The 57,671-nt window shown below is 37.4% G+C and carries 52 protein-coding genes, 13 tRNA genes, 3 riboswitches and 1 other annotated feature (1 of these 69 running past the window's edge); of the genes, 14 read left to right on the top strand and 51 right to left on the bottom strand.

The window, feature by feature from the left end; genetic code table 11:
- On the bottom strand, positions 1-141 hold the start of the coding sequence (locus tag AC07YC_RS18015) for a quinone oxidoreductase family protein (RefSeq protein ID WP_494920052.1). Its footprint begins 828 nt before the window's first position; the window shows 141 of its 969 coding nt (coding positions 1-141); the start codon lies at positions 139-141; the stop codon falls past the left edge of the window.
- Between the two features lie 271 nt (positions 142-412).
- Positions 413-675, top strand: a binding site (T-box leader).
- A gap of 64 nt (positions 676-739) precedes the next feature.
- Between AC07YC_RS18015 and AC07YC_RS18010 the strand changes: the two genes are divergently transcribed.
- Positions 740-1,981 (top strand): MFS transporter, encoded by a 1,242-nt coding sequence (locus tag AC07YC_RS18010; protein ID WP_494920051.1) that lies wholly within the window; start codon positions 740-742, stop codon positions 1,979-1,981.
- Between the two features lie 39 nt (positions 1,982-2,020).
- Here AC07YC_RS18010 and AC07YC_RS18005 read toward each other — a convergent pair whose 3' ends face one another.
- A complete protein-coding gene (locus tag AC07YC_RS18005) occupies positions 2,021-2,749 on the bottom strand; it encodes an IclR family transcriptional regulator (RefSeq protein ID WP_494920050.1) in 729 nt (242 codons plus the stop codon).
- 238 nt (positions 2,750-2,987) lie between these two features.
- On the opposite strand from AC07YC_RS18005, the gene AC07YC_RS18000 reads away from it, so the two are divergent.
- The gene (locus AC07YC_RS18000; protein ID WP_494920049.1) at positions 2,988-4,646 is read left to right on the top strand and encodes a M20/M25/M40 family metallo-hydrolase; all 1,659 of its coding nucleotides are present in this window, start codon (positions 2,988-2,990) and stop codon (positions 4,644-4,646) included.
- 67 nt (positions 4,647-4,713) lie between these two features.
- Here AC07YC_RS18000 and AC07YC_RS17995 read toward each other — a convergent pair whose 3' ends face one another.
- The 5 genes from AC07YC_RS17995 to AC07YC_RS17975 form a co-directional block, all read right to left on the bottom strand.
- A complete protein-coding gene (locus AC07YC_RS17995; RefSeq protein ID WP_494920048.1) occupies positions 4,714-5,667 on the bottom strand; it encodes a methyl-accepting chemotaxis protein in 954 nt (317 codons plus the stop codon).
- A gap of 128 nt (positions 5,668-5,795) precedes the next feature.
- The gene (locus AC07YC_RS17990; protein ID WP_336636073.1) at positions 5,796-6,980 is read right to left on the bottom strand and encodes an NAD(P)/FAD-dependent oxidoreductase; all 1,185 of its coding nucleotides are present in this window, start codon (positions 6,978-6,980) and stop codon (positions 5,796-5,798) included.
- 45 nt (positions 6,981-7,025) lie between these two features.
- Positions 7,026-7,454, bottom strand: coding sequence for a DUF1641 domain-containing protein (locus tag AC07YC_RS17985; RefSeq protein ID WP_336636072.1), 429 nt, complete (start codon positions 7,452-7,454; stop codon positions 7,026-7,028).
- An 84-nt stretch (positions 7,455-7,538) separates the two neighbouring features.
- On the bottom strand, positions 7,539-7,670 hold the full coding sequence (locus tag AC07YC_RS17980; RefSeq protein ID WP_255319038.1) for a hypothetical protein: 132 nt from the start codon (positions 7,668-7,670) through the stop codon (positions 7,539-7,541).
- A 238-nt stretch (positions 7,671-7,908) separates the two neighbouring features.
- The gene (locus AC07YC_RS17975) at positions 7,909-8,538 is read right to left on the bottom strand and encodes a TetR/AcrR family transcriptional regulator (protein WP_494920047.1); all 630 of its coding nucleotides are present in this window, start codon (positions 8,536-8,538) and stop codon (positions 7,909-7,911) included.
- A gap of 118 nt (positions 8,539-8,656) precedes the next feature.
- On the opposite strand from AC07YC_RS17975, the gene AC07YC_RS17970 reads away from it, so the two are divergent.
- Entirely contained in the window at positions 8,657-10,843 is a 2,187-nt protein-coding gene (locus AC07YC_RS17970) for an MMPL family transporter (RefSeq protein ID WP_494920046.1), read from the top strand.
- Positions 10,844-11,080: 237 nt separating this feature from the next.
- Here the strand turns inward: AC07YC_RS17970 and AC07YC_RS17965 are convergent, their stop codons facing one another.
- From AC07YC_RS17965 to AC07YC_RS17930, 8 genes are all read right to left on the bottom strand, one after another.
- Positions 11,081-11,956 (bottom strand): MurR/RpiR family transcriptional regulator, encoded by an 876-nt coding sequence (locus AC07YC_RS17965; protein WP_249661268.1) that lies wholly within the window; start codon positions 11,954-11,956, stop codon positions 11,081-11,083.
- Positions 11,957-12,027: 71 nt separating this feature from the next.
- Positions 12,028-12,933: an N-acetylmuramic acid 6-phosphate etherase gene (gene murQ / locus AC07YC_RS17960; protein WP_494920045.1), complete on the bottom strand. Its 906-nt coding sequence runs from the start codon at positions 12,931-12,933 to the stop codon at positions 12,028-12,030.
- Positions 12,934-12,938: 5 nt separating this feature from the next.
- Positions 12,939-13,946, bottom strand: coding sequence for an N-acetylglucosamine kinase (locus tag AC07YC_RS17955; protein WP_494920044.1), 1,008 nt, complete (start codon positions 13,944-13,946; stop codon positions 12,939-12,941).
- Positions 13,933-14,760: a carbohydrate ABC transporter permease gene (locus AC07YC_RS17950; RefSeq protein WP_249661265.1), complete on the bottom strand. Its 828-nt coding sequence runs from the start codon at positions 14,758-14,760 to the stop codon at positions 13,933-13,935. Before AC07YC_RS17950 ends, AC07YC_RS17955 begins: the two co-directional genes overlap by 14 nt.
- An 11-nt stretch (positions 14,761-14,771) precedes the next feature.
- Positions 14,772-15,716: a carbohydrate ABC transporter permease gene (locus AC07YC_RS17945; protein ID WP_494920043.1), complete on the bottom strand. Its 945-nt coding sequence runs from the start codon at positions 15,714-15,716 to the stop codon at positions 14,772-14,774.
- 56 nt (positions 15,717-15,772) lie between these two features.
- Entirely contained in the window at positions 15,773-17,086 is a 1,314-nt protein-coding gene (locus AC07YC_RS17940; RefSeq protein ID WP_494920042.1) for an ABC transporter substrate-binding protein, read from the bottom strand.
- Positions 17,083-18,102, bottom strand: coding sequence for a serine hydrolase domain-containing protein (locus AC07YC_RS17935; RefSeq protein ID WP_494920041.1), 1,020 nt, complete (start codon positions 18,100-18,102; stop codon positions 17,083-17,085). The genes AC07YC_RS17940 and AC07YC_RS17935 overlap by 4 nt, the downstream gene beginning before the upstream one ends.
- A gap of 154 nt (positions 18,103-18,256) precedes the next feature.
- A complete protein-coding gene (locus AC07YC_RS17930) occupies positions 18,257-19,771 on the bottom strand; it encodes an MDR family MFS transporter (RefSeq protein ID WP_324729744.1) in 1,515 nt (504 codons plus the stop codon).
- Positions 19,772-19,928: 157 nt separating this feature from the next.
- Between AC07YC_RS17930 and AC07YC_RS17925 the strand changes: the two genes are divergently transcribed.
- Complete coding sequence (locus tag AC07YC_RS17925; RefSeq protein WP_336636063.1) at positions 19,929-20,846, top strand: TetR/AcrR family transcriptional regulator; 918 nt, start codon at positions 19,929-19,931, stop codon at positions 20,844-20,846.
- Between the two features lie 36 nt (positions 20,847-20,882).
- Here AC07YC_RS17925 and AC07YC_RS17920 read toward each other — a convergent pair whose 3' ends face one another.
- Together AC07YC_RS17920 and AC07YC_RS17915 are read right to left on the bottom strand one after the other, a co-directional pair.
- Complete coding sequence (locus tag AC07YC_RS17920) at positions 20,883-22,526, bottom strand: sensor histidine kinase (RefSeq protein ID WP_402797091.1); 1,644 nt, start codon at positions 22,524-22,526, stop codon at positions 20,883-20,885.
- Positions 22,523-23,224 carry a response regulator transcription factor gene (locus AC07YC_RS17915; RefSeq protein WP_494920040.1) on the bottom strand — a complete coding sequence of 234 codons (702 nt, stop codon included), beginning with the start codon at positions 23,222-23,224 and terminating at the stop codon, positions 22,523-22,525. The genes AC07YC_RS17920 and AC07YC_RS17915 overlap by 4 nt, the downstream gene beginning before the upstream one ends.
- 103 nt (positions 23,225-23,327) lie before the next feature.
- Here AC07YC_RS17915 and AC07YC_RS17910 point away from each other — a divergent pair, with 103 nt between their 5' ends.
- The 3 genes from AC07YC_RS17910 to AC07YC_RS17900 all read left to right on the top strand — a co-directional run bounded on the left by AC07YC_RS17910 (position 23,328) and on the right by AC07YC_RS17900 (position 25,651).
- A complete protein-coding gene (locus AC07YC_RS17910) occupies positions 23,328-24,467 on the top strand; it encodes a DUF418 domain-containing protein (protein WP_494920039.1) in 1,140 nt (379 codons plus the stop codon).
- A gap of 229 nt (positions 24,468-24,696) precedes the next feature.
- Complete coding sequence (locus tag AC07YC_RS17905) at positions 24,697-25,236, top strand: SLOG family protein (RefSeq protein ID WP_494920112.1); 540 nt, start codon at positions 24,697-24,699, stop codon at positions 25,234-25,236.
- Positions 25,237-25,336: 100 nt separating this feature from the next.
- Positions 25,337-25,651 carry a hypothetical protein gene (locus AC07YC_RS17900; RefSeq protein WP_036222931.1) on the top strand — a complete coding sequence of 105 codons (315 nt, stop codon included), beginning with the start codon at positions 25,337-25,339 and terminating at the stop codon, positions 25,649-25,651.
- A 45-nt stretch (positions 25,652-25,696) separates the two neighbouring features.
- On the opposite strand, the gene AC07YC_RS17895 is transcribed toward AC07YC_RS17900, so the two are convergent.
- From AC07YC_RS17895 to AC07YC_RS17885, 3 genes are all read right to left on the bottom strand, one after another.
- Positions 25,697-27,091: an L-cystine transporter gene (locus AC07YC_RS17895; protein ID WP_494920038.1), complete on the bottom strand. Its 1,395-nt coding sequence runs from the start codon at positions 27,089-27,091 to the stop codon at positions 25,697-25,699.
- Positions 27,092-27,382: 291 nt separating this feature from the next.
- Positions 27,383-28,333, bottom strand: coding sequence for a GGDEF domain-containing protein (locus AC07YC_RS17890; protein ID WP_494920037.1), 951 nt, complete (start codon positions 28,331-28,333; stop codon positions 27,383-27,385).
- Entirely contained in the window at positions 28,311-29,192 is an 882-nt protein-coding gene (locus AC07YC_RS17885) for an EAL domain-containing protein (protein ID WP_494920036.1), read from the bottom strand. The genes AC07YC_RS17890 and AC07YC_RS17885 overlap by 23 nt, the downstream gene beginning before the upstream one ends.
- A 326-nt stretch (positions 29,193-29,518) precedes the next feature.
- On the opposite strand from AC07YC_RS17885, the gene AC07YC_RS17880 reads away from it, so the two are divergent.
- The 4 genes from AC07YC_RS17880 to AC07YC_RS17865 all read left to right on the top strand — a co-directional run bounded on the left by AC07YC_RS17880 (position 29,519) and on the right by AC07YC_RS17865 (position 33,414).
- On the top strand, positions 29,519-29,704 hold the full coding sequence (locus AC07YC_RS17880; RefSeq protein WP_403084388.1) for a hypothetical protein: 186 nt from the start codon (positions 29,519-29,521) through the stop codon (positions 29,702-29,704).
- Entirely contained in the window at positions 29,694-31,112 is a 1,419-nt protein-coding gene (locus tag AC07YC_RS17875; RefSeq protein ID WP_494920035.1) for an amidase, read from the top strand. Before AC07YC_RS17880 ends, AC07YC_RS17875 begins: the two co-directional genes overlap by 11 nt.
- A 145-nt stretch (positions 31,113-31,257) precedes the next feature.
- Positions 31,258-32,412, top strand: a complete 1,155-nt coding sequence (locus AC07YC_RS17870) for a PucR family transcriptional regulator (RefSeq protein WP_336636056.1) — start codon at positions 31,258-31,260, stop codon at positions 32,410-32,412.
- A gap of 105 nt (positions 32,413-32,517) precedes the next feature.
- Complete coding sequence (locus AC07YC_RS17865) at positions 32,518-33,414, top strand: DMT family transporter (RefSeq protein WP_008179586.1); 897 nt, start codon at positions 32,518-32,520, stop codon at positions 33,412-33,414.
- A 56-nt stretch (positions 33,415-33,470) separates the two neighbouring features.
- Here the strand turns inward: AC07YC_RS17865 and AC07YC_RS17860 are convergent, their stop codons facing one another.
- A complete protein-coding gene (locus AC07YC_RS17860; protein ID WP_336636055.1) occupies positions 33,471-34,043 on the bottom strand; it encodes a YitT family protein in 573 nt (190 codons plus the stop codon).
- A gap of 171 nt (positions 34,044-34,214) precedes the next feature.
- Between AC07YC_RS17860 and AC07YC_RS17855 the strand changes: the two genes are divergently transcribed.
- Positions 34,215-35,504 carry a DUF2252 family protein gene (locus AC07YC_RS17855; protein ID WP_494920034.1) on the top strand — a complete coding sequence of 430 codons (1,290 nt, stop codon included), beginning with the start codon at positions 34,215-34,217 and terminating at the stop codon, positions 35,502-35,504.
- A gap of 36 nt (positions 35,505-35,540) precedes the next feature.
- Here the strand turns inward: AC07YC_RS17855 and AC07YC_RS17850 are convergent, their stop codons facing one another.
- The 10 genes from AC07YC_RS17850 to AC07YC_RS17805 all read right to left on the bottom strand — a co-directional run bounded on the left by AC07YC_RS17850 (position 35,541) and on the right by AC07YC_RS17805 (position 45,803).
- The gene (locus tag AC07YC_RS17850) at positions 35,541-36,062 is read right to left on the bottom strand and encodes a DUF2179 domain-containing protein (protein ID WP_336636053.1); all 522 of its coding nucleotides are present in this window, start codon (positions 36,060-36,062) and stop codon (positions 35,541-35,543) included.
- A 250-nt stretch (positions 36,063-36,312) separates the two neighbouring features.
- Positions 36,313-36,663, bottom strand: coding sequence for a VOC family protein (locus AC07YC_RS17845; protein WP_494920033.1), 351 nt, complete (start codon positions 36,661-36,663; stop codon positions 36,313-36,315).
- A 305-nt stretch (positions 36,664-36,968) separates the two neighbouring features.
- Positions 36,969-37,685, bottom strand: a complete 717-nt coding sequence (locus tag AC07YC_RS17840) for a GNAT family N-acetyltransferase (protein ID WP_494920032.1) — start codon at positions 37,683-37,685, stop codon at positions 36,969-36,971.
- A gap of 267 nt (positions 37,686-37,952) precedes the next feature.
- A complete protein-coding gene (locus AC07YC_RS17835) occupies positions 37,953-39,251 on the bottom strand; it encodes a nucleobase:cation symporter-2 family protein (protein WP_336636048.1) in 1,299 nt (432 codons plus the stop codon).
- A complete protein-coding gene (locus tag AC07YC_RS17830; protein ID WP_494920031.1) occupies positions 39,251-39,835 on the bottom strand; it encodes a xanthine phosphoribosyltransferase in 585 nt (194 codons plus the stop codon). The genes AC07YC_RS17835 and AC07YC_RS17830 overlap by 1 nt, the downstream gene beginning before the upstream one ends.
- Before the next feature lie 131 nt (positions 39,836-39,966).
- Positions 39,967-40,068: riboswitch (purine riboswitch) on the bottom strand.
- A gap of 164 nt (positions 40,069-40,232) precedes the next feature.
- Complete coding sequence (locus tag AC07YC_RS17825; protein ID WP_025115618.1) at positions 40,233-42,056, bottom strand: APC family permease; 1,824 nt, start codon at positions 42,054-42,056, stop codon at positions 40,233-40,235.
- A gap of 119 nt (positions 42,057-42,175) precedes the next feature.
- Positions 42,176-42,325, bottom strand: a riboswitch (cyclic di-AMP (ydaO/yuaA leader).
- Between the two features lie 213 nt (positions 42,326-42,538).
- Positions 42,539-43,066 carry a PepSY domain-containing protein gene (locus AC07YC_RS17820; protein WP_494920030.1) on the bottom strand — a complete coding sequence of 176 codons (528 nt, stop codon included), beginning with the start codon at positions 43,064-43,066 and terminating at the stop codon, positions 42,539-42,541.
- A 93-nt stretch (positions 43,067-43,159) separates the two neighbouring features.
- Positions 43,160-43,825, bottom strand: a complete 666-nt coding sequence (locus AC07YC_RS17815; RefSeq protein ID WP_494920029.1) for a PepSY domain-containing protein — start codon at positions 43,823-43,825, stop codon at positions 43,160-43,162.
- Entirely contained in the window at positions 43,822-45,117 is a 1,296-nt protein-coding gene (locus AC07YC_RS17810; protein WP_336636044.1) for a sensor histidine kinase, read from the bottom strand. Before AC07YC_RS17810 ends, AC07YC_RS17815 begins: the two co-directional genes overlap by 4 nt.
- Positions 45,114-45,803, bottom strand: a complete 690-nt coding sequence (locus AC07YC_RS17805) for a response regulator transcription factor (protein ID WP_036122358.1) — start codon at positions 45,801-45,803, stop codon at positions 45,114-45,116. The genes AC07YC_RS17810 and AC07YC_RS17805 overlap by 4 nt, the downstream gene beginning before the upstream one ends.
- A gap of 213 nt (positions 45,804-46,016) precedes the next feature.
- On the opposite strand from AC07YC_RS17805, the gene AC07YC_RS17800 reads away from it, so the two are divergent.
- Complete coding sequence (locus tag AC07YC_RS17800) at positions 46,017-47,282, top strand: Nramp family divalent metal transporter (RefSeq protein WP_008179614.1); 1,266 nt, start codon at positions 46,017-46,019, stop codon at positions 47,280-47,282.
- Positions 47,283-47,799: 517 nt separating this feature from the next.
- On the opposite strand, the gene AC07YC_RS17795 is transcribed toward AC07YC_RS17800, so the two are convergent.
- The 5 genes from AC07YC_RS17795 to AC07YC_RS17775 form a co-directional block, all read right to left on the bottom strand.
- On the bottom strand, positions 47,800-48,489 hold the full coding sequence (locus AC07YC_RS17795; RefSeq protein WP_494920028.1) for an ABC transporter permease: 690 nt from the start codon (positions 48,487-48,489) through the stop codon (positions 47,800-47,802).
- On the bottom strand, positions 48,482-49,405 hold the full coding sequence (locus AC07YC_RS17790; protein WP_494920027.1) for an ABC transporter ATP-binding protein: 924 nt from the start codon (positions 49,403-49,405) through the stop codon (positions 48,482-48,484). Before AC07YC_RS17790 ends, AC07YC_RS17795 begins: the two co-directional genes overlap by 8 nt.
- A gap of 136 nt (positions 49,406-49,541) precedes the next feature.
- Complete coding sequence (locus tag AC07YC_RS17785) at positions 49,542-50,477, bottom strand: sensor histidine kinase (protein ID WP_494920026.1); 936 nt, start codon at positions 50,475-50,477, stop codon at positions 49,542-49,544.
- 5 nt (positions 50,478-50,482) lie between these two features.
- Positions 50,483-51,175: a response regulator transcription factor gene (locus tag AC07YC_RS17780; protein ID WP_336636039.1), complete on the bottom strand. Its 693-nt coding sequence runs from the start codon at positions 51,173-51,175 to the stop codon at positions 50,483-50,485.
- 163 nt (positions 51,176-51,338) lie between these two features.
- On the bottom strand, positions 51,339-52,802 hold the full coding sequence (locus AC07YC_RS17775; RefSeq protein ID WP_494920025.1) for an amino acid permease: 1,464 nt from the start codon (positions 52,800-52,802) through the stop codon (positions 51,339-51,341).
- An 81-nt stretch (positions 52,803-52,883) separates the two neighbouring features.
- Positions 52,884-53,060, bottom strand: a riboswitch (Lysine riboswitch).
- 151 nt (positions 53,061-53,211) lie between these two features.
- Here AC07YC_RS17775 and AC07YC_RS17770 point away from each other — a divergent pair.
- The gene (locus AC07YC_RS17770; RefSeq protein ID WP_336636037.1) at positions 53,212-54,444 is read left to right on the top strand and encodes a CynX/NimT family MFS transporter; all 1,233 of its coding nucleotides are present in this window, start codon (positions 53,212-53,214) and stop codon (positions 54,442-54,444) included.
- 66 nt (positions 54,445-54,510) lie between these two features.
- On the opposite strand, the gene AC07YC_RS17765 is transcribed toward AC07YC_RS17770, so the two are convergent.
- The 15 genes from AC07YC_RS17765 to AC07YC_RS17695 all read right to left on the bottom strand — a co-directional run bounded on the left by AC07YC_RS17765 (position 54,511) and on the right by AC07YC_RS17695 (position 57,590).
- Positions 54,511-55,032: a hypothetical protein gene (locus tag AC07YC_RS17765; RefSeq protein WP_494920024.1), complete on the bottom strand. Its 522-nt coding sequence runs from the start codon at positions 55,030-55,032 to the stop codon at positions 54,511-54,513.
- Positions 55,033-55,097: 65 nt separating this feature from the next.
- Complete coding sequence (locus tag AC07YC_RS17760; RefSeq protein ID WP_336636035.1) at positions 55,098-56,144, bottom strand: nitric oxide synthase oxygenase; 1,047 nt, start codon at positions 56,142-56,144, stop codon at positions 55,098-55,100.
- Between the two features lie 309 nt (positions 56,145-56,453).
- A tRNA-Glu gene (locus AC07YC_RS17755) sits at positions 56,454-56,525 on the bottom strand.
- Between the two features lies 1 nt (position 56,526).
- Positions 56,527-56,603 (bottom strand) — tRNA-Asn (locus AC07YC_RS17750).
- 7 nt (positions 56,604-56,610) lie between these two features.
- Positions 56,611-56,684 (bottom strand) — tRNA-Ile (locus AC07YC_RS17745).
- Positions 56,685-56,688: 4 nt separating this feature from the next.
- Positions 56,689-56,762: transfer RNA gene (locus tag AC07YC_RS17740), tRNA-Gly, on the bottom strand.
- Positions 56,763-56,767: 5 nt separating this feature from the next.
- Positions 56,768-56,843: transfer RNA gene (locus AC07YC_RS17735), tRNA-Phe, on the bottom strand.
- Between the two features lie 4 nt (positions 56,844-56,847).
- Positions 56,848-56,940: transfer RNA gene (locus tag AC07YC_RS17730), tRNA-Ser, on the bottom strand.
- 13 nt (positions 56,941-56,953) lie between these two features.
- Positions 56,954-57,029: transfer RNA gene (locus AC07YC_RS17725), tRNA-Ala, on the bottom strand.
- Positions 57,030-57,048: 19 nt separating this feature from the next.
- Positions 57,049-57,122 (bottom strand) — tRNA-Pro (locus AC07YC_RS17720).
- Positions 57,123-57,131: 9 nt separating this feature from the next.
- A tRNA-Arg gene (locus AC07YC_RS17715) sits at positions 57,132-57,208 on the bottom strand.
- A gap of 17 nt (positions 57,209-57,225) precedes the next feature.
- Positions 57,226-57,298 (bottom strand) — tRNA-Lys (locus AC07YC_RS17710).
- Positions 57,299-57,312: 14 nt separating this feature from the next.
- A tRNA-Gln gene (locus AC07YC_RS17705) sits at positions 57,313-57,387 on the bottom strand.
- Between the two features lie 9 nt (positions 57,388-57,396).
- Positions 57,397-57,472 (bottom strand) — tRNA-His (locus tag AC07YC_RS17700).
- 44 nt (positions 57,473-57,516) lie between these two features.
- Positions 57,517-57,590 (bottom strand) — tRNA-Trp (locus AC07YC_RS17695).
- Positions 57,591-57,671: the final 81 nt, after the last annotated feature.

Below are 57,671 nucleotides of genomic sequence, written 5' to 3'. Positions count from 1 at the left end.
ACGGTTTTTAATATCTGCATAGTTCACACTCGTATAGATTGTACGTATTAGGATTTCTCCTGTAGAGATTATAGGCTTTGGATATTCCGTATATGTTAATACATCAGACGTACCAAATTCATTTATTACTATCGCCTTCATTTTTTTCCCTCCTTGTTATAGTCGAATTATAAACTGCATTTCCAAAGAATGGATATATCTTTATAAAAATTAAACCTAAGCAAGAGAATTGTAATGGAATACCTTATGAATTTTTTTAATCAAGACAGCAATAGTATATGCTTTATTTTATTTGGATTTTTCAAACTGGCGGGCTTTTGTCATGTTAGCAGACTAAAAGCTTACACTCAAAAAATGGATCATCTTTTCATTGTAGTGCTTTACCAAAATTAACTATATATGCTACACTATCCAAAATACAGTGAAGAGAAGAGTAAATAAGGTTGTTCTTCCCAGAGAGCTCCGGTTGCTGAAAACGAGCAAGAACGAATTATTGAAACAAGCCTCAGAGTAGCGCATTGGATTTCTATTAGAATGATGGTGCGACGGGAACTCCCGTTATAGAGTTACAGTATAAGCATGTATTCATGCCGTACTGAAAAGGCTATTATGGCAACATAATAGTGAACTAGGGTGGCACCACGTGAGCATAAATTCTTCCGTCTCGTCCCTAAGACTACTGTCTTGGGGGTGGGATTTTTTATTTTGCAAGATTACGTTTGCTGAAGGAGGAATTTTTATGAGAAAATCTTTAAAATCGTGGCGCTATCCAATTATCCTTTTAAGTAGTATTGGCATTTCTAGTATCGGTGAATGGATTTATTTTATTGCTTTGAACCTTACTGTACTCAACCTGACAGGATCAGCACTTGCTGTATCTGGCTTGTATATTGTCAGGGCCCTCTCCACATTGTTTACTAATTTTTGGTCTGGTAGTTTAATAGACCGCTTTAATAAAAAACACCTGATGATCCTATTGAATCTTTGCCGGTCCATATTGATTGTCGCACTTCCCATCTTTTCGAGCTTAGGATGGATTTATATTTTAGTCTTTATCATTACAGCTACTAGTTCTATGTATCATCCTACCTCTATGACTTATATCACTAAATTGATACCGATAGAGCAAAGAAAACGCTTTAACTCATTACGTAGTTTGCTTGATTCTGGTGCCTTCCTAACAGGTCCAGCTATAGCAGGCTTTCTATTTACACTAGGCACACCGAATATGGCTATATACTTAAATGCTATTGCTTTATTTTTCTCTGCCTGCATAACTATAAAAATGCCAGACGTTGAAGGACATGAACAATTAGGCTTTGCTCATCATACAAAAAATGCAACACTTTATAAAATATGGCTCCATGATTGGAAAATGGTCATCCATTTTAGCTTAAAAAATGCCTATGTGATGGCAGTCTATTTATTATTTAGTGCTACCATTGTATTGATGACAGCGACTGATTCTTTAGAGGCTGCTTTTGCCACTCAAGTACTTGCTTTATCGGAGGGAGAATATGGGGTTTTAGTCAGTATTGCAGGTGTCGGTGTATTAATTGGCTCCCTAACCAATTCAGCCTTTGTTGAAAAAACCTCTACTGCTTGGTTAATCGGCATGGGGTCTATAATGACGGCCTTCGGTTATTTACTGTTTACTTCTTCCTATACTTTTTTTATGGCAGCTTTAGGTTGCTTCCTCTTATCATTCGCAACCGCTTTTGCCAATACAGGTTTCTATACTTTTTATCAAAATAATATCCCTGCTGAAAGCATGGGACGTATAGGGAGTATTTATGGTTTTTTTGAAGCCCTTTTCATCATAATTCTGACTGCTGCATTTGGAATGACTGCTGAATTTATTTCTATACGATTTGTTATAGTAAGTGCCTCATTTGTCATGGTGATGGTAGCTATCATTTTATTTATTTTAACGATACGCCCTTCTAAAGCGACTTTGTATCAAAGTACTTCTCCTAGGTAAACAAAAAACAGGTCTTTTCCTTACGTGGAAAAGACCTATTTACATATGACCTAACTCTTGTGAAAGTAGGTGAGCAGCTCTTGTGACTTCCTTTGCAATACTTTCTAATTTTTCAGTATCTGTATCATACTCAAAGCACTCTGCGCTAATTGCTGCAATTGGATCTTTATTTAAATCAAAAACAGGTGCCGCCACCGATACTGTTCCCTTTGTTTTTTCTCCATAGCTAATGGAGTATCCCTTATCTTTGATGACATTTAATTGTTCCATTAACTCAATTTTTTCAAGATCATTTATATTTTTTAGAAAGCCTGCATGCATTTCCTTCTCTGAGAATGCCAGTAATACTTTATTCGCTGCTCCAATCGGATAGGGGATTTTTTCACCTATCATATCAATAATACGTACATTTTTGGGGCTATCTACACGATCAATAATAATAGAATTATTTAGTTTTGGAATATTTAAATAGGCTGTTTCCCGCACATTAATGGCAAGCTCTTCTAATAAAGGATGGGCTTTCTCTCGGATGTTTGTATGGTGGTACATTTTCATACCGAGCTGCAACCATGTATACCCTAAACGAAATTCCTTTTTTTCCTCATTTCTTTCTACTAAATCAAAGTTTTCTAATGTATACAATAAACGATAAATTGTACTGCTAGGTAAGTCTGTTTCATTATATATATCTTGAACAGAAAAGAATCGTTTAGGATTCTTGGCTAGTACTTGAATAATCATCATTGCTCTTTCAATGGATTGAATCATTGCTATTCCTCCTTTTATTCATTTTAACGAATTTTTACTCATTTATATAGACTTGCAACCGAATAAATTAATTAAAAGAAACAGAATTTTATAAAAATGAAAATTGACGTTTACGATTTTTTCTTATATGATGAATTATATTCCACAATGCGGATTTATTTTCACATAACGAAACAATTAAGTAAATATAGTTGCTATTTTGAATGATATCTAATCGAACAAAAAAGGAGCAATATACATGTATTCACAACTACAGTTACCCATCGCAAAGCAAATTGAAGAGCTTACAAATGAGTTAGTAGCTATTAATAGTATTAATGGTACTCTAGGTGAAGGGAAAATCATCGAGTATATCTATGAGAAAATGAAGGAATTCCCTTACTATCAAAAAAACCCTGCATTTCTTTGGACTTTAAACGTAAAACAGGACCCCATTGGCCGAAAAAATCTTTTTGCCTTCGTAAAAGGTCTTCATGAAACTAAAAAGACAATTATTTTTCACGCTCATTTAGATACAGTGGATATAGAAGATTACGGTCATTTAAAAGAGTTTGCTTTTTCTCCTACCAAGCTTGAGGATTTCTTTAAAACCTATGAAGGAAATACGGATGTACAGAAGGATGCTCAAAGTGGCGACTGGATGTTTGGGCGTGGAGCTGTAGATATGAAAAGCGGAGCTGCAGTCCATATTGCCAATATTCAATATTTCACCAATCACCTTCATGAATTAGAAGGAAATATATTACTTATTTTAAACGGTGGCGAAGAAGCAGAGCATAATGGAATTATTGATGCATTAGATGAGCTTAATCGTTTAAAAATGGAACAAGCACTAGATTTTCTAATGGCGATTAATACTGACTTTACAACTCCTTTATATGGTGAAGATCCTCACCGTTATATTTATACTGGTGTTGCCGGAAAGTTACTACCCTCCTTCCACATTTATGGGCGGGAAGTACATGTGGGAGATACATTAAGTGGCATCGATCCCAATTATGTGTCAGCTAAAATAACGGAGCGTATTCATAATAATTTAGCATTAACGGAGGCAATTGAAGGAGAAACTATCCTTCCACCTACATGCTTATACCAACGTGACACCAAAGAATCCTATACGGTACAAACGGCGTCTACTAGCCAAATTTATTTTAACTATTTTTTATATGAAGAGTCGCCAGATCATGTTGTTAAGAAGCTTAAGTCTGTCGCACAACAGGCATGTCTAGAGGCAGAGCAATATTTACAGCTGCAATATGAGAAATATATTGAACGCTCCAACGTACCTAAGCGTTCATTATCATGGCATATAGAGGTTGTTACTTATGATGAGCTTATTGTTTATTTAAACGGAAAGGGTATTCAAACCGAGCCTATTATTGCTGATGTCTTGAGAAAAAATGCAGGCAAGGAATTACGTCAGCTATCGTTTGCAATCGTTGATGCCCTGCAAAAGGCAGATCCCGAGCATAAGCCTCGAGTTGTGCTATTCTTTGCACCACCATTTCTACCCCATAATTATTTAAAGGAAAATGTGGTAAGAGATCAGCTATTAAAGCAGACCATATCACAAGTCGTTGATGAGGTAGCGAATGAAACAGGCGAAGTATTTCAAGTTAAGCGCTTTTTCCCTTACTTAGCGGATGGAAGCTTCTTATCTATTCATGCTACACAAGAGGAACTTCAAGAGTTGCTCAATAACTTCCCAGAATGGGATACACTCTATCCCCTACCATTTGAAAAAATAAAGGCACTGAATATCCCTTCTGTTACTATGGGTGTATACGGAAAAGATGGACACAAATGGACCGAGAGAGTTTATAAGCCTTATTCCTTCAGCGTGCTACCAAAGCTAATACAGAAAGCTACAAAAGAAATATTCAAATCCAAACTTTAATATCGAAAAAGCACCATTCTAATCATTTTTAGAACGGTGCTTTTTTATGTATCAAGTAAAACTATTGTTAAATTGAATGAGGGAAACCTTTCACCTTTTCAACTGCTTCTAGTAATTTTTTAGTGACAATATCTGATTCATCAATATGGTCCGTTAAAACTTTATTTGTTTCATCAAACAGTACTGTCGTTGTTTTAAATTTACTCATGACATCTTCAGTCGAAGTTTTTTGGCTATCTATATAATGAAGTAACTCCTTCACTTCACCCTGGACATTCATAATGATTTGGAGTAATGCGTTAATTTGCTCAGACGTATCCGTGCTCTTTTGAAGTCCCTCTGTCACCAGTTGCATATTATTTTTATTATCCTCATATGCCTCAGATATTTGATCCTCAATTTTTTTCGTAAGATTCACAATATCCTCTGTACTGGATTTGGTATTTTCAGCAAGTTTTCGTACTTCCTCTGCAACGACTGAGAATCCTTTGCCATGCTCCCCTGCTCTCGCTGCTTCAATAGATGCATTCAATGCAAGTAAATTAGTTTGATTCGAAATCTCACTGATGACTTTGACGATATCTGTTATTTGCTTTGAACGTTCACTTAAATGGTTCATACTATTTGTTGTTTTTCTTGATTGCTCACCAAGCTCATCAATAACATGCTGAACTTCTTTTACAGCTTGTTTACTATCAATCGATAAAGAAACCATTTCATCGGATGAAAGAATTAAAGAGTTTCCTTTTTCTAGGGCATGACCAGATATGGTATTGGATTCAATGGTGCTGTTTTCTACACGATTAAACTCGTTTAAAATAGTAGTAACCATTTCACCCAAAATGACATGTTGGTGATTCACTATATCGTGCTGTCCAATCGTCGAAATTAATTCCTTATGTAATTCATTGAGAAAAATTTGAAATTCATGATCCTTCTTATCTAGCTTTGCATTCAACTCATCAATTTTATCCTTAAATTGCTCTATATCTTCTCTTTTTGATTGAAATATCGTTAACACATGTCATCACTCCAGTAACTAGATTTGTATTAATTTTACTCTCTTTGAAGTAATTAATAAACAAATATCGTAACAGCAAACTTTCCATAAAAAAACCCCACCTCCTAATGGAAGTGGGATAATAATTTTTAGTAAGCTAAACCGAATAGAGCTTTAATATGTGTTAAATAACGAATATTTGAAGCTTCTTTCATTAATGTTGCAGGAAGACCTTTAAGTTCTGTATTGCTTGCACCAATTGTAGCAACCGCATCTTTACGGCCAAGGCTTGCAAGTGTACCAGAGTTCACTGCAGAGAATGATTTCATCTCTTGGTTTTTATATTGTGCAAAGACGTTATAACCAGCAAGCTCACCCATTTGCCACGCAACTTGAGCAGTTGGTGCGTAAAGTGGACGACCACCATCAGCTGGTAATGCTACAGATGCGTCACCAATAACAAATACATCTTCGTGAGATGTAGATTGTAGGAATTCGTTAATTGTTGCTTTACCGCGATCAGCTGCAAGGCCTGATTCACCTACTAGTGGAAGTGGTGCTACCCCACCTGTCCAGACAAGTGTGTTTGCAATAATTGGTTCGCGGTCTTTTAGAGAAATAACGTTGCCGTCAACACCAGTTACAGGTGTTCCAGTAATAAATTCTACACCGCGTTTTGTTAAGCTTTCAGTAGCTCGTTGGATAAGTGTATCCGGAAGTACTGGTAAGATTTTCGGGCCAGCTTCAACAAGTTTAATTTTAAGATCCGCAAAGTTAACACCGTGTTTTGCAGCGATTTTAGGGAAGTTGTCCACGATTTCACCAACAAGCTCAACACCTGTTAAACCGCCACCACCGATAACGATTGTTGCATCTGCTTCATCTTTAGATTGTGCATATGCTTTAATGCGATCTTCGATATGTTTGTTAATTTTATTGGCATCATTTACTGATTTAAGTACCATTGAGTTTTCTTCTAATCCAGGGATACCGAAGAAACCAGTTTGGCTTCCTAAAGATACTACAAGCGTATCGTATGTTAATGTATAGCCATTATCTAAATCCACTTTTTTATTATCTACATTGAAATTCGTTACTTTTGCAATGTGTAGATCGATGTCTAAACCTTTAAAGATTTTTTTAAGTGGTAATGCAACAGCACCTTCTGCAATTGTACCACCTGCTAAACGGTGAAGTTCAGTGATAATTTGGTGTGTTGGGAATTGGTTTACTACAGTAATTTTAGCTTCATCAGCTGATAGATACTTACGTGCAGTTAATGCAGTTAAAACGCCAGCGTAACCTGCACCTAAGATGACGATTTCTTTTGACATGATTAATTAATCCTCCGTCCTTACGAATTGAATTTACCTTAAGTTTTATTTAGCTTTGCGTTCTGAGCTTACTTGTAAGAAAGCATTAACAAAACGGAATACATTTTGAACTTGAGGGTCTTTTAACATTTTCACAAGACCGAATAAACCAATTACTTCGTGGCTTTCAGATGCTCGGTCTTTTGCTTCAATTGCAGTTGCTGCTAGGTTTTTTGCAGAGCCTACTACAGGTCCAGCCATTTCTGCTACTGCACCAACAGTATCATTTTTAAGCACTTCATCTGTTGCAACAGCTTGAGCAAACTCGTATGATTTCGTTAATAAAGTCATCATTTCAGTTAACTTTGGTAATTGCTCAACTAAAGTTGTAAGTGATTCTTGAACTTCAGGTTTTAGTAATTGATCTAGTACATCTAATTGCTCTTTACTCACAGTTACTTGTTCAGCCTGTGTTTGGTTATTCGTTTCTGACATTTTGAACTCTCCTTTGCCATCACTAGTACTATTTTTTTATTGCTTACATGTAAAAAAGACCATTAAGGTAAAACTTAACAGTCGTTACAGCGTATATCCTACACAATCACCAGTCACAAGGGCTGGATAGCGATTCGTATGACTTGTTATTACAATGTTAACTTTAAGTCGCAAAAAGCGCATCATAATACCATCCTTATCTTGTCTTGGTGACATTACAACCTTCATTATAAGACTGTTTGTACATTATTTCAATGCGCTAAATCACAATTTCGACAATCTTTTCAAAATTCATTGATTTTATCAACTATTAACTGCCTGACTATCATAAATTTTCTAATGCATCAAATTTTTTTATGATCATTCACTTTCTTGTCATTTTTAGAACCCTTTTTTCAAATATAACAATGAAAGGAGTTATCTCTAATCTAATGAGATAACTCCTTTCAAAGCTTTATTTATTTTGAACAGATAGCCAAAAGAAATTTGTTACTTCTTTTGCTGTTATATCTACTGAACCTAACAATGTTTTTCCATCGCCATCTTTAAAATATCCTACTGTCATCAATGCCATAAAGTTATGAGCAAAAAACTTGGCATTTCCTTTTCGAATCGTGCCCTTCTCCATCTCCATTTGCATAGCCCGCTCAATCGTTTGATACATTTCATTTTCGGATGCTTGTACTTGTCTCAACTGAGATTCCGATAAATGGATGGAGGCCTCCCGCATAAAATTATTCATATCAATATCAATAGTTGCTGATAAATGAACTTCAACGAGCTGTTCCAGGCGTTCTTTAAATGGTTTTTGTTGCTCCAAAATTTGTAGAATGGATAGTCTGATGCGATCCATCATAGCAATAAGGGCTGATGTATACAATTCGCCTTTAGTTGGGTAGTAGTAATAGATAGTCGCCTTTGTTACGTTACAAGCTTTCGCTACATCATCCATCGAAATATTTTTGTAGCCTTCTTTAATAAAAAGCTTTGTAGCCGTCTCAAGGACTAAATCTTTTGTCGGTTTCGCATTTTCATCATGGCGAGGTCTTCCAAGCACACGCGGTGACTGTTTCAACAAGTTCACCTCCTTTATAAATAAGCAGTCTTTTTACTCATATTATAACATATCAGTATTTCTAGATTGATTAATTAACCTTCTAGTATATATAATTAAATCACTTACATGAAATGGAGGTCTTCTCATGAAAAAACATCCACTTGAGCAATGGGGCTCAATGGTTGCAAGTAAAAAGGGGCGCTTATTAGCACTAGCCTTTTGGGTGTTATTAGTCATTGTATTGTCGTTTGCTTGGCCACAAATTAATAGCATCGAAAGTGAATCCGGCAAAAACCTACCTGACACGGAAATGTCTGAACAGGCCGCGGCAATGATTGCCGAACAATTCCCTAATGATGCTGGTACACCATTATTATTAGTTTGGTATCGAGACAGCGGTCTAACGACTGAAGACTATTCAGCTATACAAAGTATATACAGTGAGCTTCAAGCTAAACCATTAGCTCATCAAACGCTGGTTCCACCATTTGATAAAATGCCACCTCAGGCTCTATCAGCCGCCGCTTCAGAAAATGGCACAACCATTGTTACACCTGTGTTTTTTGAAAAAGGTGTCGCTACAGATGCCCTACAAGATAGTTTAGATAAACTTACTAAAATAATGGAGAGTAACGAAGTTCAATTAGATAAGAAACTTTCGAATGACATGCTTCATGTACGTTATTCAGGGCCAGTTGGAATCGCTACTGATGCTGTTAGTTTATTCTCCCAAGCAGATGTGAAGCTATTGATTGCAACCGTATTGCTTGTTTTAGTATTACTTATTATCATATATCGTTCGCCATTACTGGCTATTATTCCTTTACTAGTTGTAGGTCTTGCCTACGGAGTGATCAGCCCAACATTAGGCTTCTTTGCGGATCAGGGATGGATTGATAAAGATTCGCAGGCTGTTTCTATTATGACGGTATTGCTTTTTGGCGCAGGTACGGACTATTGTTTATTCCTGATTTCTAAATATCGAGAAGTTCTCTTCCATGTTGAGGATAAAACTGTCGCAATGAAACTCGCTGTGAAAGAATCAGGTGGTGCTATTTTAATGAGTGCCCTGACGGTGGTCATTGGCCTAGCTACCCTTAGTCTGGCTCATTACGGCGCATTTCAACGTTTTGCTGTGCCATTCAGCTTTGGTGTACTTGTAATGGGAATTGCAGCTCTCGTTGTCCTTCCTGCTATTCTTGTCATCATTGGTCGTGTAGCTTTCTTCCCATTTGTTCCACGTACAGAAGAGATGGCACTTAGCAAAGGGAAGAAACAACATAAGCCGTCACATAAGATTAGTCATAAAACCGGACATTTCGTTACACATAAGCCATGGATTGTTATTGCTGTAACAGTTATTTTACTTGGCGGATTAGCAGCATTCGTTCCACGTATCCAATATACGTTTGATCTACTTTCATCCTTCCCAAAAGATATGCCGTCAAGAGAAGGCTTTACTTTAATAGAAGAGAATTTTTCGCCTGGTGAATTAGCACCTGTACAATTAGTAATTGATACAGAGGGAAATGAAATTAATTTACAGCAACAGCTTTCAACCATTTCTTATATTGATAGCGTGGCAGATGTGCAAATAGGTGAAAAAAATAACGCTATTCAGCTATATGAGCTATCTTTAAACGCCAACCCCTATGCGAAGGAATCATTGGCTCATATTCCTGAGTTAAAGGCAGAAGTAGTCGAAATGCTGGAGCAAAGTGGGCTTAAAAATGCTGATAAGCATGTTTGGATCGGTGGAGAAACTGCTAGTCAGTATGATACCCAACAAATAACTAAGCGTGACGAAACGGTTATTATGCCAACTATGATTGCTTTAATCGCATTATTATTATTTGTTTATTTACGTTCCATTACGGCCACTGTTTATTTATTAGCAACCGTGATCATCTCTTACTTTGGAGCATTAGGGGCAGGTTGGCTGATTTTACATCATATTATGGGGGCAGAAGCCATTTCTGGAGCTATCCCGTTGTATGCATTCGTGTTCTTAGTAGCGCTCGGCGAAGATTATAATATCTTTATGATCTCAGAGATTTGGAAAAAACGTAAAACAACAGATCATTTAACAGCTGTAGAAGAGGGGGTTGTCCGAACGGGAAGTGTCATAACATCCGCTGGTCTCATTTTAGCGGGGACTTTCGCTGTTCTGGCAACATTACCAATTCAAGTACTTGTTCAATTCGGTGTCGTCACTGCAATCGGTGTCCTGCTGGATACATTCATTGTTCGACCATTGCTTGTACCAGCCATTACAACGGTTCTAGGCAAATACGCCTTTTGGCCAGGAAAACTATTCAAAAAAGAAGTCTAGCCTAGTTTAAATAACACGGTCATTAGCAACTCTTCTTGCTAATATCCGTGTTATTTTTTGTATGAATACTAGAAAAAGCTGCTCCAAATCTTTTCTGGACCTGTTGCTTTTCCTTTGGCCACCAATCGATGTAGCTGAATTACTTAGAGCTAGTAATCTTTCTTCTATGTTTAGTTTTTTGACCCTGCTGTGACAGAGCAACAAAAACGAAGACGATGCTAAGAAATCGTCTTCGTTCTACTTTATTTTTCTTTTAGCCACTTTTTTATGCAGTCCTTGAATAACAGTTCGTGTCTCATCTAAATAATCAATTGTCTGATTATAGGCACTGGTCACTACTCCCATAAATAAAATATCAATGACAAGAAGCTGGGCAAGACGAGAGGAAGTGGCACCGCTTCTAAAGGTCGCTTCGACATTCGGTGACACATATAAACAAATATCGGCTAAACTCGATACTAATGAATTACCGTAACGTGTGAGGCTTATAGTAGTAGCAGGAGTTTGGCCTGCTATTTCAAGTATTTTGGCTACTTCGTGCGTTTCTCCAGAGAAGGATATCCCGACTACCACATCCCCCTCCTGTGCATTGACGACCGCTGTAGCTCCTAAATGTAAATCCATGAATACTTTACTATGCTTATTAATTCTTAAAAACTTTTGATCTGCGTCCATTGCAGTAATTCCAGAAGCACCTACGCCAAAAAAAATAATTCTTCTAGCCTTTGCTAAAGCTGATACAGCACGTTCTAATTCAGCCTTATCTATTAAATTTGCCGTTTGTGTTAAAATTTCACTACTTTGCAAGGTCACCTTCTCTACAATTGATTGTAACGGCTCATTTGCCTCTATATCTCTGTCGACGGTGTTCTTACGCTGTAAATCACCGGCAATACGCAATTTTAATTCCTGAACGCCGCTGACATGCAGAGATTTGCATAATCGTATAACAGCTGCACTGCTTGTCTGACTTGCCTCCCCCAACTCTACAGCAGTCATTTTAATCGCCTGAGTGGGATGCTCTAAAATAAAACTCGCCACCTTTTTTTCGGAAGGGGGCAGCTTCTCACGCATTTCTGATAGCATAATTAAACCAGCATTTATTTTTTCCATACGTCCATCTCCACCTCTAGTATGTAGCCTTCACGGAAAAGTGAATGGAGCAGTTCCATCCACCTCTTTTTTCAAAGCTTACGTAATTCTACTGCTCTACGGACATGCCCTCCGGATTGGGCGAGTAATGTGGTCGCTTCTTCTAACACTGTATTTGTTAGTAACATGACAATAGCCAGTTTTACTTGATAATTGGTTTGCTCTAAAACTTGCTCAGCTTGAAAATACGACACTCCTGTCACTTCACAAACAATTTGCTTGGCACGTTCTCGCAATTTAAAATTACTAGCATGAACATCCACCATTAAATTTTTATAGACTTTACCAAGCTTGACCATAGTTGAGGTTGTAATCATATTGAGTATTTGTTTATGGGCTGTTGCAGCCTTTAGTCTAGTGGAACCGGTTAGAATTTCTGGACCAGTAATAACCTCAATAGCTATATCTACATTTTCGCTAATGATGGAACGAGCGTTGCTGACCAAGCTAATCGTTTTGGCTCCTATTTGCTGTGCATAATTTAAAGCTCCTTTGACAAAAGGCGTTCTACCACTTGCCGCTATACCAATGACTATATCTAAATTTGTTAAGCATTGTCTCTCCAATTCTTGCCGCCCTAAAGATAAATCATCTTCTGCCCCTTCTATGGCGATCATTACTGCCTCTGAGCCACCCGCTAATATGGCTTGCACTAGCTTAGGCGGAGTACTAAATGTGGGTGGACATTCAACAGCATCTAACAGCCCGATTCTCCCACTTGTCCCTGCCCCTACATAAAACAATCTACCACCATTTTTTAGCGCATGTACAACAGCCATAATAGCCTGTTCTATTTCAGGTAATACTTTGGCAATAGCCTGTGGAATTTTTTGATCCTCTTCATGCATTAGCCTTACAATTTCAGCAATGGACATTAAATCTAAATTGTTTGTTTCTGGATGATAATCCTCAGTCGTCAGTTTTGTCATTCGCTCCATCGAAATCAAATCCCTCCATTCGAATTTTTTACACTCATCCAAGTTTCCTTTACTGTTTGTTGTAAAGCCTTTGTCATTGGAATTCCTTCACTAAAGAGCCCATTTATAAAAGCACCAATAGCAGGTGGTACTTCTGGCTGAATGATTTGATTATCAATAGTAGATTGTTGTAATTTTGCTTGAAAGCATTGAACAAAGTATTGATTTTCAAATAATCCTCCACAAGTAACAATTGGAAATTTTTTTACCTGTGGTTCTTTTCTAAACATCATTTGGAGAAGTTGAACTAAATGGGTAACTGCATGGTCAACAATCGTCTTCGCTATCTCATTATTTTGGGTAGCTAAAAGTAATACCGTCCTAGCAATAGAGGAAATACATAGGCGTGGCTGCGAATGCTCATAAATTAGTGTAATTATTTCCGAAGGATCTGTTAGTGCTAGACGCTCTAAAATGGCTTTAGAAAAGGCATCTTCATTTAAACCATAAGCATCATATTGACGAGTAATGGTACGCAATGCCTCTTGGCCAATAAAGTAGCCACTCCCCTCATCTCCCAATAGATAGCCCCATCCCCCCATACGACGAACAGTATTTTGCTGAACCGCATAAACAATTGACCCCGTTCCCGCTATAGCTACTAACCCTTCCCGCGTAAACGTCCCACTAGTAAGTGCCGCCACTGCATCATTGGTGACAGTAACCTTACAGGAAGTAGAAGGGAACAGAGGAGCTATCCACGCCCTCCAGCGCTCTATATCCTCCTGACGATCCCCTCCTGCCACGCATAAGAAAATCGTTGAAACATCGCATTTTGTAGCGCTTATTTTTTGCACTAGACTCTCCAGCAACTGTTGAATATATTGCCTTACCTCTTGGGCTGGAGTTGACTTTATATTTGTACCGTGACCATCCATAAAGGCGAGAATATTTCCTCCTTTTGTACCGATTATGGCACGGGTTTTCGTTCCACCACCATCGACTCCAATAATATATTGCTTATTTAATGGCACCTGCCGTCAGCCCCTCCATAAATTGCTTTGAAGCAATAAAGAATAATAGAATCATTGGTAATGATGCTAATGTCAGTCCAGCAAATAATGAGCCCCAATCAGCCGAATGCTCCCCAAACAGCGACATCATTCCGACCGGGATTGTCCGTTTCATCTTTTCCGTAATAAAAATAAGCGGGAAGAAAAAATCATTCCATGCTGTGATAAAATTGATAATCACAACTGTTCCTAGTGCAGGTCGCATTAATGGCAAAACAACATACCAAAGGACCCTTAGATTTCCTGCTCCATCCATACGGGCAGCCTCTTCCAGTTCGGACGGCATCGTTTTAAAAAAGCCTGTTAGTATGAGTATGGATAAAGGTATACCTGTCGCTGTATTCATTAAAATTAAAGACCATAAAGAATTAATTAGTCCTAAATCACGCATTAAAATGAAAAGAGGGACAATCCCCAATTTTATTGGGATCATCATGCCTAATAAGAAAATGAAGAATAAGGCATGATTCCAAGAAAATTTAAAGCGTGCAATATAAAAGGATGCCAATGAACAAACAACAACAATCAGTACAACAGATACAACACTGACAAATAGGCTATTCATAAAATATGTGGTGAATGGAATTTTAGACAATAATGTGCGGTAAGTATCTAAGCTAAAGCTAGATGGAAAGCCTAATGGATCCTTATAAATGTCCACACTTTTCTTAAAGGAGGACAAAATCATTAACAATATAGGATATAAGCTGATTGTCGCCACTGTAAACACAACAAGATAATAGAATGGTCGAACCCAAATGGCTCCTTGCTTCATATACTTCCCCCTTACATTTGGACGTCTTTTTTATTGGCCAAGCGTAAAAATAGCGTTGTACAAATTAATATAAATAGGAACAGTACTGTCGCTAGCGCAGACCCTAAGCCAATAGCTGTCGCACCAGAAGCTGTAGAACTACCAAATGCTAAGCGATAGAAAAACACAGCTAATGTATCAGTAGAATAATAAGGCTCTCCCATCGAACCTTGCATGGCGTAAACAAGTTCAAATGCCTCAAAGGATTGAATAAATGTTAAAATGCCCATGATCATTATCGATGGCACCATTAAAGGTAAATAAATCGTACGTAATAAGGTGAAGCCCTTTGCACCGTCTAATCTCGCAGCCTCAATTAATTCGTTAGGGATGCCCTGGAACCCAGCTAAAAAAATTAAAACACCAAAGCCTAGTCCAAACCAACAATTGACTAAAATAATTGCCATCAAAGCTGTTTCAGGATCTCCGAGCCAAGCCTTTTGCAACGTCTCTAAACCTATTTTCTCTAAAAGGACATTTAAGGTTCCGAAATTAGGGTTTAAAATAAGCTTCCATAAAAAACCTACGACAATTACAGATAAAACTCGTGGGAGAAAAAAGGCTGCCTTAAAAAACTCAGCACCTTTAATTTTTTGGTAGATAATAAATGCTAAAAAGAAAGCTACACCATTCATGACCACCATTTGCACAATAAAATAAAGAACATTATGTTTGAAGGCATTCCAAAACATGGAGCCATAGGGTTCCGTCGTGAAAAGCGTCACAAAGTTTTGGAAGCCAATAAAGTCTCCTCGTACCATCCCTTTCCATTCAAAAAAACTATAGGATAATGCCGCTAGAATTGGATAAAGCACAAACATTCCATAAATGATAATTGCAGGGATAGGGAAAAGGTGGATAGACCACCCTGCCCATGATTTTCTTTTGGATGACGGTGAAGCTGTAGGTTCTCTCATGATGAACAGCCCCCTTTAAATTTTTGAAAAAGGAAGATTCCTTGTAGGAGCATTATTTATTTTTGAAATGGCGTATACCAAGTTTTAGCGTTTTCTTGTACTTTTGCAGCGACCTCTTCAGACGTTACCTGACCTAAATACATACCTTGTAATTCACTTTCAAGTAAACTTTTTGTTGTTGGGTCCCCACCCGTAAAATTAGTCACCCACATGTAAGGTGTCGCTTCATTTGCAGTGGATTTACTAATCTCATTTAATAGGGCATCGTCAGAGGTAATATCAGGTATAGCACTGATCATGGAGAACTCCTTGACAAACAACTCACCAAATTCCTTTGTTGTTAAAAACTCTAAAAATACTTTGGCAGCCTCTATATTTTTTGAATTTGCATTAATAGCAAATGAGCCATCCACCCAAGTCGTCACTGTTTTCTGACCCCCTTTAGATGGAATAGGAAAATACCCTAATTCTAAATCTGGATTCATTTCTAATACAACAGGAATTTCCCAGCTACCTAACGGAAACATAGCAGCGTCCTCTAATGCAAACAAAGTACGAATATCATCCATTCCTAAGCCTTCTGAATTTGCAGGAAAATACTTCTTTAAGTCATTCATTACTTGTATGGATTCTATAAACTGAGCATCTGTAAAATCCTTTTCTCCAGCAAGCACTGCTTGGTAGAAATCATTCCCTTCGTAAATCGCTGGTCCAACAATCCCATGCAGTAATGACAATAGCCACCCTTCCTTAGTACCCATTGCTATCGGTGTAATGCCCTTTTCAAGCAATTGATCATTTAATGCTATAAATTCCTCCCAAGTAGTCGGTATTTCGAGGTTATTATCCTTGAAGATTTTTTTATTATAGAAAAATTGCGTGGAGCTCAAATTGATCGGTACTCCGTATTGATTTCCATCTTCATCACGTGAAGCTAGTAATGCCTCTTCAGGAAACGAAGCTAAACCGTATAAGCCATTTATTTTCTCCACATATCCTCCTTCAGCAAGCTTTAATCCTGCTGCATAAGGTCGTAAGTGGAAAATATCTGGGCCTTCCCCAGCCTGTAGTGCTGTATTGAGAACAGTGTTGTACTCTGTATTTTTAGTCGGATTAAAGGAAATGTGTATTTCGGGATGTTGTTCATTAAATAAAGCAATGACTTTTTCATATTTGTCCACATCTTCAGTACGCCAACTTCCTATCGTGAGAGAAATCTCTTCCGTTTTCTCCCCTTCTTCCTTATCAGGTGTTGTTGAAACCGTTGTTTTCTCTTTTGAGGTACACCCCACTAAAGCTACAACGAATAATAATGGAAACAGCCATAACCATTTACTCTTTTGTTTCATATCAACTAATCCACCCTTCATCTAAGTAATTTTTCATAGATCAACGTATGAAGCTTTTCCCGAATACTTCTCATATTTGTATTTCTTCCATAATGAACTGCATTCGTCAGGAAAATAACAAAGGCCTTTTCAACAGGGTCCATCCAAATACTTGTGCCTGTAAAGCCTGTATGACCAAATGACCCCTTACTCCACCCCCTAGCAAAACAAGATGATGAGTAGTCTCCGTTCCATACTTCAAAACCAAGTCCTCTATTCCGAAATGTCTTCGTATGAGCAAGTTTTAGCCACTCATATGGAAGAACATCTTGTTGTGTAAGACCTAACCATATTTCTGCATACTTCGCTAAATCTTCCGCACATGAAAATAGACCAGCACTACCAGCCACACCTTCCAACAGCAGTGACTTTTCATCATGGACAATTCCTTGAACAAATTTTCCATCCACCATTTCTGTGGATGCCGCTAGTGCCTGTTGATGATCCGGTAATTGAAAGCGAGTATGCTTCATCCCCCAAGGCGTCAATATTTCCTGTTCAACGAATTGGCTAAGTGACCTTCCTGATACTTTTTCAATTATTTTCCCTAATAAAATCATACCTAGATCACTGTAGAGTACTTGCTCGCCTGGCTGAAACACTACTTTACTGGAAAATATCTCTGTCATGATGTCGCGTTGATGATACCTCTTCACTACTGGCATTAAGTCTGCTGGTAGCCCTGAATTATGCTGTAATAAATGTTGAATGGTTATATTGGCATACTTAAAATTCGGTAAATATGTTTGAACCTTATCGTCCACAGTCATTCGCTGTCGACTCAAGAGCAGTAAAGTAGCTGGTAGCGTTGCCACTACTTTTGTTAATGACGCTACATCGAATAATGTATGGCTCAAAATGGGTTGTTTGCTACCATCCTGCGCTGTAAAAGCCCCGTAACTACGAGACAAAATTCTTTTATGATGTTGTTGAACAATCAATACTGCACCTGGAATTTCCTTTTTCCGCACTATTTCATTTATATAGGCATCTACCAAATGAACACCCCACAATGATAACTATCCAAATTTTCTGTAAATTAGTATTATCATATAAAATAAAATGATAAAAAATTACTCCAATCTTAAAATTTTTTTTCACAAAAAAAAACTCCCCATCAAGTAATTGCTTACTTAATAGAGAGTTTCTTCACTATTTAGTTGGTTTTTTCAAATCCATTGAAGCTGCTGCGCTTTCAACCTTTACGCGTTTTAAGAAGAATGCAAGCACGACTGCAATCACTGTTATACCAGCTGCAATTAAGAATGAGTGTGTAATACCATCTAATAAAGCAGTTTGCATAATTTGATCTTGCATTTGTTGCATTTGCTCTGCGGTAGGTGCTGCACCTGCTTGTGCCGCATTTGCTTTCGCCTCGACAATTAATTCTTCAGCTTTGGCTTTTGTACGATTATTCATGAATGTAACTAAAATCGCACTACCAATTGCTCCTGATACTTGCTGTAATGTGTTGTTAATAGCTGTACCATGTGGATTCATAATTTGTGGTATTTGGTTTAAACCGTTTGTCATAATAGGCATCATTACCATCGACATACCGAACATACGAATTGTATACATCGATACGATAAATGTATAGCTTGAATCAATTTCTAATTTTGTTAAACCGAATGTAGCGATTGTTGTAATCGTTAATCCGATAATGGCCAATATACGTGGACCAAATTTATCGAAAAGCTTACCAGTAATTGGTGACATAATCCCCATTACAAGCGCTCCTGGAAGCATCATTAAGCCAGCTTCAAAAGGTTCAATACCACGAATAGATTGTACGTAAGCAGGTGTTAAAATCATCCCTGAGAACATTGCCATCGAAACAATAACAGAGATAACAGACCCTAATGCAAACATTGGATATTTATAAATACGTAATTCCAATAATGGTTGATCCATTTTTAATTGTTTAATGATGAAAATAATTAAGGCAATAAAGCCAATTGAAATTGTGCCATATACCCAAGGACTTGACCAGCCTTTATCTCCTGCTGTACTGAAGCCGTATAAAATACCGCCGAATGCAACTGTTGATAAAAGTACTGATAGGAAATCTAAGTGAACTTCACGTGTCTCCATCACGTTTCTTAGTTTCCAAACACCAAATAATAAACTAATAATCGCAAATGGAATAATCATTTGGAAAAGCATACGCCAATCATGGTGCTCAACAATATAACCTGATAATGTCGGTCCAATTGCTGGAGCCATGATCATAACTAAACCGAAGATCCCCATTGCTGCCCCACGCTTCTCTTTCGGGAAGCTAGTTAACATAACATTCATTAACAGTGGTGACATACTAGATGCTCCGGCTGCTTGCACCATTCGACCTGCTAATAGCACTTCAAAGTTAGGGGCGAAGCCTGCCATAATTGTACCAATAGTAAAGATGGACATCGCCGCAATAAATAAATGTCTATTTTTAAAGCGTGTCACAAAAAATGCTGAAGCAGGAACTAAAATACCGCTTACTAGCATATAACCTGTTGCGAGCCATTGTACTTTTGAATATGTGATCCCAAAATCTTTCATGATTGTTGGTAATGCCACATTCAACAATGTGTTGTTAAGAAAAGCAACAAAAGCACCCACAAATAATATAGCAATCATGCCATAAGGGGGCTTCTTCATTGTCTGCTCACTATTCATTTATATCCCTCAATTCTTTCTTGTGTTTTTCGATAAAACTTATTTTATACTCGTAGTCTACTTTTTTCAACAAATAAGTTTATATTTTTTATAAACGTTGATATATCAGCGTTTTTAGTGTAGAATAAGAGTATAATATTTTAAAAAAGGTGAGGTCATGAACAAAAGAAAAAGACAGATTATTACAGCTGCACGCGCACTTTTTATTGAAAAAGGATTTCTAGATACATCGATTAACGATATTATCCAGGATGCTAAAATTTCAAAGGGGACGTTTTACAATCATTTTTCTTCGAAGAACGAATGCTTAATCGCAATTTTAGATGAGGGACGTGAGGAAGCAAGTAATCGTCGCCATGAACTTATTTACGGGAAAGATCCTACAGATTTAGAAGTATTAACACAGCAAGTCGCTGTTCTCATGTACGTCAATCGTGAACATAATTTAATTCAAATTTTTGAATCGATCTTCCATTCAAGAGATAAAGAACTGAAAAAAATTATTATTAACTACCACCTACAGGAATTAGAATGGTTAGCTAATCGACTTGTTCAAGTCTTTGGTGAAGAAATTAGCCCAATAAGCTATGAATGTGCTGTGCAAACACTTGGAATGATTAACCTCACATTGCGCGCAGTTTTTATTGCTGATTATAATAAATATATCAATCGAGAAGCCATTGTACGTGTAGCATTGCGCAATATTAGCGTTATTATACCTACGATGCTTGAATCGAAAGAAATCATCGTTAGCGTTGAAATGATCAATACTATTCAAAATGTAGTGAATTATAAAACCGTTACAAAAGATATGGTCATTGATCAATTACATGGCTTTGCCAAAGGATTAACGAACAATGAAACAGTGGAAGGCTTGGAGTATGCGGAATTCTTATTAGAAGAGCTTCAACGCGAAAATCCAAAGCTCTTTATCATCGAATCACTTCTTACACCTTTCCGTAAAGCATTCGTTGGAACAGAACATGTCGCAGAGGCCCGCGATATCGCTAATAGCCTATGGCGTTATGTAAAAATTGAGCGCCCAGCTGAGCGCTGCAATAAAAATAGACAATAATAAAAGAGGTATCAAAGTAAATTTTGATACCTCTTTTTAATGACATTGAAATTTTAAAATAAATACCGTGCCGTCACAATCTGAACGTACACTTATGGTGCCATTGTGGAGATCAATGAGCTGTTTAGTAATGGCTAGTCCTAACCCTGTCCCTGCTGTATCATCTGTAGTGTTAGTTCCACGATAATAGCGTTCGAATAGGTTATCAAGCTCTTCCTGAGGAATGCCAGGGCCACGATCAGCAATAGTTAGCATCACTTCTTTACCAGTATGTTGCGCTTCCACCATTACCTTCGTGCCTACAGGTGTATATTTCTTTGCATTGGTTATTAAATTATCCATAATCCGTTTGAGTAAAAGTTCATCTGCTTGCAGCATCACATCGCCATAAACCTTTACGCTTACCTGTTCATCTGCAAATTGTGTTAACCATGTTGTCAAAGGCAGTAATACCTTATCAAGCTGTATGGCTTTATTTTTCAACTGATACGTATACGTTAAATCTTGTATAAGCGCATCCATATATGTTGCCTTTTCCTGCATCGTTTGTGCAAAAATACGCATCTCATCCTTTGTCCACTCATAATCCTCCGAGGCAAGCATTGTGGAATAGCCATAAATAGAGCTTAAAGGCGTTTTTAAATCATGCGATAAGCCTGTAATCCACTCCTCACGTAACTGCTCCGATTGCTTAATTTGCCTTTCATTTGAATCAAGCCGCTCAGATAAATGATTGAGGGACTCCTCTACAGGCTGAAACAATTTAAATTTCCGTTTCAATTTCCCTGTTTTCTTATGATGGATTTTCTTGTCACTTATATCACTGTAATCGAATTGGGTAAGTCGCTCAATGCGTGATATGACATAAACAAGTGGTCGTACAAATTGTCGCGAAATACTAATCGATAAAAAGATGACGCCTAGTAATAAAATAATATGCCCACCAAAGAAAACAGAAACAAATAAAATCATGGCCTTATTGAAGGGCTCTTCGAACGGTTTATAGGATGGATTCGGCATGCGGACAACAAATGTGGAATCATCCGCTAAGGTCGTGCTTTGCTTAAGTTCCTCATGCTCAAAAATATCGTATTTCTCCTCGACCAGCTGCGGCTTCTTCAGCTCTTCGTAACGCTTTCCTACTATGTCCGTTCGGTTCCATTCCGTATCATAAATTTCAACACTAGCTTTATGTTCCTTTAAACGCTGTAGTGTCACTTCTGAAATCGCTCCTGTGGCTAACCAATTATCAAGAGCCTCCTCAAATAGTGGCTGAACAGGAGAAATAGGTAGAAATAACAAATAATATTTTGGAAGCTCCCATGTATGCATACCCGGCTGCTTTAATGCAAAAATTTCGCTATCAGGCATTCCACATAGTTCACATCTTTCCCCTGTATAATCTACAATGGTCATCGACTGATCAAATAGGTAAAGTTGTCCTGCATTTTCCTCAGCACGCTTTACTAAATAATCGGCAATTTTAATGGATTCTCCTTTTTCGACGACAGCGTCATCCTCAATTTCAAAGGAGCTCATGACATGAATATTATCTCCTACACGATCATTAATAAAGATCGCAAAAAATACCAAGCTCATAATAAAGCCTGAAATAATTAATAAATAAAAGATGATGAAATAAGATACAAAACGAAGCGTTAATTTCCCTGCTGGCTTCATGAAGAAACATCCCCAACAAGCTTATAGCCAATACCTCTGACCGTTATAATACAGGTAGGCTTTCCAGGATTCTTTTCAATTTTTTCTCGCAGTTTTCGTATATGTACCATTACTGTATTATCATCAAACAAACAATCTCCCCATACACGCTCGTAGATTTGTTCCTTAGATAAAACTTGCCCGGCATTATCACATAAATACTTCAATAAATGAAACAAACGGCCACTAATGATTTCCCTTACTCCATCTACTGTGATTTCTGCAGCATCTATATCGAATGTAAAACGGCTACATGTAAAAAGATGATTTTCTGTGACTTGCTTTTTCTTCATATAACGCGCTAACTGTACCTTCACCCTTGCAACAAGTTCCAGTGGGTTAAATGGTTTTGTAATATAATCATCTGCACCATTCATAAAACCCCGAAGTTTATCGGCGTCACTGCTTTTAGCTGTTAAATAAAAAATAGGAGCATCGCTTTTTTCCCGAATAATATGAGCGACTTCTAATCCACTACCATCTGGCAGCATAATATCTAAAAGATAAAAATCAAATGTTTTAGCATAAATCTCGGATTTCGCTGCTTCTATCGTGTTACATATTGTAATACTTGTCATTCCTTCTTTTCTTAAAATGATATCAATCATTTCAGCAATCGCGCGTTCATCCTCTAATACTAATATGGATGCTTTCTGCATATCCTCACCTACTTTTAAGATTACTTTAAGGTAGTCATTATTTCACCATAAGCTTCCTCAACTATTCTATGTATAAGATAACCAATTAAGGAGATAAAACGCAATGACAACTAATCGTGTTACTTTCATTGATACAATGCGTGGGTTTAGTTTATTTGGCATCTTAATGGCGAATTTGCTGATATTCCAATTTGGGATGTATGGCAAAGATGAATTAAAAAATCTTTCTACCTTAGATAATGGAGCTTTATATTTTGTAAAAATTGTGATTGAAGGCTCCTTTATGCCAATCTTCACTCTTTTATTCGGCTTCTCGCTTATTAAATTAATTGAATCCATTCGAAGAAAAAAAAATAAAAGCCGCTGGTCCGTATTACGTCGGGCATCTGGTTTAATTGCCCTCGGTTTACTCCATTCCATTTTTTTATGGGAAGGCGATATTCTTTTTTCTTATGGCTGTATGACTTTATTTTTAATTCCCTTTATTAATCGTAAACCCAAAACTTTGTTTATATGGGCGGGTATTCTATTTGTCCTTACGACGGCTTTAACATACGATTCTATGGAGGCAACTAAAAAGGAGCAAAAGGAATTAGCTACTTACATTGAACAAGCAAATGATGTCTACGCTAATGGAAGCTACTTAGAAATTTTTGATTTCCGAGCAAATGCAGCAGTACCTGGAATGGAGGACCCTTCCTTCATCTTTATTGTATTAATTTTTGCACCAATGTTTTATGCTCCCTTATTCCTCTTCGGTATGGCACTCGCTAAAAAGCAAGCCTTTACGAAAATGGACGAGGAAGTAAAGTGGTATAAGCTAGGGGCACTCCTAGTTCCTATAGGACTCGCATGTAAAAGTGTAAGTTTTATAGAAAGTGATTTTTCTTCCATTTTATTGATGGGCGGATCTCAACTATTAGCACTTGGCTATGTCAGCCTTGCAGCTTTAATCTATAAAACACGCCCTGTACAACTCCTTGCTCCTGCATTCGAGAGCGTGGGAAAACTATCTTTAACCAATTATTTACTACAAACTATTATTTGTACAACTGTTTTTTACGGTTATGGTCTCGGATTATATGGCAAGTTAGGAGTCTTTGGCGGTATTTTATTTGGTATCGTTGTTTACAGCCTACAATGTGTCCTCAGCCTTGCCTTTTTAAAGAAATTTAAACGTGGCCCATTTGAAACAGTCTTACGTGTATGGACGAATTGGTCGTGGACCGGTCAGGTGAAGTAAGGCTTCTACAAACTACTATATACGAAAGGAATTATTTCATATGAATAGTGACTCCAAAGAAGACTTTACAGACTCGTGGTGGTTTTTAGGTATTTGTGCGGCTGTAGCAGTAATTTTAACACTATTGCATTTTAATCGATAATATCGGCATTCGTTTTCCTTGCCCCCCTACTGTATACTATTACTACAACCATACAGCTTAGGGGGCATTTTCTTGTTAACACGTATAATGATTACAGGCTATAAGCCACATGAACTTGGTATTTTTAATGATAAACATCCTGGGGTTAGTATCATTAAAAAGGCATTGGAAAACCGTCTGCGTCTGCTACTTGATGAAGGGCTCGAATGGGTGATTATTAGCGGCCAACAAGGTGTAGAATCTTGGAGTGCTGAAGTTGTATGGACACTAAAAAAAGAATTTCCTCATTTAAAATATGCAGTTATCACACCCTTTTTAGAACAAGAGAAAAATTGGCAGGACCATAAAAAGGAACAATATCAAACCATAATGGCCCGAGCAGATTTCGTCACAAGCATTACGAAAAAACCGTACGAAGCTCCTTGGCAATTTATTGAGAAGGATAAATTTATTATTCAAAATACAGATGGTCTATTATTAATTTATGATGAAGAAAATGAAGGCTCTCCAAAATATATCAAACGTCTGGTAGAAAAATTTATGGAGTCTCATGACTATTCACTTTTGACAATCAATGCCTATGATTTACAAATTATAGCGGAGGAAATACAGCAACAAGATTGGTAGATATTAATTGCTATAATTTTCCGACAATTATATACTAGTATTATGAATTAGGTTGTCTGTAGCTAACTTTTTGATCACAATTCGAAAGGAGCTGTCACATTTGAAGAAACAAATCGAAGTAATTTTTGAAGCTTCTCCGATAAATATTGCTCATGATACGTATCGCAGAGAGTGTAGCTATACACGTGGCATTCATATTGAAGAACAAGAATTTCTAGCCATTTTAAGGACTATGAGTAGGGATTCCCGCTTATATTTTGATTTTCATAACCCTCGTAAGGAGATTAAAAAAGGAACATATTTAAATGGACACTCCGGTTTAGCCTACAATATTTTTGAGTACTATAAAGAAAACTTTAATATTGAAATTACTGAAATAATCAATGGTAAAGATTTTTATGTAAAGATCATATAAAACAACCCCCTTTAAAGGTGAAACTTTAAAGGGGGTTGTTCTATCTTATAGCTCTGCTACTTGAGCACCTAACTCTTTATTATTATACATTTCTGTATCCAATTCTTTCGTAACACGTGCTGTTGTAACACCAGCTGTCATTGAACCACTTACATTTAAAGCTGTACGTCCCATATCAATTAAAGGCTCAACTGAGATTAATACACCTGCAAGGGCAACTGGTAAATCAAGAGCTGATAATACAAGGATCGCTGCAAATGTTGCACCACCACCAACACCTGCTACACCAAATGAGCTAACTGCCACTACTGCAATAACTGTAATAATGAACACAGGATCAAGTGGATTAATACCGACTGTAGGTGCGATCATAATTGCTAGCATGGCAGGATATACACCAGCACAGCCATTTTGACCAATTGATAAACCAAATGAACCTGAGAAGTTGGCGATACCTTCAGATACCCCAAGACGACCTGTTTGCGTTTTAATATTCATCGGTAAAGTACCCGCACTTGAACGTGAAGTAAAGGCGAATAATAATGTTTCTGCAGACTTTTTCACATACGTGATTGGGTTTAATCCGCTTAATGTCAAGATTAATAAGTGTACTAAAAATACAATTATTAAAGCTGCATAAGAGGCAATTACAAACTTACCTAAATTATAGATGGCACCGAAATCAGATGTTGCTACAGTACGAGCCATAATAGCTAAAATTCCGTACGGTGTTAGACGTAAAATAATTGTTACAACACCCATAACAAGGGCATAAATAGCATCTAGCCCTTTTTTAATTGTTGCTGCTGTTCCTTCATCTTTACGTGCTACACGTAAATAAGCAAAGCCAAGGAATGCTGAGAAAATTACGACAGCAATTGTTGAAGTTGAACGAGCTCCTGTTAAATCCAAGAATGGATTGGCTGGGAATAACTCAACAATCTGTGTTGGTAAATCTGGTGCTGCTAAGCCAGTCGTTTTTTCCTCAAGATATTGGCCACGTGCTGTCTCCGCTTCACCCTGTAAAATGTGTGTTGCATCTAAATCAAATACCGTTGCAGAAAGAATACCTACTGCTGCTGAAACAGCTGTCGTACCAATTAAAATAGCTAAAATAAGAGCAGCCATTTTCCCAAAGTTTTTGCCAATTTTCATTTTTGTAAAGGCAATGAGAATAGATATAAATACTAATGGCATTGCTACCATCTGTAATAATTTAACATACCCCGTACCTATAATATTGTACCAAGATGTTGTTTTAGCTAAAACTTCAGAATCAATACCGTAGATAAAATGAAGTCCAAGACCAAGCAAAATCCCTAAACCTAGACCCGCAAAAACACGATTCGAAAACTTGACGTGTTTTTTATTCATCACATATAAAATTCCAACGAACACAAGCAGAACTGCTACGTTAAGAATGATTTGTAAATTCGACAATGGAATGCCTCCTAAGGTGTTTTATAATAATGTAATCGAATTATATACCTATAATCCCTATAATTCAAGTATGTTTTATTAAGATTAATAATTTCATAAAATAAAAACGATTTGCCCTCATTCATTATGCCCTCGAAATGTAAAACGATCATTTTATAGAGACTTCTTTAAAATATTTTAGTCTCCCATGCTTCAATTGGTGACAACATTATCACTTTAATTGGTTAAGATCCCTGTGATTACAAAATTAATACCCAAAAAGCCTCCAACATTAACAAAAACCTACATCGTTTAATGAACGAAGTAGGTTTCTTGTTTATTAATCAAATAACAGCTGCCAGTAATTTTTTTACACTGTTTTTTCACGTGAGTCACCGCATTAGATAATTGTTCTACGGAGTCAAAATATTGAAATTCATTCGTAATAACTGCAACGGATAAAGTAGTACATGTTAATGGCTCCAGTTTTCCAATTCTATTGGCTACCTGCACATATTCAAGATCCTCTAATTCATAAAAGCTCAAAATATTAGCATCAAAATCATCAATAATTCTTTGGCAAATCGAAGCAACATCATAATAGGGCAAAATCGCTACAAAGTCATCGCCACCAATATGCCCTAAAAAATCATCTACCTCACATATATGTCTTTTAAGTATATCTGTTAAATATAGTAGGATTTTATCACCTTTATTAAAGCCATATGTGTCATTATAGGATTTAAAATGATCTAAATCGAAATATATTAAACTATATTGTGGAAGTTTTAAGGCTTCCTCGAGCTTTTCATTGATTAATTGATTACCTGGTAAACTACTTAGTGGATTCAAAAAGCTAGCAATGGCCACCTGTGTATCAACGAGCTTTAACAGAAGCTCCCTTATACTAACCATTCCATAATATACGTCATTTTTAGTGACAATCACATCATCATATAAATCCTCCGGAGGTCTAGACATTGCTTGAGTACTAACCTCAGTAATCGGTATATTCCGATCTACAATTAAAGGATTTTCTTTAATGATTAATTGATTTTGTCGTCCCATAAATAAATGATAGCCATATTGAGTACCTATTTTTTGATAGAAATGTGTACGTGTAATATGCCCAATCGGTTTTTCATCACGAACTACCACAACACTACGTAATGAAGGATTACTCGTAAAAAGTACATCTACTTCTTTATTTTTCACAAATTCATCAATACATGGAACCTTTTCAATGACTTCCCCAATCTTCATGGTCACCCACCCTTATTTTTCCCAAATGTATGTCCTTTGCGGGCTTTCCTATCGCATAACCTTGTGCATAGTGAATGCCGATCCGATGTAGATACTCAAGCTCTTCCTGTCTCTCAATTCCCTCAGCAATAATTTTAGTTTTGGCCTGCTCGGCATATTTCATTAGCCATGTAACAAGCTGCTGCTGCTCACTAATCTGATCAATCCTTTGAATTAATGAACGGTCTAGTTTAATAAATTCTGGCTTTAAATAAATAAGTGTTTTCAAGCTATTGTAGCCTGAGCCAACATCGTCTACCGCAATACGATAGCCCTGCGATCTATAATGTGATAATACACGTTCAAACTCAACAAAATCTATAACAGCACTACGCTCTGTTAATTCAAAAACTACTTGTTGTGGCTTAATGCCGAGTTCCTTTAATAATTGTAGCGTTTCCCCACTATGATATTTTTTATCTAATAATACATTCGGATGTATATTAAGAAACACTAAAAGGTTTTTATCCACCAAATCATTGTGCATACGTTCCTTGAACCGTTGTAAAGAAAGATTTCTACAAAAACATTCAAATAAAAATACACAATCTGTTTGTCCTACAAACTCATAAAACTGGTCGACACTTGTAAACAATTCCGAGGGTATTGGACGGTTTAAAGCTTCAAATCCAATTGTTTGTGCTGTCTGTAAATCCACAATAGGCTGAAAATATGTATGTAAAGAACCTTGTTGAATAATTTGCTTCAATGCTTTTAAACGTTTCATATATAACGTATTTTGTTGATGTTGCCCGTATAAATATTTTAATAAAGAAAAAACATTATTCGTTTTTATATTTTGTTCTACAGCTGACTCCATGCTTGCACCTCTTCAATTGGTTATTATGGTTCATTGTACGCTTCAAATGTAAATAGACTGTGAATCGCATGTAAAAAGAGCAAGCGCTAGCGCTAGAATTCGGGTATCCCTTTCCAAGTAGTAAGCTTTTATTCATATCTATTAAATAGTTCTAATTTCACAATATTCATTCTATTGAAAATTATTTATTTGATATAAACTATCGTTAGTGTATGATTGTAATAATAGGATTATATTGCCTATTATATTTATTTGTGATTGACGATATTGATCTTTTTGGGGAAACCTATTTAGATAATACAACCATTCAAGGGAGGATCTTGTTAATGAGCTTGTCTATTCAACAATTATTGGAGAACAAAGGAATTACACCGAAACCTGAACACCTTGAACTATTAAAAGCACGCTGGGAAGGTATGCAGTCACTTCGTAGCCATCTAGAAGGTATTGCGATTGATGACGCAGATATCGCTATACGTAGCATTCCTGGAGGTGATCACATTGACAACTGATTTACATTTAAAATCCGTTGAAGAACTGGCGCCTTTACTACAATCGAAGGCTTTATCTCCCGTGGAGCTTACAAAGGCTATTCTAGATTTTGCTGAGGAAAGCCAGCCTAAGATTAATGCCTATATGGCCTTTTATCGAGAAGAAGCCTTGTCTCAAGCAAATGAAATAGAAAAAGAGATTCTCCAAGGGCAATACAAAGGAATGTATCACGGAATTCCGATGGCCTTAAAGGATAATTTATATGTTAAAGATAAAATTACAACGATGTCCTCCAAAATTCATAAGGACTTCGTTTCTGATTATGATGCAACAGTAGTAGAGAAACTTCGTGACGCTGGTGTTATTTTCACTGGGAAATTAAGCATGCATGAATATGCTTGGGGAATTACTAATAATAACCCTCATTACGGACCCGTTCGCAACCCTTGGGATTTAGATAAGATTCCAGGTGGCTCTAGTGGTGGCTCTGGTGCCGCTGTTGCAGCAGGTGCAAGTGTCGCCTCACTAGGAACGGATACCGCAGGCTCGATTCGAATCCCTTCTTCTGCCTGTGGTATCGTTGGCTTAAAGCCTACACATGGTCGTGTAAGTAAATATGGCTGTTACCCACTTGCTTGGAGCTTAGACCATATCGGTCCCATGACAAAGACAGTAAAGGATGCAGCAGGCTTGCTGGAAGTCATTTCAGGTTTTGATTATCGAGACCCTACTTGCATAGACGTACCTACTGACAATTATGTGCAGCAATTATCAGGTAATAGGAAGGATTTAGTCATTGGCATTAATGAAGAATACTTCTTTAAAGACGTAGATGCTGACATAGAAAAGGCTGTTCGAGCGAGCATTCAAAGTTTAGTAGATCAAGGTGCTAAAGTGGAAGTAGTGCGAATTCCATCCTTACAATATGCAGAATGGGCAGAGCTTGTAACATCCCTTTCAGAGGCAGCAGCTATACACCATTCTGATTTACAAAAGAGACCTCAAGATTTCGGAGACGATATCCGGTTATTATTTGAGCTAGGGGAGCTACCTTCTGCAGTTGATTACTTACAGGCACAGCAAGTACGTCGTCAAATTAAGCAGGAGTTTAACGAAATTTTTAATCAAGCAGATGTGCTTATTACCCCTACTCTACCTGTGGTGGCAAATACCATTGGTGATGATTTCGCTGAGCTAAATGGCAAAAAAGTAGATTTAATTGATAATATTATTCGTTTTACAGGCCCAAGTAATTTAACAGGCTTACCTGCCCTTTCAGTCCCTTGCGGCTTTAAAGGAAATTTACCAATAGGTCTTCAAATTATTGGTCCTGCCTTTAAAGAAGGTCGCATTTTAAATGTTGGGTATGCTATCGAACAAACAAACCCATTAAAAAATAGAAAGCCTAATATTTTTTCTACTATTTAATCGATAAATAATGTTGAAAAATCTGCTCACTAGGAGCAGATTTTTTCATTGTATGTATAATCTTTTCAAACTAATGGTTTTTTATTGAGACGTACTTTTATAATAGAAGATAATAGCTTACTACTAGAAAGGCAATGATCCATTCATGAATGTAGAGAACTTTTTACAATTACCCATTACAAAAGAATTTACCGTTGTTGCTGGTCACAGCGGTTTGCATAAAGCTGTTCACAACGTGGAAATACTCGACTTCGAATTCTCCCCAGATATACATCATGTGCGAGATACAATATTCACGCCTAACAGTGTTGTGTTAAGTAGCTTATTATTTGCTAAGCAAAAGCCTGAGTATTTATTAAATGCTGTCAAAAGCTTGATCGAGCTTGGAGCAAGTGCCTTAGCCTATAAGCCTGTTATTTATAAAGACTTACCTGAAGAGGTTTTAGCTTATGCGGAAGAACGTAATTTTCCTATCCTTCGATTTGGTGGAGATGAGTTTTTTGAAAAAATCATTTTAGAAACGATGGCTTATGCTAAAACACAGGATTACTCGTTCTTTTTAGAAACAATTGTACGAAGATTAATGGAGGAGGATCTTCCAGAGGAGCAGCTGAAGTCGATTTTACAGCAAATCGATAGACCCTTTGACAAGTATGTATTTGTCGCTAGTCTACGGGGAAGGGGTTTAAGTGATTGGCAACAGAACTTTTTATCCATGGAGCCTTTATTAAAATCTGGTTTAATTTGTTCCTATAAGCAAAGTCTTTTTATAATTATCACGCATCCTTCTCAGCAGTTTCAGGCAGAGAGGTTTATACATGAATGGCTAACATTAAGTGCTATCCCTACCGAAGCATTCACCTTTGGCTATAGCAATTGTTACGACACACAAACAGGCATCTCTACTGCTTTACGAGAAGCCTTTTTTGCTAGTGTTTTTGCTGAAATTGATAAGGCACCAAGCTGCCATTATAAGTCCCTTGCATCAGATCGTTTATTAATAGAGCTGTATCGTAAAAATCCTACATTTGCCATGGATTATGTTACTTCCTTTTTAGCGCCTTTACTCGATGATAAGGCAGATCCAGATTTATTGGAAACGGCCAAAACCTATATTACAAAAAAAGGAAACATTAAAGAAGTAGCTGTTGACCATTATTGTCATCCTAATACCGTACGCTATCGCATGGCTAAAATCCGTCAGTTAGTAGTTCCTGTAGATAATGACTATGTATTTTATGAGCGTCTAGCTGCAGCCGTTAAATTGTACTTATTACATAGCAAATTGAGTGATGAATAATCGCTTTGGAATAAGTACAAAAAAACGCCTGAATATTTAGAAATAAAATCAAATTATTTTCTTCTCTCTTATGCTATCCTAATTGAAGTTAGGAGGAAGAATTTCATGAAAACTTACATAGCGGATGGCATGCTACTCGTTACAGCCATTGTTTGGGGCAGTGGGTTTGTTATAACAGCCATTGCCTTAGAATATTTAACGGCTTATCAAGTTATGGCTGGTAGATTTTTATTAGCTTCAATTATATTAACTGTTTTATTTGGTTCCCGATTAAAAAAAGCGTCAAAATCGGTCATATGGAAAGGTGCTTTATTAGGTACCATATTGTATATAGCATTTGCCCTTCAAACGGTTGGACTTCAATATACAACACCATCGAAAAATGCCTTTTTAACCGCAGTTAATGTCGTTATTGTTCCGTTAATCGCCTATGCGGTTTATAAGCGTCGTATTGATGGGTATGAAATTATTGGGTCCTTAATAGCCATTATTGGAATTGGCTTTTTATCGTTACAAGGTTCATTGACAATGAATATTGGTGATGCCCTTTCGTTAGCTTGTGCTGTTGCTTTTGCCTTTGATATATTTTGTACAAATCTTTTTGTTCAAAAGGAAGATGCCATTGCACTAACTATCATTCAATTTCTTACCGCTTCCTTTATAGGTATTCTTGTGGTCATTAGCCAAGGAGAAATCCCTACGTCACTAGAAAAAGAAGCTATTTATTCGATTATTTACTTAGGAATTTTTTCAACAACAATTGCTTACCTTTTTCAAAATGTGGCGAATCAATATACAACTGCTACAAAGGCTGCGATTATTCTATCAACGGAATCTTTTTTCGGCATGATCTTATCGGTTATCTTCCTGCACGAAATTTTAACGAGCCGTATGGTTGTAGGAGCTGTTCTTATATTACTCGCCATACTAATTGCAGAGGTCAAACCAGCACATCCTAAAAAGAAGCTTATGAAAACACTCGACAATCAAACGCCAAAATAGTTTCAGTCTCTTACTGAAGCTATTTTTTATGCGACACGCTTAGGAGTATACGAATGTTATGAAGCACGACTCGTAATGATGCTCGTCGTTATGCCTACTACTAGAACCGTAATAATAGACAATAAAAAAGTAGTGGAGGATAACAGGAAGCCGCCCACAACAATAACGATAGAATCAATGAAAAATATTAATATCCCTACATTAATACTCGTTTTATCACTAATAAATTGCGCAATGAGGTCTGTCCCCCCTGTGCTTGTCTGAAAACGAAGCATTAAGCCGATTCCGAAGCCTACCAGAATCCCCCCAAGTATAGCACTATAAAGAGCATCTATATGAACGAGATTTCTGACTGGCTTTAACAAGTCTATAGTCAAGGAAGAGGCAATTAAACCATGAATACTATTGTAAAAATAAGCTCTATATTTAAACCAGGCAATAATAAAAATAGGAATACTAATGATAATAATCATTAGACCAATCTTTAGCTTATATAAATAATGTAAAATCAGCGCTAATCCTACTACTCCCCCATCTAATATTTCATAGGGCGTTAAGAATAAGTTAATTCCTAACGACAAAGAAATACTCCCTACTATAATGACAAGGCTTTTTGTCAAAAAATACATATAACCCCCCTCCGTAACTGAGCATGTCTTATAGTATGAAAATAGGTGATTGAACATGTTACGAAATAACCCTAGATCCTTAGCCATTTTTATCGAGCACTTTTGATAAATTTCTTCGAAACCTATTCCTTTATTTTTCGTATATACATGTAACCTAAAGGGGGTTTTTAGATGGAGCATGCATTATTGGAACAGGTGAAACATACAAGAGTTTTTTTAAGAAAGGAGCTATTAAATACCATCTTTGAGGAGTTTGATGCTCAACGAATGAAGTTAACTGAGGCACAGCGTTTGGAGAAGTATCAGAAAATGCTTGAAAGTCCATTCCGCTTTTTCCGAGGAAGTGCTTATCTATTTTATTTTGACATGACAAAAACTTCTTCCATTTTCCATACGCCTACTCTCAAACCGACTTGGATTCAAGGAGACATGCATATGGATAACTTCGGTGCCTTTCAAAATGAAGACGGCACGATTGTCTTTGATGTCAATGATTTTGATGAGGGTTATGTTGGTTCTTATTTATATGATATTGTTCGTATGAGTGTCAGTATTGCACTTTATTTAGAAGAACAAGGCATACATAAGGCTGCTCAGGAAACGGCCATTCAGCATCTGCTTAATAGCTATATCGATCAGCTTAAACGATTTCAGCGTAAACAGGATGATCCTCTAACGCTCGTATTTACGAAAGATAACACAAAAGGCCCTGCCAAAAAATTATTGAAAAAGCTAGAGAAACGCGAACGCTCCCAGTTTTTACAGGATATTTCCTATTTAAATGAAGACGGGCAACGCCTATTTATTAGCAATGATGAAATTAAGCCCGTTACTGCCGAGGAATATAAGGCAATTTCGAGTGCACTTCCTGCTTACAAGATTAAGGACATTGCTTACAAGTATGGCTCTGGAACTGCTTCAATCGGCTTAAAACGTTACTATATTTTAGTGGAAGACAAAAAAGATGCATCGGGAGTAGACGATTTAGTATTAGAAATGAAAGAGGTCCGCACAGCAATCCCTGCCTATTTCCTTCCTTACAATCATGAATTTTGGAAGCATTATGAGCATCAAGGTGCGAGAGTAGTTGGGACACAAAAAGCCATGCACCATTTAGAGGACCCTCATTTACACTATATCACCATGAATGAGCAGGAATTTTACATTCGAGAACGTTCTCCCTATAAAAAGAAAGTGAAGCCTAAAAACTATAAAAACGTCGACGATTACTATACAACAACCTCAATCATGGGACAAATTGCCGCTAAAATACATGCACGAGCAGATATCGATTTTTCTCCTGTTTTCACCTATCATAGTGAGGATGAGATATTAAAAACGATTGGGAAAGATCGACATGTATTTGTTGAGCAAGTAATTTTACAGGCTATGAACTACAAAGATACAGTCTACTCAGATTTTCACCTCTTTAAAAACTGGATGGATGCAACGTTTAAATAGCAACGAAAAGGACCTCAGCTAGTAGCTAAGGTCCTATTATTTTTGCCTAGCCTTCATACGAGCTAGTAAAAAACCGCCTTTAAATGACTTTGGCTCGTACGAAATTATAAATGCATTCGGTTCAAATTGCTCTACTATTTGAAAGAGTTCTGCCTCTCGATTTCTCTTTGTTAAAATTTCATATTTATAGCGATTACTATCTCGCCCCTCACCAATATAAATCGTCACAGCAAATCCCTCATTACGGAGAAACCTCACAAGCTCTTCATTTTTATTTTGAGTATTAATGGTTGCATAAACATAGCCAATCGCCAGCTTTCGTTCAATTTTGGCTCCTAAAAAAATACCTAAGCCAAAACCAATTGCATAAACGACCATAGCTAGCATACTTTGTTTCCCACTAAAAACAAGCGAAAGGCCAAATACATACACGAGCATTTCGAGCATACCGAATATGGCAGCAAGGAAAGTAATATTTTTCACCAAAAATATTGTACGTAAAGTTAAAAAAGGTACATATACTAATTGAAGTATTAAAATCAAAACGATACTTTGCATTTATACTAGACCTTTCTAAGAGTAGTTATATAAGTGTATGTTGAAATAGAGACTTACATTCTATTAAAAATACCTTATTTATAAATTCCCTCGCCACACAATTCTAAACAACCACGCCTAAAACAAGCTGTATACTAAAAAATGCCGTTCGATTATTCAAACGACTTTAAAGAGGAACCACAAGCTATTTCCCCTCACAATTTAAACGAAGTTAGCATATTGCTGTCACTTTCAAATTAATTCCTTTGATTTATTTTTCCCAAAGCTCGATACGTCTTCCTTCTGGATCTTCAATCCAAATAAACTTTCCAAACTCATGAATTGTCTTGTCCATTGCTAGGGGCACACCTATTTTTTCAAGATGTTTGATACTGTCATCTAGATTTTCCACTTGAAAGTTTAGCATCACTTGCTGATCTGTTGGAAAATAGCTGTCATGCTCAGAGAAGAAGGAAAAGATCGTTTCATTGCCTAACTGTGGTGTAATCATGGTACCATTCCAACTTTCAATTTCCATGTTTAGAACTTTGCTATACCACTGTTTAATTTCTTCTAGATTTTTAGTCCTCCAAAAAACTCCTCCCAATCCCTTTACTTTCATAAAGATCTCCCTCCTACCAATTAGTTATGAATTTAAGTTCTAGTTTTAAATGTGAATACCTTCTTTTATTAACATACCCTTACCAGTTGAATAGTAAAAAGCTCTTATGCAAAACAACCTTATTTTTCTTGCGGATCTCTTGATAAAGGGACATATAAAATAAAAAACGTTCAACAGCCGAACGATTTTCAAATCCCCTTTTTATGTAAATGTGATAGCTATGTAGATCATCTCCACAAACACTTGTTACTTCATTAAAAATTCCTGACTAAAAAGCCTCATGGATGAACGAAAAAAGCCAATCCTTAAATAGAATATTGTAAAGAAATTACAGAAATATTTTGAATGCATCCGTTTGAAAGCATTATGTTTCTCATTGGAATATTGTCAACTTGAGTCATCCCTAAATAAGACATAGCTTTAAATTCATTTTTCAATCTATATAGACCTATTAAATGCAAGTCCTTACCTAATCCTGTTCCCATAAAATTAGGATGAATACCAATCCAAAACATACGACCTTCATTATCTGTATTTGGTTCTATATGTGGGAAAACTACACCAACAGGTTCACCGTTAACAATATATACTGTAAACATATCGTTGACTTGTGATGGGAGTTCCGTCCTCATTTCCGTCAGAAATTTCTCAGCTTCTTTAACACTTGTACTCATTACTTCCGATAAAAAAATGATAGATTTTTTCTCAGAGCATGACCATATTTCATAATCTAGTTCTGAAATAGTTAATGGTGTCTGTAAAGATCTCTTAAATGCCATTCTTTTATCAACAATTTTCATTTTAGTTCTTGTACAATTCAAGCTATCTAAAAGAACTTTCGGACATTCAAACCTAACTTTTTCTAAACCATTACTCTGTAAGTTATCTAAAAGCTCATATATTAACTCATCTATCTCAGCGGCAAAATCAAGTCTATCCTCTAAAATCTCTAGCATCATTACACTATCACTTTTTAGGTAATGTACGCCAACACTCCGGAAATGTTGTAGCAGATTATCCATATATTTTCACCTCTTATGATTTATTCTATTCTTCTCCTTTCAACCATCTCCCTCTTAATTGGTCAAAGAAATATTTTTCCCAAGTTTGATCAGACACACGATAAACAAGAAATTTGCTTATTAGTACCTAATGTTTTTCTTCGAACATTTTCTGCCCTTTTTTTGCATAAAAAAATGCCACCTCCTCCCATCTAAATCAATAGATAAAAGTAGGTGACATCGTTCTTTATATATTTGTATTCTGATATATGTTATTGAATGATCTCTTTACGCTTCCCCATGCATCGGGTCTTCCTTATGCTTTGGCCCAATCATGTTGAATAAAATATTAAGAATAATCGCTGTAACAGAACCACAGACGATACCGTTAGATGTTAAAATAGACACTTTTTCTGGCAGTGCATCAAAAATGCCAGGAACGACTGATACACCGACGCCTAAACTGACTGCAATCGCAGCAATCATCGCGTTTTCCGCTGACTCATTCATAACTGGTACAAGCATACCCATTCCTTGCGTAATCACCATACCGAACATCGCTAACATAGCCGCACCTAGTACGGATGTTGGAATAATCGTTGTTAACGCTGCGATTTTTGGTAGGAAGCCTAATGCTACAAGTAAACCACCTGTGATGTAAATGACTTTACGATCTTTCACACCTGACATACGAGTTAGTCCCACGTTTTGTGAGAATGTAGTGTACGGAAAGGCATTGAAAATTCCACCGATTACAGATGCAAGACCTTCTGAGCGATAACCACGAGCCAAATCTTTTGAATCTAATTTTTTATTACATATATCACTTAGTGCAAAATAAACACCAGATGATTCCACTAAAGATACCATTGCTACAAGCGTCATTGTAATAATAGCCGTTACATCAAATGTTGGCATTCCAAAGTAGAATGGTTGTACCATATGGAATACATCCGCTTCTGCTACTGGATCGAAATTAACCTTACCCATGAATGCCCCTAAAATTGTACCCGCTACTAACCCAACTAGAATGGAAATAGCACGGATGAAACCTGTAGAAAAACGATAGACAATTAAAATAATGACTAGTGTAATAAATGCTAATGCAATATTTGAGCCGGATGCAAAATCCTCTGCTCCTTGTCCACCTGCCATATTATTTAAAGCTACTGGCAGTAAAGAAATACCGATAATAGACACGACAGAGCCTGTAACTACTGGTGGGAAAAATTTCACTAGCTTCCCGAAGAAGCCCGCAATAATCACGACAATCAAACCAGATGCAATAATGGAACCATAAATATCTGTGATACCTTGCTCTGGGTTTGTACCTATAGCAATAATTGGACTTACCGCTGTAAATGTACAACCAAGTACTACAGGTAAGCCAATACCAATAAATTTACCTGAGTAAACTTGTAAAAGTGTTGCGATTCCGCACATCATAATATCAATCGCCACTAAATACGTCATTTGTGTTGAATTAAAGCCAATTGCCCCTCCAATAATAAGTGGCACTAGGATGGCTCCAGCATACATCGCAAGTAAATGTTGAATTGCTAGCGTCGTGGATTTAAAGGTATTCATTACGCGCGAGCCTCCGTAGCAAATGTCACTTTGCCATCTTCAAGAGAATCTACAATCGCTAATGATTCTACGCGGACACCTTGCTCGCGTAATAATTTGCCCCCATCTTGGAAGCCTTTTTCAATAACAATGCCAACTCCTACAACGTTAGCACCCGCTTGAGCTGCAATATCAAGTAAACCCTTTACAGCTTCTCCGTTTGCTAAGAAATCGTCAACAATTAAAATATTGTCGTCTTCACTTAAAAAACTACGTGATACAGATATATCATTTGTTTCATTTTTAGTAAATGAATGTACTTTTGATGTGTAAAGGTTATCTGAAAGTGTTAATGATTTACGTTTACGAGCGAACACTACCGGTGCACCGATTTCTAGCCCTAACATGACAGAAGGAGTGATGCCTGAAGATTCTATTGTTAAAATCTTTGTAATTATTTGGTCAGCAAATCGGTTTGCGAATTCATGACCAATTTCCTTCATTAACAATGGGTCAATTTGATGGTTTAAAAATGAATCTACTTTTAATACTGAAGATGATAGAACTTTACCCTCTTGCATAATTTTGTCGTGTAATAACTTCATTTCTGTCATATCCTTCTTTCTTAAATAGTAATAAAAAAAGCTGAACACCTTGGTCCCATTCAGCTACGAGTGGAGCAAAGCATTCAGCGTTAAAACGTCGAAAGGAATAGAAAACATCATGAAAGAAGTTCTCTAAAAGCATTGCTACCCATAGTCGATTTATTTACGGTAAATCGGTAGAAACTTGCAAGCCATATCCTCGCTATTATATGAGTAAAATTGTATGAATCTATCAGAATACCCCATTTAACACTTTATTCGGTAGAAGCCTATTTCTCCTACTGAAAAAAGTTTAATTTTTCGGAATTTAATGGTATTCTGCGACTTTTTAATTGTAAACGTTCGTGTTTTCAATCAACGTACTGATTATAACAGACAATTTTCTAGCATGCTAGCATTATTTTGATAAATGAAAAGGTACTGTCATAATCACGACATTTCTGTGAAATAACAATGTTGTACGTATTAATAAGCTAGATTGATTGTGAAGCATATGATGCCAGCCCTTTTTCGGTAAAAATTGAGGGATGACAACCGTTACTTTATGACCTGTTTTCGCACATTGATGGTCCACTTTATCTATAAATTTGATCAATGGCTGTGTGATGCTACGATATGCCGAATAATAGGTTACTAGTCGAATATCTGGTTGCCAAGCCTGCCACTTTTCTTCGAAGGCTTTTGCATCCGCTTGATCGAAAGCCACATAAAAGGCAATAATTTTATCAACCTTTAGTGATTTCGCATAATGAAGGGAATTTTCAACCACCTTCGTTATACCAGCTACTGGTACGATGAATACATTTCCTTCAATAGTAGCGACTTCCTCCTTATTCAATCTCAGCTGTTCTCCAACGGCCTGATAATGAAGCTTGATCCGATGAAATACAAAAATGATAATTGGTAAAAAGACAAACACTGGCCATACCTGAGGCAACTTCGTTACAAAAAACATCATCGCTACAATAAACGAAATGGCTGCACCAATTGTGTTGATCGTAAATTTCGCCATCCAGCCAGTAGGTTTTTCACGCCACCATTTTCGCATCATTCCCGTTTGCGCTAATGTAAACGGAATAAATACCCCAACAGCATAGAGTGGAATCAAATGCTCTGTTGCCCCATCAAATAAGATGATTAAAACAATGGCTGCTAGCCCTAGCATCATAATGCCATTAGAATACCCTAGGCGGTCCCCACGCATTTGAAATATTCTCGGAATAAAACCGTCTTTTGATAAATTGACAGCAAGTAGCGGAAATGCTGAATACCCCGTATTTGCTGCAAGTACCAAAATCATCGCAGTTGTACCCTGTACTATATAATAAAAGAAATTTCGACCAACACTTGCTTCTGCTAGTTGGGAAACGACTGTCGCTTCCGAAGTTGGCGCAATTCCGTAAAAATAAGCTAAACTAACAATACCGATAAATAAAACCGCTAAGATTCCGCCCATTGCTAACAATGTTTTAGCAGCATTATTAGGAGCAGGATTTCTAAAATTAGGGATCGCATTCGATATAGCTTCTACCCCTGTTAAAGCTGAGCTCCCTGACGCAAATGCCTTTAATAAGATAAATAAACTAATCCCTGCGACGGGTGTACCTATCTTTGGATGCAGCTCTGCTGGCACCTGACCTGTTGCAACATTATAGAGCCCCATCCCAATCAACACTAACATAACGACTACAAACAGGTAGACTGGGTATGCCAAAACAGAGGCGGACTCTGTTACACCACGTAAGTTCAAGACCGTTAAAAAAATCACAAAGATAATAGCAATTGGTACATTGTATGGGTGCAGGCTTGGAAATGCCGATGTAATTGCATCTGTCCCTGCTGATACACTTACCGCTACCGTTAAAATATAATCAACGAGCAATGAGCCACCTGCTACAAGACCCGCGTTCACACCTAAATTTTCCCTAGATACTACATAAGCGCCGCCCCCGTGCGGATAGGCGAAAATAACCTGACGATATGATAAAGTCAATGCCACCAATAGGACAACAACCCCTGCCGCAATCGGTAAAGAATACCAAAACGCTAATGTTCCCACAGTCATCAGGACTATTAAAATTTGTTCCGGTCCATAGGCTACGGAAGACAAAGCATCGGACGATAATATGGCCAATGCCTTTGTTTTACTAAGCTTTTGTTCCCCTAACGCATCGGATCTTAATGGTTTGCCGATTACATAACGTTTAAATGAGGATTTCATCAATAAACACCTTCTAGTTTCTTAGATTGTGTTTCGCCTTCCTAAATGAGATCAAAAAACGCCTACAAGTCATCACTAAATAAGACTTGTAGACGCTCATCTGTCTGCCAAGCTCCAACTTTTCTGCTCTTAACGCTTACGAGGTTAGCTGTCGGATTCGGGCCTGAGTAGCCCTACCCTTCAAAAGAAGAGATTCACCCCAAGGATTGCTTGTGCACTCCGTCTAAAATGGGTCCCCCGCGTCTAGTTTGCTTCAGCGATTTAGAAATTTGAAACTTTAATAATGATGTCATATTACGCCTGTCGATTAAAAAAGTAAAGAAGAAAATTTTTATTTTTTACAAGTGAAATACATAGACTTTTTTAAATACATTGTTAAGTTCCATGGTAGACATTAATTTACCCACGAATACCTAATTTAAAGGCATTTTACAACAAAAAAACCTTAAAAGTATGCTCTACTTTTAAGGCAATAACTAATATTAATCTTCCATATCTTGTTCAAAATCAACAACTTCTCCTGTAATCGAATCAACATCAACATCATATTCATATTGTCCATTTTTTATCTCGATTTCATAAATGCCATCATCTAATTTAATTTTTGTGACTGTACCCTTTGCTTTTGTTAGAGCCGCTTCAATAGCCTTTTCTTTACTTATAAGGTTAGTAGCCGTATTAGCGTTATCCTCGTTCACCCATTCAATATCATCGTCATCTTGACGCTCTTTCTTCTGCTTAAGTAATTTTCCAGTATAGGCATCGAATTTTAAATCATATTCTTCTTTATCAGCATGAACCTCTACCTCATATACAGAGCGGTAGCGATTTTGATCTAGTTCAATATCTGCTACTGTCCCATCCACTACTGCTAATGCTTTCTTTTCGATTTCTTGCATGGATAGGATCTTTTTTTCTTGTGCACTTCCTGATAATAAAGTTGTTGAACCAATTGCCGCTCCAACACCAAGAGTCACCACTAATGCAGGAATCATCATTATTTTTTTCATGTCCATCTCTCCTTTGTTTTATCTGCTTTTAGCTTACCAAGCAAAGATGATAGAACTATAAGAGGAACATTAGAATTTCATGAGAAAACTCGTTTAATCGTCCCATGAAACAGAAAGGACCTTTCCAGATACAGCATGAATTTGGAACGTGGCTTCTTCATGCTCTGTTTCAATTTCAACTAAATAATAACCGCCCTCCGCCGTATCTTCAAAATCTACAGAATCCACTTTCCCGGTTAATTGTTGCAGCGCTATATCAGTAGCTTGCTGTTGGGTAATAATATGGGGGGGTTCAGGCTGATTTAATGGTTCTATATCTTTTTCAGATAACACTTCACCTGAATAGCCATCTACTGTTATATCTTTTTGCTTATGTTCCTTTTCAACACGTGCGGTATAAATGGTTTCCGTGAGCATGACGCTTTCTACCTCACCATATTTTTCTTTCACCATTTTTCTTATTTGATCTTCTGTTAACAATAATTTACTTTGCCCTTTTTGCAACGTTAGATCAGAAACCTGCTGTGTTGTAGCATCAAGCATGGCTGTATAGTTCAAATTCTCACGTGTAAATTGTATTTCAAATGAATTTCCACGCTTTTTCACTTCTAAAACTTGACCCTTATAAATAGCTTCGATATGGCGTATGGCCTCCTCTTCACTGAGAGGCTCCTTTTGAAAATAGCGATTTTGAATAAACCAAAGCACTCCGCTACAAAGAAGGACAATCACAATAAGTATTAATGTCCACTTTTTCATTGCTGCCCCTCCTTTGGTATACACAAGGTAAAACTTGAACCTTCTCCAACTGTACTTTCCACATCTATGACGATGCCCAATTGTCCCGCAAGTTCATGTGCAATCGCAAGCCCTAAGCCAGAACCGCCTGTTTTACGATTACGATCCTCTGTGACACGGTAAAAACGCTCAAATAAATGCGGAACATGCTCTGCAGGAATACCGACGCCAAAATCCTGAATCGTCATTCGTACATGCGTAGTAGTTTCAGCTACGGAAATATGAACATCATCCTCACTATATTTCCTAGCATTATCAAGCAAAATAAAGAGTAATTGCTTCAAAATTTTTTCATCACTGTCGATAAATTGTGGTGCTTCTGCATCGACTATAAAATTCCGATGGTATGCTTGCTGCATTTGTGCAGCCACTTTATTAAGGAAGGGAGCCAGCTCTAGCTGTTCAATATGAATATCCATATGCTCATTATTTTTGGCTAGCTCTAATAATTGCAATACCATTTCATGCATACGAGAAGATTCATTTGCAATAGCCTGTAGCGATTCCTGCGCTACTTCACGATTGTCAAAGCCTCTTCGCAAGAGCAACTTTGCATAGCTTTCAATGACAGTAATGGGCGTCTTTAATTCGTGAGAAGCATTTGAAACGAATTCCTGTTGCTTTTGATAGTGCTGTTCAAGCTTCTCCATCATCATATTAAACGTTCGATTAATTTTTGCTAATTCATCCCCACCTTTAGCTGGGATGTCCATCTTTTCATATTTCCCCGTCGATGCACTTTTGCGCATTGTCGCATTTAAGCGTTCTAGTGGTAACAAAATTAGGCGACCGAGTGCCAAGCTCGCTAAAAAGATTGGAATGGTGGCAATAATGGACACAACGATCAAAATAGCCTTTAATAAATCCAGTGTACTTTCTACTTCCTCCATGGATTGCTGTAAGGTGATGTCCACAATTGTCCCATCCATCCAAATAGTAGGCATTGTATAGGTAATGGAAGTAACATCTGGCATGTCTAGAGTGGCCTGAACCTTCGTCTTTAAATTTTCTCCATCATAAACATAGATAGCACCATCAGCTGGCATATATGCTCTTAATACTTGCTGTAGGTTGGATTGTGCATTTAACTGGCTTAATGTTGAGCTTAAATCATTCGCTCGTGTATGAAGTTGGCTATATTCCGTATTATAGGCAAATTTCTCGTATAAAAAGTAAATTCCACTATTAGTTGCCACTAAAATTACTAGCATTAATAAAGTGGTAAGTAGATGAATTTTTGTTTTAAGCTTCATGATTTATTTTCCTTCAGCACATAACCTACACCGCGAACTGTTTGAATAATGGGTGTTACATTAGCAATTTCAAGCTTTTGGCGCACATAACGAATATAGACATCCACAACATTTGTATCTCCGTAGTAATCAAAGCCCCATACAGTCTCTAGTATTTGTTCCCTTGTGAGCACCTGCTTAGGATGCTTCATTAGATATAACAATAAATCATATTCTCTAGGAGTCAGTTGGATCTCCTTACCATAATAAATAACTTCTCTTGTCTGCTCATCGATCGATAACTGTCCAAACGAAACACCAACCTTTGTTGGACTAGCCTTTTGAGAAAACCGTAGTGCATTCCGGATACGGGCCAGTAATTCTTCAATTTCAAAGGGCTTTGTCACATAATCATTAGCTCCTAAATCCAATCCCTTTACCTTATCCTCCACCTCACTTTTGGCAGTCAGCATAATAACTGGGGTCTGTGATTCTGTAGCGCGAATACGCTTTAGCACATCTATGCCACTCATTTCGGGTAACATAATATCCAGTAAGATTAAATCCCATTGCTGCTCACGATATTGCAATAAACCATCTGCTCCTGTATGGGCCATCACCGCTTCATAGCCCTCAAACTGAAGCTCTAACTGGAGCACTCTCGCAATATTTTCTTCATCTTCTATAATTAAAATTCGATTGCTCATGTCGAATCAGTCCTTCACCTTTTCTTTCATCGTAAACGATACAGGTAAGGAAAGTCTAATTAGAAATTGATGAGAAATGTGCATACTTATTTTTTTAAAATTTTAAGCAAAGTGCTTCCCTTTTTCTAATCCTAGCGTTAGAATACTATTATCTTATTTTCCCCTAGGAAACTTTATTTCACGAACGATACTTTTTGAAACGAGGGAACAAATATGGTATACAAGCAAGTCACAAAATCGTCTGCTGAGGCGGTTTTAGATGGAGATATAAAAGGTTGGCGACGGTTTTTACCTTTTCTTGGGCCTGCATTCATTGCAGCGGTCGCCTATATTGATCCTGGCAATTTTGCCACAAATATTACAGCTGGCTCTCAATATGGTTACTTACTCCTTTGGGTAATAGCCTTTTCTAATTTAATGGCGGTGCTCATCCAATCCTTATCTGCCAAACTTGGTATTGCGACAGGAAAAAATTTACCTGAGGTGGCACGTGAACATTTTTCTAAAAAGACATCTATATTTCTTTGGATTCAGGCTGAATTAGTCATTATTGCTACCGACCTTGCTGAATTTATCGGGGCCGCATTAGGGCTTTATTTGTTATTTAATATCCCTATGCTTCCAGCAGCTATCATCACAGCAGTCGGATCATTTGCTATTCTAGAGCTTCAAAGAAGAGGGTTCAGAGCCTTCGAGGCAGGCATTTCTGGCATGGTTTTAATTGTCGTATTAGCATTTGCCTTCCAAACATTTTTAGCACAGCCAGAATGGGGCGAAGTAGCGTTTGGTATGTTCACGCCTCAATTTGAAGGGGTGGACTCATTACTATTAGCAACAGGTATTTTAGGTGCGACCGTCATGCCGCATGCTATTTACTTACATTCTTCTTTAACACAAAGTCGTATTATCGGTCGTAATGAAGAAGAAAAAAGACGAATTTTCCGTTTTGAATTTATTGATATTATCATCGCTATGATCATTGCTGGAGCCATCAATATGAGTATGCTCATTATCGCGGCAGCAGTATTTCACACACAGGGGATTGTAGTAGAGGATTTAGATGTTGCCTATAACGGCCTAAAGGATGCTCTCGGCCCAATGGCTGCCATTTCCTTTGGTCTTGGTTTACTAATTGCTGGTTTAGCTAGCTCCTCTGTAGGGACCTTAGCAGGTGACGTAGTCATGCAAGGCTTTATTCAACGAAAAATACCACTTTATTTACGGAGAGCCATTACAATGGTGCCTCCGTTAGCGATTATTGCATCCGGTGTAAATGCAACCCATGCGCTCGTTCTTAGTCAGGTTGTGTTATCTTTCGGTATTGCATTCGCCCTCGTCCCTCTCGTTATGTTTACAAGCAAACGAGACATTATGGGTGGTTTAGTGAACCACCGTATTACTACTATTTTAGGCTGGTTTGTAGTTGTCATCGTTGTGGCATTAAATATTTACTTACTAGGTGAAACAATATTTGGGTAAAATAGTGAATTAATAGACTAAAAGGCATCGAGAAGAAAAATCTCGATGCCTTTTTGTTGATAATCTAAAGGTGATAATTATAGACAAATTTACTACCATTGAGTCCTACATGATCCAGTGCTCTAGTAGGTTAGCTAAAGTAGTGCAGAAGTTACGGCTAATTTCCTCATTGAAATCACCTTTAAATAAATATAAGATTGATAAACATATATTTCCTTTTTTGCTTTTTTAAATACCCATACTTATTATGATTGTATTAATAGTTATACAATGCCATTATGCCAAAAAAGGAAATCTGTTATTAACTATTTTATTGGCCATTTCCTTTTCTACTTTAATTAAATTTCTATTATGGGATTCAAATTACTTATTTTTATTGCTATACGTTAATTTCTTTTTATATTTAATAAGTTTAGTTACCTATTTTACAAGACCAACTATGTGAGTGTTACAAACGATCGAATTGCTATCATCATCGTTCGATATCAACATAACTTATGAGTACCTGGCTCTTTCATTAAACATCAACCTTCTCGATATTGCGGATAGCTAGATAGGCAATACTAATACCTATAATTGCTAACGTTATTGGAATAATAATGATGTCATTTAATGTGAAGTTACCTGTATTGGATGAAGTCACTGATACGATTAGAATAGAAGAAATAATTGTTGCTGGAATAGAGTATTTTCTCATACCGAAATACAATGGAATTAAGGCCATCCCTGAGGAAGCAATTGCATTCATGAGTACAGATGGTATATGTTGCATGATTAAAGTATTAGATAATACATCAGGAATTAAATCAAATTTATCGCTTACAATGCAAAAGATGGTTGTAATCAAGACATTGGAAACGATAATGACACTAAAGGTAAACAGCATGACAATGGCAAGCTTAGCAGCGATTAATTTCTTTCGGCTTATAGGATACATAAAGGCCAATGTGATTGTTTTAAACTTATATTCTCCGATAATCAGCTTAGCTATTAATGTAGCTGCAAAAATAATAAATACCGCTCTGATAAATGAATCAATGACATTTAAAGCCATGTCATAATTTTCAATACCAACTTCTCCTTCTACTTTAGAAATAAATAAAATCATGAACATAAATCCTAAAATAATAAAGTTAGCAAACATAGCACTTTTAACATAGGAGCCTAAATGATATTTTTTCATTTCTAAACGCATTAAACTAAGCATGAACAATCCCTCCATTTATTAGCTTAAGGAAGTAATCCTCTAATGTGCTTGTTTTCTTGCTAATTTCCTCTATCTCAATGTCATGTTCAATCAATGTTTTTGTTAGAACTTTTTGGGATACTGTCAAATCATAAATTCGTATAGAATTATCATCCATTAGTTTGAAATTAGCCATTTTCAATTTACTTTCTAAAATAAAGGCTGCTTTTTTGCCATCATTTACGATCACTTCAATATAGTCGGCTTGATTACGATTAATCGTATCCATCGTTACTTCAGTAATAAGTCTACCTTCCTTGATGACACCAATTGTATCGGCCAATTGTTCAATTTCCCCTAATATATGACTAGAGATAATGATCGTAATGCCATACTCCATACAGAGCATTTTGAAAAGCTCTCTCAATTCTTTAATCCCAATAGGGTCTAGTCCATTAATTGGCTCATCTAAAATAAGGAGCTCTGGCTTTGTAATAATAGCGCGTGCAATACCTAGTCTCTGCTTCATCCCTAATGAGAAATCTTTTACCCGTTTATCCTCTGTATTTGTCAATTTTACAAGGTTAAGTACATGAGCTATTTCCTGCTTATTGTAATAGCCCATATACTCGCAATGTAGTTCTAACATTTCTCTAGCCGTTAATTTTTCATAGAAAATAGGATATTCAATAATCGTTCCCATTCTTTTTAATAGCTCATACGATCGATCGGTCAACCTCTCACCAAATATTTCAACATCTCCACTGGTTGGCTTCGTCAGATTCGTTAGCATCTTCATAACTGTCGTTTTACCCGCTCCGTTAGGGCCTAAAAAGCCGTAAATCTCTCCCTTCTTCACGTTCATATTGACAGCAGAAACCACTTCTTTCCCTTCGTACACTTTCGTAAGCTGATTTGTTTTCACAATGTATGTCATGTCAATCTCTCCCTCAAATGTGGCTAATTTCATTATAAAAAATGAAACTCTCTAATTTATTACTGGATTCTTACAAATTTCTTAAGAGCATAAGAAAAGCCTGTAAAGCACAATAAAAGCTCTACAAGCTGTGGTTTCAATACATCATTCGTTTTAATGCAATGGTAAAAATGGTCTTTTTATAGGGAATACTTGATAACTGGATGGAACCGTCCATCATTTCCACTAATCGCTTTGTAATCGTTAAACCTAAGCCACTCCCCTGGAAGGATTTATTGCGAGAGTCCTCTAGCGTGTACATTCTCTCAAAAACACTATCAATATGGTATTCATCGATTCCTTTACCACAATCCCATACATCTATATAAATAGTCGTTTCATCATTTCTTACGGTTAAACCAATTATATTACCATCCGCACCATAGGCAAGAGCATTGGATAAAAGATTGTTGAGAACCCTATCTAACGCTTCTTCATTGCCAAGGGCATACATAGGTGTTTCAGGGATTGTAATAGTAATATTTAGTCCCATCGACGTGACCATATCGTAAAATGATAATATATTTTTACGGCTAATTTCACAGACATTGATTTTAGTGATTGGATAATCTGTATCCCCTGCCTCTAATTTGGCAAGATCGAAAAATGTATGAATAATTTTTAATACTTCTAATGTTTTAGCATGTACGCCCGCTAATAGTCTTTGACGCTCCTCTTCACTAGTTGAGCTCTGAAGCTGAAGCATTTCAATATAGCCTAACACAACCGTTAAAGGCGTTTTTAAATCATGTGAAATATTGGCCAGCATTTTTTTCATGGAATCTTCCATTTTGCGATGAGTCGCCTGAACTTTTTGGTGATGGTCCAGCCAAACGTTTATCGAAATAAGTAGCTGTTGAGTTTGTAAATTGCTCGTAGTTACCAAAATCTTTTCGTTACTTTTTTCTTGAACAATGGCTTGGAGTTTTTCATTCATATATTGGATCGTCTGATTTTGTTCTGTTTTTGTTTTCCACTGAAAAATAACTATTCCTATAAGCACTACAATTATGATTAATAGAATGATTATCATATCTGTTATCCTTCTAACTTATAGCCAATTCCCCACAGCGTCTTAATATATTGGGGGTTGGATGGATCATCTTCAATTTTTTCGCGTAGCCTTCGAATATGTACATTAATAATATTTTCATCACCGTAATAGGCATCTTTCCATATTAGCTGATAAATTTGCTCTTTCGTAAAAACTCGGTTACGGTTTGTTACAAATAGCTTTAAGATGGCAAATTCCTTTGATGTTAGCTTCACTGCCTGTCCATTTTTATTTATTGAGAAATTAACAATATCTATCTTTAAATGGCCTATAACTATTACATCTTGTTTGTGATCTATTTGGCCAGCGTATTTTGTAGCTCTTCTAATAACCGCCTTTACGCGAGCTGAGAACTCTAGCATAGAAAATGGCTTAGCAATATAATCGTCTGCCCCTAATCCCAAGCCAAGCGCTTTATCTACATCACTATCCTTTGCGGACATAATGATGATAGGAAGTGCTGCCTGTTCTCGAATGACTTTTAAAACTTCTAATCCATTAAGCTTAGGAATCATAATATCTAGGATGACTAAATCAAAGGTTTGATTTAAACAATATTGCAATGCCTCTTCTCCATTATTGGCAGTGGTGACTTCGAAGCCCTCCAATAATAAAAAATTCGCTACCATTTCGCGAATAGCCTCATCATCTTCCACTAGTAAAATATGTTTTTGCATTTTCATGCACCTCTCTCTACTAGAAAGTCAAAAATCACACTTCCATATCTATAGTATATTACCATATATATGACATTAATTTAGTAATAATTTTAAAGGTCTCTAGATAAAAAAAGCTGTTCCATCTACCATCATACAACGGTTTATAGAACAGCTCTTCTATTTAATTTTCCACTTTTAAATCACAATCTTTAAGGGGAAGCATTTTTGTTTTATATTTAATTTTGTACCCTAGCCATAGCAATAGGAATAATGGAATGCCAATATAGGAAACAAGGATACCATACCAATCGATTGTACCTCCGATAAACGCTGTGTAATTCTGTCCAATTACAACAATCATACAAATAGTAAAGGCGAATAGTGGACCGAATGGGTATAGCTTTGCTTTATACGGTAATAGCTTTGGATCTAAGCCTTGCGCCTCGAAAGCACGACGGAAACGATAATGACTAAATGCAATACCTAGCCAAGCAATAAAACCTGACATCCCAGAGGCATTTAAAAGCCAGATATAAACTACCCCATCACCAAAGAATGATGCTAAAAACGCTACACAGCCTACAGCTAATGTTGCGATCAATGCATAAATCGGAATACCTCGACGACTTAGCTTTGCAAAGAATTTAGGAGCATGACCATCCACTGCTAATTGCCATAGCATACGTGAAGATGCATACAATCCAGAATTACCTGCTGATAGCATAGCCGTTAAAATAATGGCATTCATTAAGGAGGCAGCAAAAGCAATGCCTAAACGATCAAACACGAGCGTAAATGGAGAAACAGCGATATCCTCCGATAATAAGCGCTCATCTGTGAATGGAATCAACATCCCTATAGCAGCAATAGCTAAAATATAAAATAAAATAATACGCCAAAACACCGATTTTACTGCCTTCGGTATATTTTTTCCAGGATCATCTGTTTCCCCTGCTGTTACACCAAGTAGCTCTGTTCCTTGGAATGAAAATCCTGCTGCAAGGAAAATACCAAATGTAGCAAGGAAACCACCATGGAATGGTCCATCACTAATAAAGAAATTTGTAAAACCAACTGGTGCCTGTCCACCTAAAATACCAAAAATCATTAATATGCTAATAATAATAAATACAATGACCGTAGCCACTTTAATCATCGCAAACCAATATTCACTTTCACCATAGCTCTTTACAGACAATAAATTAAATGTCAGTACAATTACAATAAACAATACTGTCCAAAGTGCTGACGAGCTATCTGGGAACCAATATTTCATAATTAATGACACTGCCGCAATTTCGGCTGCAATCGTAATTGCCCAGTTATACCAATAGTTCCAGCCTAGTGCAAAGCCTAGCGCGGGATCTACAAATTTTGTCGCATACGTACTAAAAGAACCCGAGGATGGCATATAGGCAGCCATTTCCCCTAAACTGGTCATTAAAAAATATACCATAATACCGATTAAGGCATAGGCAAGTAATGCGCCTCCCGGTCCTGCCTGTGCAATGGCACCACCACTGGCTAAAAATAGCCCTGTACCAATTGTACCGCCTAAAGAAATCATTGTGATATGACGGCTTTTTAATTCTTTTTTCAGCTCCGGTGCTTTATGGCCGAGCTGATTTACTTTTATTTCACTCACGATATAGCTTCCTTCCTATTTATGAGGCAAAAAAATGCCATCACATGAACAATGTGATGGCTAAGTTAATCCTCAGTTTTCCTAAACGATAGCTCAACACGTTGTACAAACGTGACAGTTCTGTTCCTTTCGGAGACAGCCCCAGCATGAGGTTTTCAAGTCCCCTCACACTTCGGCAATATTTCCTTTCAACTAATCTCTTCAATGCTTGTCATTTCAATTAGCTTACTTATAAATATCGCGACCTCTACCTCATTACAAACATGAGGCATATAATTATTAAATTTATGATGTTTACTATACTAACATAAGACCTAAGACATTTCAATATAACCATTAATGTTTTGTATTTTGTGAATTTTCCACTATTTTTAATAGTGTGATAAAGTGTTATAGTAGTTCAATTAGAATGGTAATAACAGGGGGAATTATTTTGACTTTACATGATCATTCCGCTAGCTACCCGAATAGAAAAATTAGCTGGAAGGGAACAACCTTATTATTAGTTTTTGGAATAATATTTATCGCGTCTACGTTACGAATGCCACTAACGGTTGTGGGTCCAATTGTATCCTTTATCCGTGACGATCTTGGTATTTCCAATGTTCTAGCCGGGTTTTTGACAACTATTCCATTGCTTGCTTTTGCCATTATATCACCGTTCGCACCAGTTGTAGCACGAAAGCTTGGGCTTGAGCTAACCTTATTTTTATCTACGATTTTATTGGCCTTAGGAATTGTACTACGCTCCCTCGGTACAACAGGGTTACTTGTATTTGGCACAGTGCTCATTGGCGTAGCCATATCATTTGGAAATGTGTTAATTCCAGGATTATTAAAGTTAAAATTTCCATACCATGTAGGGTTATTAATGGCATTTTTTACCATGTCGATGAACTTAACGGCTGGGCTTGGAGCAGGTATTAGTTATCCAATAGCTAATTCCTCACTAGGTTGGCAAGGGGCATTGGCTGTGGCGCTTATATTAGTCGTATTAACGATTTTAATTTGGATACCGCAATTGAAATTGAATAAGCCAGAACCAGCTACTACGGCCCCAAAAACAGGTAAACCTCTTTGGAAATCACCTGTTACATGGGCAGTAACCGGTGCAATGGGCTTACAATCTTTATTATTTTATACGACAGCAGCTTGGATTCCTGAAATTTATATTGCGCAGGGATTGGCTCCTGATAAAGCTGGTTGGATGTTTTCTATTATGCAATTCTCACAAGTCCCCATGGCATTGGCTGTCCCCATTATTGCTGGTAAAATGACTTCACAAAGACCACTTGTCCTTATGTTTACATCGTTTTATTTAGTAGGATTTGTCGGTGTTGTAATGGAATGGACAACATTGGGGATATTATGGATGATCCTTCTAGGTTTAGCAGGTGGAGCTTCATTTGCATTAGCAATGATGTTCTTTACACTTCGTACGCGTACAGCATTTGAAGCCGCTGATCTATCAGGTTTTGCACAATCATTGGGCTATTTATTCGCTGCCATTGGGCCGATTCTTTTCGGATACCTCCATGATTTATTTGGTGGGTGGAATATTGCAGGTTGGCTCTTTGTTGTTGTAGCTATGACACTCTTCCTATGTTCCATGCGAGCTTCTAAAGATGAATATGTCCATTAAGTATAAGCAGATGGGGAAGTGATTGATTTGACCCCCATCTGCTTTTTGTCTATATCCATTTCTTTTTTAATGTTTGAGTAAGGCTAGCAGTTCCGCAAGTTCCTCTGTTGTGCTCTTGGTACGTGCCTTAATAGCAGTAAAAACAGGGATCGCCTCTTGAAGGAGTAAAAAACTAAAATAATAATAGCCTAAAAAAGCTTCTGGTTCATAGCCTCTAGGCGTATCTTCCTCCCATTCCAGCTCATCATCTTCTTCATTTTCCACCCATAAATATTTCGTATCCAAAAGCTCCTGCATCACTGAAACATTATGTGTTGAATCTTGATAATCCTCAGTTATTGCATGAGCCACAGTTAAATAAAGCTCTATTTCTGCTAAGGAGACTTCCTCCTCATTTTTACTTGTAAGCTTTTTTAAAAGAATAAGCACAACCCATGGCGTCACCTGCCAAAGTGTTCCTTGATGTTCAATTAGTTCAGTCAGCTCTTGATATTGTTCCTGTTCAATTAGACGAGGAATGTCTGTTCCTCTGCCATAAGGTGTCGTCAATTGTTGCCAAGGGATATTCGAAATATTTTGGTTCAACATCTTGAATTGCCTCGCTCCCAAAAAGGTAATTAGGAGCTGTTCGTTTATGAACAACTCCTTTAAAGTTAATAACATGGTTTTTGATAAAAATAATTGGGGGTATGGTAAGTATTTATATAAGGCTTATGGAATATATGAGTGGTCGCAGGGGAAAGTGGTGGGATTAACCATGTCCAGTTACCCGTAACTTCTCGCCCTGCTGATTCCTCAGCTTCCTCAAATAATTTAAACTGCTGAGCAGCAGTATGATGATCTACAATGCTCACACCATCCTCTTTAAAAGAATGAAGGACAGCTATATTGAGCTCCACTAATGCTCGGTCACGCCAAAGAGAAGCTTGTTTGGTTGTATCCAGATTAAATATATCGGCAATAGCTGGCAGCATATTATAGCGCTCATGATCGGCTAAATTGCGTGCCCCAATTTCAGTCCCCATATACCAGCCATTAAATGGAGCCGCTTGAAAATCAATGCCAGCCATTTGAAAACGCATACTCGAAATAATAGGAACAGCATACCATTTCAACTCTAATTTCTCCACGGCTTCCGATTCCGGATGACGTATTGGAACCTCTAAAATATAGTCTGCTGGAATCGTAAATAGCTGGGGAGCACGTTCGTCTACTTGTATGACGAGTGGTAACACATCAAACGGCGTATGCTCGCCTTTCCAGCCCAACGATTCGCATATTTTTGTAAATGTGATAGAATGTGCATCCCCAATAATTCCCTCTTCTGTCTCGTAGCCTGCGTAACGAATTAGCTGATGATTCCAAATCCGTACTCTGTCAGTTGCAAACACTGTTATAGTTGGACGAATTTTCCCATGATTTGTGGCATACTCAATATGCTCTAGTAACTTTTGAAAAATGCCGTGTTCATCTAAAACTTCTCGTGCATCTACAACATGTAATGATTGCCAAAACAACCGTCCAATACATTTATTGCTATTACGCCATGCAACTCGTGCCCCAAAAACTAGCTCCTCTGTTGTAGGCTTATATTCCCCCGCATTTTTAATCTGTTGTAATCTATTTTCTAACCAAATTTTGGATTCATTTTGCTCCAGCTGGTATTGATTTAAAAAACATTGTATCTCCTGTATGTTCATATCGATTCCTCCACTTATCCTCATATTAGAGGAACAAGGCAATAAGCACCATGAAAATAGCTACTGAAAAAACATACATATTGCATATATGAAATAGTTTGTTCAAATTTAATAAAAACATCGTTCCAAGTAGTAATTGAATTATAATACCGCTTTAAACGAGCCTATAAAAAGAGAAGGATAATGAGCATTTGGTAGAAGGAAATGTTTAGACCTTACATTAAAAAGCTACAAAATTGTAGCTTTAATACCTGTTTATGAAAAGATAAAGAAAAAAGCATGTAGCACACAACTGTGCTACATGCTTGATGACCCGTACGGGATTCGAACCCGTGTTACCGCCGTGAAAGGGCGGTGTCTTAACCACTTGACCAACGGGCCGTGGCTCCGAAGGCAGGACTCGAACCTGCGACAACCTGATTAACAGTCAGGTGCTACTACCAACTGAGCTACTTCGGAATAATGATGGGCCTAAATGGACTCGAACCATCGACCTCACGCTTATCAGGCGTGCGCTCTAACCAGCTGAGCTATAGGCCCATTTTGGAGCGGGTGATGAGAATCGAACTCACGACATCAGCTTGGAAGGCTGAGGTTTTACCATTAAACTACACCCGCAAAAATGGTGGGTCAGGACGGAATCGAACCGCCGACACTTAGAGCTTCAATCTAATGCTCTACCAACTGAGCTACTGACCCGAAATGGAGGAGGTAGAGGGATTCGAACCCCCGCGCGGTGTTACCCGCCTGTCGGTTTTCAAGACCGATCCCTTCAGCCAGACTTGGGTATACCTCCAAAAATATTAAAATGGTGGAGCCTAGCGGGATCGAACCGCTGACCTCCTGCGTGCAAGGCAGGCGCTCTCCCAGCTGAGCTAAGGCCCCATATATTTTTTATAGATGATCGGAATGACAGGATTCGAACCTACGACCCCTTGGTCCCAAACCAAGTGCTCTACCAAGCTGAGCTACATCCCGTTGTTCTTATGGCGCGCCCGACAGGAGTCGAACCCATAACCTTCTGATCCGTAGTCAGACGCTCTATCCAATTGAGCTACGGGCGCAAAATTAATAAAAATGATGAGCCATGAAGGACTCGAACCTTCGACCCTCTGATTAAAAGTCAGATGCTCTACCAACTGAGCTAATGGCTCGTAAAAGAAAAAAATGGCTGGGGTACTAGGATTCGAACCTAGGCATGACGGAATCAAAATCCGTTGCCTTACCGCTTGGCTATACCCCAATTTTAAAATGGGGCGACTGATGGGAATCGAACCCACGAATGTCGGAACCACAATCCGATGCGTTAACCACTTCGCCACAACCGCCACTATATAATAACAGCCATATATGAACGAGTACCTCAATAACCTGGCAGGGGCAGTAGGAATCGAACCCACACCAAAGGTTTTGGAGACCTCTATTCTACCGTTGAACTATGCCCCTAAAATGGTGGAGGGGGACGGATTCGAACCGCCGAACCCTAAGGAGCGGATTTACAGTCCGCCGCGTTTAGCCACTTCGCTA

Source organism: Lysinibacillus sp. GW247-5R2A, assembly GCF_059424475.1.
The sequence above is the reverse complement of the archived record's forward strand: the minus strand, read 5'-3'. Positions and strand labels throughout refer to the sequence as shown.

Excerpts from the sequence above, each read along its gene's own strand:
- AC07YC_RS17985 (WP_336636072.1), bottom strand. The coding sequence starts at position 7,454 with ATGTCAGAAACGAATAACCAAACACAGGCTGAACAAGTAACTGTGAGT.
- AC07YC_RS17905 (WP_494920112.1), top strand. The coding sequence starts at position 24,697 with ATGATTACAGGCTATAAGCCACATGAACTTGGTATTTTTAATGATAAA.
- AC07YC_RS17870 (WP_336636056.1), top strand. The coding sequence starts at position 31,258 with ATGAATGTAGAGAACTTTTTACAATTACCCATTACAAAAGAATTTACC.
- AC07YC_RS17790 (WP_494920027.1), bottom strand. The coding sequence starts at position 49,405 with ATGACATACATTGTGAAAACAAATCAGCTTACGAAAGTGTACGAAGGG.
- AC07YC_RS17830 (WP_494920031.1), bottom strand. The coding sequence starts at position 39,835 with ATGAAGTTATTACACGACAAAATTATGCAAGAGGGTAAAGTTCTATCA.
- AC07YC_RS18010 (WP_494920051.1), top strand. The coding sequence starts at position 740 with ATGAGAAAATCTTTAAAATCGTGGCGCTATCCAATTATCCTTTTAAGT.
- AC07YC_RS18005 (WP_494920050.1), bottom strand. The coding sequence starts at position 2,749 with ATGATTCAATCCATTGAAAGAGCAATGATGATTATTCAAGTACTAGCC.
- AC07YC_RS17885 (WP_494920036.1), bottom strand. The coding sequence starts at position 29,192 with ATGGAGTCAGCTGTAGAACAAAATATAAAAACGAATAATGTTTTTTCT.
- AC07YC_RS17810 (WP_336636044.1), bottom strand. The coding sequence starts at position 45,117 with ATGAAGCTTAAAACAAAAATTCATCTACTTACCACTTTATTAATGCTA.
- AC07YC_RS17915 (WP_494920040.1), bottom strand. The coding sequence starts at position 23,224 with ATGCAGAAAGCATCCATATTAGTATTAGAGGATGAACGCGCGATTGCT.
- AC07YC_RS17980 (WP_255319038.1), bottom strand. The coding sequence starts at position 7,670 with ATGTCACCAAGACAAGATAAGGATGGTATTATGATGCGCTTTTTGCGA.
- AC07YC_RS17800 (WP_008179614.1), top strand. The coding sequence starts at position 46,017 with ATGGTATACAAGCAAGTCACAAAATCGTCTGCTGAGGCGGTTTTAGAT.
- AC07YC_RS18000 (WP_494920049.1), top strand. The coding sequence starts at position 2,988 with ATGTATTCACAACTACAGTTACCCATCGCAAAGCAAATTGAAGAGCTT.
- AC07YC_RS17765 (WP_494920024.1), bottom strand. The coding sequence starts at position 55,032 with ATGTTGAACCAAAATATTTCGAATATCCCTTGGCAACAATTGACGACA.
- AC07YC_RS17840 (WP_494920032.1), bottom strand. The coding sequence starts at position 37,685 with ATGGATAATCTGCTACAACATTTCCGGAGTGTTGGCGTACATTACCTA.
- AC07YC_RS17920 (WP_402797091.1), bottom strand. The coding sequence starts at position 22,526 with ATGAAGCCAGCAGGGAAATTAACGCTTCGTTTTGTATCTTATTTCATC.
- AC07YC_RS17940 (WP_494920042.1), bottom strand. The coding sequence starts at position 17,086 with ATGAAGGGTGGATTAGTTGATATGAAACAAAAGAGTAAATGGTTATGG.
- AC07YC_RS17760 (WP_336636035.1), bottom strand. The coding sequence starts at position 56,144 with ATGAACATACAGGAGATACAATGTTTTTTAAATCAATACCAGCTGGAG.
- AC07YC_RS17835 (WP_336636048.1), bottom strand. The coding sequence starts at position 39,251 with ATGAATACCTTTAAATCCACGACGCTAGCAATTCAACATTTACTTGCG.
- AC07YC_RS17925 (WP_336636063.1), top strand. The coding sequence starts at position 19,929 with ATGAACAAAAGAAAAAGACAGATTATTACAGCTGCACGCGCACTTTTT.
- AC07YC_RS17825 (WP_025115618.1), bottom strand. The coding sequence starts at position 42,056 with ATGAAATCCTCATTTAAACGTTATGTAATCGGCAAACCATTAAGATCC.
- AC07YC_RS17910 (WP_494920039.1), top strand. The coding sequence starts at position 23,328 with ATGACAACTAATCGTGTTACTTTCATTGATACAATGCGTGGGTTTAGT.
- AC07YC_RS17815 (WP_494920029.1), bottom strand. The coding sequence starts at position 43,825 with ATGAAAAAGTGGACATTAATACTTATTGTGATTGTCCTTCTTTGTAGC.
- AC07YC_RS17820 (WP_494920030.1), bottom strand. The coding sequence starts at position 43,066 with ATGAAAAAAATAATGATGATTCCTGCATTAGTGGTGACTCTTGGTGTT.
- AC07YC_RS17785 (WP_494920026.1), bottom strand. The coding sequence starts at position 50,477 with ATGATAATCATTCTATTAATCATAATTGTAGTGCTTATAGGAATAGTT.
- AC07YC_RS17845 (WP_494920033.1), bottom strand. The coding sequence starts at position 36,663 with ATGAAAGTAAAGGGATTGGGAGGAGTTTTTTGGAGGACTAAAAATCTA.
- AC07YC_RS17880 (WP_403084388.1), top strand. The coding sequence starts at position 29,519 with ATGAGCTTGTCTATTCAACAATTATTGGAGAACAAAGGAATTACACCG.
- AC07YC_RS17945 (WP_494920043.1), bottom strand. The coding sequence starts at position 15,716 with ATGAGAGAACCTACAGCTTCACCGTCATCCAAAAGAAAATCATGGGCA.
- AC07YC_RS17860 (WP_336636055.1), bottom strand. The coding sequence starts at position 34,043 with ATGTATTTTTTGACAAAAAGCCTTGTCATTATAGTAGGGAGTATTTCT.
- AC07YC_RS17930 (WP_324729744.1), bottom strand. The coding sequence starts at position 19,771 with ATGAATAGTGAGCAGACAATGAAGAAGCCCCCTTATGGCATGATTGCT.
- AC07YC_RS17970 (WP_494920046.1), top strand. The coding sequence starts at position 8,657 with ATGAAAAAACATCCACTTGAGCAATGGGGCTCAATGGTTGCAAGTAAA.
- AC07YC_RS17855 (WP_494920034.1), top strand. The coding sequence starts at position 34,215 with ATGGAGCATGCATTATTGGAACAGGTGAAACATACAAGAGTTTTTTTA.
- AC07YC_RS17780 (WP_336636039.1), bottom strand. The coding sequence starts at position 51,175 with ATGCAAAAACATATTTTACTAGTGGAAGATGATGAGGCTATTCGCGAA.
- AC07YC_RS17805 (WP_036122358.1), bottom strand. The coding sequence starts at position 45,803 with ATGAGCAATCGAATTTTAATTATAGAAGATGAAGAAAATATTGCGAGA.
- murQ (WP_494920045.1), bottom strand. The coding sequence starts at position 12,933 with ATGGAGCGAATGACAAAACTGACGACTGAGGATTATCATCCAGAAACA.
- AC07YC_RS17865 (WP_008179586.1), top strand. The coding sequence starts at position 32,518 with ATGAAAACTTACATAGCGGATGGCATGCTACTCGTTACAGCCATTGTT.
- AC07YC_RS17950 (WP_249661265.1), bottom strand. The coding sequence starts at position 14,760 with ATGAAGCAAGGAGCCATTTGGGTTCGACCATTCTATTATCTTGTTGTG.
- AC07YC_RS17990 (WP_336636073.1), bottom strand. The coding sequence starts at position 6,980 with ATGTCAAAAGAAATCGTCATCTTAGGTGCAGGTTACGCTGGCGTTTTA.
- AC07YC_RS17965 (WP_249661268.1), bottom strand. The coding sequence starts at position 11,956 with ATGGAAAAAATAAATGCTGGTTTAATTATGCTATCAGAAATGCGTGAG.
- AC07YC_RS17850 (WP_336636053.1), bottom strand. The coding sequence starts at position 36,062 with ATGCAAAGTATCGTTTTGATTTTAATACTTCAATTAGTATATGTACCT.
- AC07YC_RS17770 (WP_336636037.1), top strand. The coding sequence starts at position 53,212 with ATGGTAATAACAGGGGGAATTATTTTGACTTTACATGATCATTCCGCT.
- AC07YC_RS17890 (WP_494920037.1), bottom strand. The coding sequence starts at position 28,333 with ATGAAGATTGGGGAAGTCATTGAAAAGGTTCCATGTATTGATGAATTT.
- AC07YC_RS17795 (WP_494920028.1), bottom strand. The coding sequence starts at position 48,489 with ATGCTTAGTTTAATGCGTTTAGAAATGAAAAAATATCATTTAGGCTCC.